This is a genomic window from Pseudomonas sp. UBA6323, assembly GCF_002439135.1.
Lineage (GTDB): Bacteria > Pseudomonadota > Gammaproteobacteria > Pseudomonadales > Pseudomonadaceae > Aquipseudomonas.
The window spans coordinates 1-43,500 of sequence record NZ_DJSX01000101.1; the positions used below are offsets into that span (position 1 = coordinate 1).

Annotated in this window: 34 protein-coding genes and 1 pseudogene; 14 read left to right on the forward strand and 21 right to left on the reverse strand. The window is 60.8% G+C overall.

Features of this window, described 5'->3' with window-relative positions:
- From carB to grpE, 6 genes are all read right to left on the reverse strand, one after another.
- Positions 1–1,692 (reverse strand): carbamoyl-phosphate synthase large subunit (gene carB, locus B3P22_RS22650; RefSeq protein WP_296272610.1); only part of this gene is annotated, 1,692 nt, incomplete at its 3' end.
- A gap of 30 nt (positions 1,693–1,722) precedes the next feature.
- On the reverse strand, positions 1,723–2,871 hold the full coding sequence (gene carA, locus B3P22_RS22655) for a glutamine-hydrolyzing carbamoyl-phosphate synthase small subunit (protein ID WP_296272611.1): 1,149 nt from the start codon (positions 2,869–2,871) through the stop codon (positions 1,723–1,725).
- A 190-nt stretch (positions 2,872–3,061) separates the two neighbouring features.
- Complete coding sequence (gene dapB, locus B3P22_RS22660) at positions 3,062–3,865, reverse strand: 4-hydroxy-tetrahydrodipicolinate reductase (protein ID WP_296272612.1); 804 nt, start codon at positions 3,863–3,865, stop codon at positions 3,062–3,064.
- Positions 3,866–3,950: 85 nt separating this feature from the next.
- Positions 3,951–5,078: a molecular chaperone DnaJ gene (dnaJ, locus tag B3P22_RS22665; RefSeq protein ID WP_197855353.1), complete on the reverse strand. Its 1,128-nt coding sequence runs from the start codon at positions 5,076–5,078 to the stop codon at positions 3,951–3,953.
- Between the two features lie 135 nt (positions 5,079–5,213).
- On the reverse strand, positions 5,214–7,130 hold the full coding sequence (gene dnaK / locus B3P22_RS22670) for a molecular chaperone DnaK (protein WP_296272613.1): 1,917 nt from the start codon (positions 7,128–7,130) through the stop codon (positions 5,214–5,216).
- 99 nt (positions 7,131–7,229) lie between these two features.
- Positions 7,230–7,799, reverse strand: coding sequence for a nucleotide exchange factor GrpE (gene grpE / locus B3P22_RS22675; RefSeq protein WP_197855355.1), 570 nt, complete (start codon positions 7,797–7,799; stop codon positions 7,230–7,232).
- Positions 7,800–7,957: 158 nt separating this feature from the next.
- Here grpE and recN point away from each other — a divergent pair, with 158 nt between their 5' ends.
- Positions 7,958–9,634 carry a DNA repair protein RecN gene (gene recN / locus B3P22_RS22680; protein WP_296272614.1) on the forward strand — a complete coding sequence of 559 codons (1,677 nt, stop codon included), beginning with the start codon at positions 7,958–7,960 and terminating at the stop codon, positions 9,632–9,634.
- Between the two features lie 104 nt (positions 9,635–9,738).
- Here recN and fur read toward each other — a convergent pair whose 3' ends face one another.
- The gene (gene fur, locus B3P22_RS22685; RefSeq protein WP_013717010.1) at positions 9,739–10,143 is read right to left on the reverse strand and encodes a ferric iron uptake transcriptional regulator; all 405 of its coding nucleotides are present in this window, start codon (positions 10,141–10,143) and stop codon (positions 9,739–9,741) included.
- A 94-nt stretch (positions 10,144–10,237) separates the two neighbouring features.
- Between fur and B3P22_RS22690 the strand changes: the two genes are divergently transcribed.
- Positions 10,238–10,756 carry an outer membrane protein assembly factor BamE gene (locus B3P22_RS22690; RefSeq protein ID WP_275546670.1) on the forward strand — a complete coding sequence of 173 codons (519 nt, stop codon included), beginning with the start codon at positions 10,238–10,240 and terminating at the stop codon, positions 10,754–10,756.
- A 75-nt stretch (positions 10,757–10,831) separates the two neighbouring features.
- Here the strand turns inward: B3P22_RS22690 and B3P22_RS22695 are convergent, their stop codons facing one another.
- From B3P22_RS22695 to B3P22_RS22705, 3 genes are read right to left on the reverse strand one after another with little or no spacing between them, the layout of a single operon-like run.
- Complete coding sequence (locus B3P22_RS22695; RefSeq protein WP_296272615.1) at positions 10,832–11,152, reverse strand: RnfH family protein; 321 nt, start codon at positions 11,150–11,152, stop codon at positions 10,832–10,834.
- Positions 11,145–11,579 (reverse strand): type II toxin-antitoxin system RatA family toxin, encoded by a 435-nt coding sequence (locus B3P22_RS22700; RefSeq protein WP_104729453.1) that lies wholly within the window; start codon positions 11,577–11,579, stop codon positions 11,145–11,147. The genes B3P22_RS22695 and B3P22_RS22700 overlap by 8 nt, the downstream gene beginning before the upstream one ends.
- Positions 11,580–12,983 carry a sodium-dependent transporter gene (locus B3P22_RS22705; protein WP_296272616.1) on the reverse strand — a complete coding sequence of 468 codons (1,404 nt, stop codon included), beginning with the start codon at positions 12,981–12,983 and terminating at the stop codon, positions 11,580–11,582.
- 127 nt (positions 12,984–13,110) lie between these two features.
- Between B3P22_RS22705 and smpB the strand changes: the two genes are divergently transcribed.
- The gene (gene smpB / locus B3P22_RS22710; protein ID WP_013717015.1) at positions 13,111–13,593 is read left to right on the forward strand and encodes an SsrA-binding protein SmpB; all 483 of its coding nucleotides are present in this window, start codon (positions 13,111–13,113) and stop codon (positions 13,591–13,593) included.
- A gap of 56 nt (positions 13,594–13,649) precedes the next feature.
- Here the strand turns inward: smpB and B3P22_RS22715 are convergent, their stop codons facing one another.
- Positions 13,650–14,417 (reverse strand): FCD domain-containing protein, encoded by a 768-nt coding sequence (locus B3P22_RS22715; protein ID WP_197855360.1) that lies wholly within the window; start codon positions 14,415–14,417, stop codon positions 13,650–13,652.
- Positions 14,418–14,712: 295 nt separating this feature from the next.
- Here B3P22_RS22715 and B3P22_RS22720 point away from each other — a divergent pair, with 295 nt between their 5' ends.
- The 3 genes from B3P22_RS22720 to dld all read left to right on the forward strand — a co-directional run bounded on the left by B3P22_RS22720 (position 14,713) and on the right by dld (position 19,363).
- Positions 14,713–16,404 (forward strand): L-lactate permease, encoded by a 1,692-nt coding sequence (locus tag B3P22_RS22720; protein ID WP_296272617.1) that lies wholly within the window; start codon positions 14,713–14,715, stop codon positions 16,402–16,404.
- Positions 16,405–16,488: 84 nt separating this feature from the next.
- A complete protein-coding gene (gene lldD, locus B3P22_RS22725) occupies positions 16,489–17,628 on the forward strand; it encodes an FMN-dependent L-lactate dehydrogenase LldD (protein WP_296272618.1) in 1,140 nt (379 codons plus the stop codon).
- 4 nt (positions 17,629–17,632) lie between these two features.
- Positions 17,633–19,363, forward strand: coding sequence for a D-lactate dehydrogenase (gene dld, locus B3P22_RS22730; RefSeq protein ID WP_296272619.1), 1,731 nt, complete (start codon positions 17,633–17,635; stop codon positions 19,361–19,363).
- A 162-nt stretch (positions 19,364–19,525) separates the two neighbouring features.
- Here the strand turns inward: dld and clpB are convergent, their stop codons facing one another.
- The 4 genes from clpB to B3P22_RS22750 all read right to left on the reverse strand — a co-directional run bounded on the left by clpB (position 19,526) and on the right by B3P22_RS22750 (position 24,243).
- On the reverse strand, positions 19,526–22,090 hold the full coding sequence (gene clpB / locus B3P22_RS22735; protein WP_296272620.1) for an ATP-dependent chaperone ClpB: 2,565 nt from the start codon (positions 22,088–22,090) through the stop codon (positions 19,526–19,528).
- A gap of 127 nt (positions 22,091–22,217) precedes the next feature.
- On the reverse strand, positions 22,218–22,955 hold the full coding sequence (locus B3P22_RS22740) for a nitroreductase family protein (protein WP_296272621.1): 738 nt from the start codon (positions 22,953–22,955) through the stop codon (positions 22,218–22,220).
- A gap of 132 nt (positions 22,956–23,087) precedes the next feature.
- Positions 23,088–23,573 carry a glutathione peroxidase gene (locus B3P22_RS22745; protein ID WP_197855366.1) on the reverse strand — a complete coding sequence of 162 codons (486 nt, stop codon included), beginning with the start codon at positions 23,571–23,573 and terminating at the stop codon, positions 23,088–23,090.
- Positions 23,574–23,757: 184 nt separating this feature from the next.
- The gene (locus B3P22_RS22750; protein WP_197855367.1) at positions 23,758–24,243 is read right to left on the reverse strand and encodes an FKBP-type peptidyl-prolyl cis-trans isomerase; all 486 of its coding nucleotides are present in this window, start codon (positions 24,241–24,243) and stop codon (positions 23,758–23,760) included.
- A gap of 11 nt (positions 24,244–24,254) precedes the next feature.
- Here B3P22_RS22750 and B3P22_RS22755 point away from each other — a divergent pair, with 11 nt between their 5' ends.
- The 4 genes from B3P22_RS22755 (at position 24,255) to B3P22_RS22770 (ending at position 29,011) form a co-directional block, all read left to right on the forward strand.
- Positions 24,255–24,539: a DUF3565 domain-containing protein gene (locus B3P22_RS22755; protein WP_275546678.1), complete on the forward strand. Its 285-nt coding sequence runs from the start codon at positions 24,255–24,257 to the stop codon at positions 24,537–24,539.
- Positions 24,540–25,724: an acetate kinase gene (locus B3P22_RS22760; protein WP_296272622.1), complete on the forward strand. Its 1,185-nt coding sequence runs from the start codon at positions 24,540–24,542 to the stop codon at positions 25,722–25,724.
- A 9-nt stretch (positions 25,725–25,733) separates the two neighbouring features.
- Positions 25,734–27,827, forward strand: a complete 2,094-nt coding sequence (gene pta, locus B3P22_RS22765) for a phosphate acetyltransferase (RefSeq protein WP_275546680.1) — start codon at positions 25,734–25,736, stop codon at positions 27,825–27,827.
- 287 nt (positions 27,828–28,114) lie between these two features.
- The gene (locus B3P22_RS22770) at positions 28,115–29,011 is read left to right on the forward strand and encodes an acyltransferase (protein ID WP_275546681.1); all 897 of its coding nucleotides are present in this window, start codon (positions 28,115–28,117) and stop codon (positions 29,009–29,011) included.
- A 15-nt stretch (positions 29,012–29,026) separates the two neighbouring features.
- Here B3P22_RS22770 and B3P22_RS22775 read toward each other — a convergent pair.
- The 5 genes and pseudogenes from B3P22_RS22775 to B3P22_RS22795 all read right to left on the reverse strand — a co-directional run bounded on the left by B3P22_RS22775 (position 29,027) and on the right by B3P22_RS22795 (position 37,294).
- A pseudogene (locus B3P22_RS22775) lies at positions 29,027–31,176 on the reverse strand (putative bifunctional diguanylate cyclase/phosphodiesterase).
- A gap of 45 nt (positions 31,177–31,221) precedes the next feature.
- Positions 31,222–34,935 (reverse strand): response regulator, encoded by a 3,714-nt coding sequence (locus B3P22_RS22780; protein ID WP_275546682.1) that lies wholly within the window; start codon positions 34,933–34,935, stop codon positions 31,222–31,224.
- 242 nt (positions 34,936–35,177) lie between these two features.
- The gene (locus tag B3P22_RS22785) at positions 35,178–35,834 is read right to left on the reverse strand and encodes an OmpA family protein (RefSeq protein WP_197855374.1); all 657 of its coding nucleotides are present in this window, start codon (positions 35,832–35,834) and stop codon (positions 35,178–35,180) included.
- Positions 35,835–35,976: 142 nt separating this feature from the next.
- Positions 35,977–36,645 (reverse strand): OmpA family protein, encoded by a 669-nt coding sequence (locus B3P22_RS22790; protein WP_296272623.1) that lies wholly within the window; start codon positions 36,643–36,645, stop codon positions 35,977–35,979.
- A 64-nt stretch (positions 36,646–36,709) separates the two neighbouring features.
- A complete protein-coding gene (locus B3P22_RS22795) occupies positions 36,710–37,294 on the reverse strand; it encodes an MBL fold metallo-hydrolase (RefSeq protein WP_349681641.1) in 585 nt (194 codons plus the stop codon).
- Positions 37,295–37,364: 70 nt separating this feature from the next.
- Here B3P22_RS22795 and B3P22_RS22800 point away from each other — a divergent pair, with 70 nt between their 5' ends.
- From B3P22_RS22800 to B3P22_RS22815, 4 genes are read left to right on the forward strand one after another with little or no spacing between them, the layout of a single operon-like run.
- The gene (locus tag B3P22_RS22800) at positions 37,365–38,822 is read left to right on the forward strand and encodes a tyrosine-type recombinase/integrase (RefSeq protein ID WP_158545574.1); all 1,458 of its coding nucleotides are present in this window, start codon (positions 37,365–37,367) and stop codon (positions 38,820–38,822) included.
- 8 nt (positions 38,823–38,830) lie between these two features.
- On the forward strand, positions 38,831–40,801 hold the full coding sequence (locus tag B3P22_RS22805; protein WP_146602986.1) for a hypothetical protein: 1,971 nt from the start codon (positions 38,831–38,833) through the stop codon (positions 40,799–40,801).
- Positions 40,798–42,825 (forward strand): hypothetical protein, encoded by a 2,028-nt coding sequence (locus tag B3P22_RS22810; protein WP_146602985.1) that lies wholly within the window; start codon positions 40,798–40,800, stop codon positions 42,823–42,825. The genes B3P22_RS22805 and B3P22_RS22810 overlap by 4 nt, the downstream gene beginning before the upstream one ends.
- Complete coding sequence (locus B3P22_RS22815; RefSeq protein WP_178082916.1) at positions 42,822–43,274, forward strand: hypothetical protein; 453 nt, start codon at positions 42,822–42,824, stop codon at positions 43,272–43,274. Before B3P22_RS22810 ends, B3P22_RS22815 begins: the two co-directional genes overlap by 4 nt.
- On the opposite strand, the gene B3P22_RS22820 is transcribed toward B3P22_RS22815, so the two are convergent.
- Positions 43,258–43,500 (reverse strand): hypothetical protein (locus B3P22_RS22820; protein ID WP_296272624.1); only part of this gene is annotated, 243 nt, incomplete at its 5' end. The genes B3P22_RS22815 and B3P22_RS22820 overlap by 17 nt on opposite strands.

The following is a 43,500-nucleotide window of genomic DNA, read 5'->3' on the forward strand; positions in this document are numbered from 1 at the left end:
GAGGATCATGATCTTGTCGCGACCACTCGGGTTGGCCTCGCACTCTTCCTCGTAGGTCGAGTACATGTAGGCGGTGTCGGTGGCGAATTCGGCGGCGCAGGTGTCCACGCGCTTGTACACCGGCAGCACTTTCAGCTTGTGACGGTGGGCACGCAGGCTCTTTTCGGAAACGCCCAACAGCTTGGCCAGACGCGCATCGGAGAAGCCCTTGCGCTTGAGCTTGAACATCAGGTCGTAATCGATGGCGGACAGCCCCAGGGTCTGCACGGTGGCTTCGTCCTTGATCAGATCTTCGATCTGCACCAGGAACCACTCGTCGATACGGGTCAGTTCGAACACTTCGGCGACGGTCTTGCCGGCACGGAAGGCATCGGCCACATACCAGATGCGGTCGGCGCTGGGCACGGTCAGCTCGCGACGCAGAGTGCTTTCGGCTTCCGGGTCGTTGAGGTCGAGCTTCGGATCGAAGCCGGCAACGCCGACTTCCAGGCCGCGCAGGGCTTTCTGCACCGACTCCTGGAAGGTACGGCCGATGGCCATGACTTCACCCACGGACTTCATCTGGGTGGTCAGGCGGGCGTCGGCCTTGGGGAATTTCTCGAAGGCGAAGCGCGGAACCTTGGTCACCACGTAGTCGATGGCCGGCTCGAACGACGCCGGGGTGCGACCACCGGTGATGTCGTTCTGCAGTTCATCGAGGGTGTAACCCACGGCCAGCTTGGCGGCGATCTTGGCGATGGGGAAGCCGGTGGCCTTGGAGGCCAGCGCCGAGGAACGCGACACACGCGGGTTCATCTCGATCACCACCATGCGCCCGGTGTTCGGGCAGATACCGAACTGCACGTTGGAGCCACCGGTTTCCACACCGATCTCACGCAGCACCGCCAGGGAGGCGTTGCGCATGATCTGGTATTCCTTGTCGGTCAGGGTCTGCGCCGGGGCGACGGTGATCGAGTCGCCGGTGTGCACGCCCATCGGGTCGAAGTTCTCGATGGAGCAGACGATGATGCAGTTGTCCTTCTTGTCGCGGACCACCTCCATCTCGTATTCCTTCCAGCCGATCAGCGACTCGTCGATCAGCAGCTCGTTGGTCGGCGACAGGTCCAGACCGCGGGCGCAGATTTCCTCGAACTCTTCACGGTTGTAGGCGATGCCGCCGCCGGTGCCACCCATGGTGAAGCTCGGGCGGATGATGCAGGGGAAACCCACCATCTCCAGCACGCCGTAGGCTTCTTCCATGCTGTGGGCGATACCCGAGCGCGGGCAGGCCAGGCCGATATCCTTCATGGCTTTGTCAAAGCGCGAGCGATCCTCGGCCTTGTCGATGGTGTCGGCGTTGGCACCGATCATCTCAACGCCGAATTTCTCCAGCACGCCGTGGCGCTCCAGGTCCAGCGCGCAGTTGAGTGCGGTCTGGCCGCCCATGGTCGGCAGCAGCGCGTCCGGGCGCTCCTTCTCGATGATCTTGGCCACGGTGGCCCACTTGATCGGCTCGATGTAGGTGGCGTCGGCCATGGCCGGGTCGGTCATGATGGTGGCCGGGTTGGAGTTCACCAGGATGACACGGAAACCTTCTTCCTTCAGCGCCTTGCACGCCTGCGCGCCGGAGTAGTCGAACTCACAGGCCTGGCCGATGACGATGGGGCCGGCGCCGAGGATCAGGATGCTTTTGATGTCTGTACGTTTTGGCATGGTCTTCTCGAATTCTCTGCTCGGCGGGGCTTAGCGGCGTTTGGCCATCTCATTGATGAAACGGTCGAACAACGGCGCAACGTCGTGCGGGCCTGGGCTGGCCTCGGGGTGACCCTGGAAGCTGAAGGCGGCCTTGTCGGTACGCTCGATGCCCTGCAGGGTGCCATCGAACAACGACTTGTGGATCGGGCGCAGATTGCTCGGCAGGCTGCTCTCGTCCACGGCGAAACCGTGGTTCTGGCTGGTGATCATCACCACGCCGCTGTCGAGGTCCTGCACCGGGTGGTTGGCGCCGTGGTGGCCATGGCCCATTTTCAGGGTCTTGGCGCCGGAGGCCAGGGCCAGTAGCTGGTGGCCGAGGCAGATGCCGAACACCGGAATTTCGGTTTCCAGGATTTCCTGGATCGCCTTGATCGCGTAGTCGCACGGCTCGGGATCGCCAGGACCATTGGAGAGGAACACGCCATCGGGGTTCAGCGCCAGCACTTCGCTGGCAGTAGTCTGCGCAGGCACTACGGTCAGGCTGCAGCCGCGAGCGACCAGCATGCGCAGGATGTTCAGCTTCACACCGTAGTCGTAGGCAACGACGTGGTACGGCAGATCGGCAGCGGCGATTTCCGGATGGCTGTCGTCCTCCAGATTCCACACGCTGGAACGCCATTCGTAGCGCTCGGTGCAGCTGACTTCCTTGGCCAGGTCCATGCCCTTGAGACCCGGGAAGCTGCGCGCCAGCTCCAGCGCTTTCTCTTCAGTGGCGTCGTCACCGACCAGGATGCAGCCGTTCTGCGAGCCCTTCTCACGCAGGATGCGGGTCAGGCGACGGGTATCGATGCCGGCGATGGCGACGGTACCGTTCTCTTTCAGGTACTCGTCCAGCGGCTGCTTGTCGCGCCAGTTGCTGGAAATCAGCGGCAGGTCGCGAATGATCAGGCCGGCGGCCCAGACGCGATTGGACTCGGCATCTTCCGGCGTGGTGCCGGTGTTGCCGATGTGCGGATAAGTCAGGGTAACGATCTGCTGGGCATAGGATGGATCGGTAAGGATTTCCTGATAGCCGGTCATGGCGGTGTTGAACACCACCTCTCCGATGGTCTGGCCATCGGCCCCGATGGAATCGCCGCGAAAAATGCTGCCGTCAGCAAGGGCTAAAATGGCAGGTTTGGGGGCTGGCTTAGTCAAGAAGACCTCCGTCACGATCAAGGCTTGAAGCAAACGCAGGTTGTAAAAAAGCGGGATGACGTGTGAAGGTCATCCCGCTTTTTTATTTGAGCCATTCTGCGTAACTTTTAGTGGACACACTAAAACAGGAAGCTTACAGGAAAACCCTTTTTCGGTCCACCCGATAAGACGCCTCAGTCACACATTCGCGTCAACGCAGGCTCAACACGTCCTGCATGTCGTACAGGGCAGGCGAACGCTGCTGCAGCCACAACGCGGAACGCACCGCTCCCTTGGCGAAGGTCATGCGACTGGAGGCCTTGTGAGTGATCTCCACGCGCTCGCCATCGGCGGCGAACAGCACGGTGTGATCCCCTACTACATCACCGGCACGCACGGTGGCGAAACCGATGGTCTCGCGCTCGCGCGCCCCGGTCTGACCTTCACGGCCATACACGGCCACCTTCTGCAGATCACGCCCCAGCGCATCGGCGACCACTTCGCCCATGCGCAGCGCGGTACCGGACGGTGCGTCTACCTTGTGCCGGTGATGCGCCTCGATGATCTCGATATCCACATCATCGCCCAGCACGCGGGCGGCGGTATCCAGCAATTTCAGGCACAGGTTGACACCGACGCTGAAGTTGGCGGCAAAGACGATGGGAATCTGCTTGGCCGCTTCGCTCAACTGCTGTTTCTCTTCCACGCTAAAACCGGTGGTGCCGATCACCATGGCCTTGCCCGCCTGACGGCAGACTTCCAGGTTCTTCAGCGTCACCGACGGATGGGTAAAATCGATCAGCACGTCAAAATCATCGAGCACCGCCGCCAGGTCACCTGCCAGGGTCACGCCGATCTTGCCCAAACCGACCAGTTCACCAGCATCGGCGCCGATCAGGCTGCTATCGGCACGGTCAACAGCGGCGCTGAGCTTGGCACCCTCGGCCTGGCTCACCGCCTCGATCAGGGTCTTGCCCATACGCCCGGCGGCGCCCATCACTGCAATACGTTGCATAACATCAGCTCCAAGCTGCAGGCCTCAAGCTGCAAGCCAAGCGCAATAACCTCTTGCCGCTTGTGGCTTGCCGCTTGACGCTCAATTAAACGTCACCGAAGAAGCGCTTGACGCCTTCGAACCAGCCACTGGCCTTGGGCGAGTGGGAGTCGTCGCCCTGCAGCGACTTGCGGAACTCCTCGAGCAGCTCGCGCTGACGCTTGTTCAGGTTGACCGGCGTCTCCACCGCCACCCGGCACATCAGATCGCCCGCACCACCGCCACGTACCGGGGCCACGCCCTTGCCGCGCAGGCGGAACAGCTTGCCGGTCTGGGTGCCTTCCGGAATCTTCAGCTTGACCCGACCATCCAGGGTCGGCACTTCCAGTTCGCCACCCAGCGCCGCATCGGCGAAGCTGATCGGCACTTCACAGTACAGATGCTTGCCGTCGCGCTGGAAGATCGCATGCTCACGGACGTTGACCACCACGTAGAGGTCACCAGCCGGGCCGCCATGCGCGCCGGCTTCACCTTCGCCGGACAGGCGAATGCGATCACCGGTATCGACACCTGGCGGCACCTTGACCGACAGCGTCTTGCTCTCTTCCACCCGACCCTGACCATGGCAGCTGCCACAGGGATCGGTGATCATCTTGCCGCTGCCATGGCAGCGCGGGCAGGTTTGCTGCACGGAGAAGAAGCCCTGCTGCATGCGCACCTGACCGATACCACCGCAGGTGGTACAGGTGACCGGGCTGGTGCCCTTCTTGGCGCCGCTGCCATCGCAGGTCTTGCAGCCGACCAGAGTCGGCACGCGAATGGTGACGGTAGTGCCACGCACCGCTTCTTCCAGGTCCAGCTCAAGGGTGTAACGCAGATCCGAGCCACGCTGGGCACCGCCGCGCGAACCGCCACGGCCGCCGCCGAAGAAGTCGCTGAACACGTCGCCGAAGATGTCAGAGAAGTTGGCGCCACCGAAACCGGCGCCACCGCCGCCACCCATCTGCGGGTCGACCCCGGCATGGCCGTACTGGTCGTAGGCTGAACGCTTGCTGGCGTCGGAGAGCACTTCGTAGGCCTCGTTGGCCTCCTTGAATTTCTCCTCGGCGTCTTTGTCGTCCGGGTTGCGATCCGGATGGTATTTCATCGCCAGGCGCCGATAGGCCTTCTTCAGGTCGGCCTCGCTGGCGCCGCGCTCGACCCCCAGGATCTCGTAATAATCACGTTTTGCCATAGTTGTGCTGCACTCTCAGATTCGTGAGCTCCAGATACGCCGACGCGGGAGAAGGCTCCCGCGCGGCGAATCCTGCCCGTCGCGAGCGACGGTGGAGCAAAAAGCAGAGGCGGCCCGCTGAGCAGGCCGCATCCCTTACTTGTTCTCCTTGACCTCTTCGAACTCAGCGTCGACCACGTCGTCACCTGCATCCTTGGCGTCGCCGGCATCAGCCTGCGCGGCACCACCTTGCGGCTGCTCGGCGTACATCTTCTGCGCCAGCGGCGTGGTGGCTTCGGACAGCGCATTCATCTTGGCTTCGATGGCCGACTTGTCATCGCCCTTCACGGCTACTTCCAGCTCGCCAATGGCCTTCTCGATGGTCGCTTTCTCGTCGTCGGTGGCCTTGTCGCCCGCTTCGGTGAGCATCTTGCGGGTGGCGTGCACCAGCTGATCGCCCTGGTTACGGGCAGTGGCCAGCTCTTCGAACTTGCGGTCTTCCTCGGCGTTGGCCTCGGCGTCACGCACCATCTGCTCGATCTCTTCCTCGGACAGACCGGAGTTGGCCTTGATCACGATGGACTGCTGCTTACCGGTGGCCTTGTCCTTGGCGGACACGTGCAGGATGCCGTTGGCATCGATATCGAAGGTCACTTCGATCTGCGGCACGCCACGCGGAGCCGGCGGAATCTCGGCCAGGTCGAACTTGCCCAGCGACTTGTTCTGCGCAGCCTGCTTACGCTCACCCTGCAGCACGTGAATGGTCACGGCGTTCTGGTTGTCGTCGGCGGTGGAGAACACCTGCGACTTCTTGGTCGGGATGGTGGTGTTCTTCTCGATCAGCGCAGTCATCACGCCGCCCATGGTTTCGATACCCAGGGTCAGCGGGGAGACGTCCAGCAGCAGAACGTCCTTGACGTCACCAGCCAGAACCGCGCCCTGAATGGCGGCGCCCATGGCCACGGCTTCGTCCGGGTTGACGTCCTTACGCGGCTCCTTGCCGAAGAACTCGGCAACGGTCTTCTGCACCAGCGGCATACGGGTCTGGCCGCCGACCAGGATCACGTCGTCGATCTTGCTGACGTCGATACCGGCGTCCTTCAGCGCAGTGCGGCACGGCTCGATGGTGCGCTGCACCAGATCTTCGACCAGCGATTCGAGCTTGGAACGGGAGATCTTCACGTTCAGGTGCTTGGGACCGGTGGCGTCTGCAGTGATGTACGGCAGGTTGACGTCGGTCTGCTGGCTCGAGGACAGCTCGATCTTGGCCTTCTCGGCAGCTTCCTTCAGGCGCTGCATGGCCAGCGGGTCGCCCTTGAGGTTCATGCCGGTTTCTTTCTTGAATTCGTCAACGAGGTAATCGATCAGGCGAATGTCGAAGTCCTCACCACCGAGGAAGGTGTCACCGTTGGTAGCCAGCACTTCGAACTGGTGCTCGCCGTCGACTTCGGCGATCTCGATCACCGACACGTCGAAGGTACCGCCACCCAGGTCGTAAACGATCACGGTGTGGTCGCCCTTGGCCTTGTCCATGCCATAGGCCAGCGCAGCCGCGGTCGGCTCGTTGATGATGCGTTTGACGTCCAGACCGGCGATGCGGCCGGCGTCCTTGGTGGCCTGACGCTGGCTGTCGTTGAAGTAGGCCGGAACGGTGATCACCGCTTCGGTGACTGGCTCGCCCAGGTAATCCTCGGCGGTCTTCTTCATCTTCTTCAGCACTTCGGCGCTGATCTGCGGCGGCGCCATCTTCTGGCCGTTCACTTCGACCCAGGCGTCGTTGTTGTCGGCCTTGACGATCTTGTACGGAACCATCTGGATGTCTTTCTGCACGACATCCTCGTCAAAACGACGACCGATCAGACGCTTCACCGCGTACAGGGTGTTGTGCGGGTTGGTCACCGCCTGACGCTTGGCCGACTGGCCAACCAGGATTTCGCCGTCGCCCGCGTAGGCGATGATGGACGGCGTGGTGCGAGCGCCTTCGGCGTTCTCCAGCACCTTGACGTTGCCGTTTTCCAGAATGGAGACGCAGGAGTTGGTGGTCCCCAAGTCGATACCGATGATTTTACCCATGAAAATTCTCCCGAAACTTTGATTTATCCGTCGCCTCGTTTCACAGGCGCCGGCAGCACTAAAACGCTTGACTCAAAAATGGGGTCGCCCCCGGAAATTTCAAGCCTGCTCGTCGATGGACGGCGGCGGCGTGGTAGGCGCCTTGCTGACCACGACCATGGCCGGGCGCAGCAGACGACCGTTGAGCAGATAACCCTTCTGGAACACCTTGAGCACCGAGTTCGGCTCGACGTTGGTGCTCTCTTCCATCGCCATGGCCTGGTGATGCTCGGGGTTGAACGGCTCACCATGCGGCTCGATCGCTTCCAGCTGATGACGCGCCAGGGTGTCGAGGAACAGCTTGAGGGTCAGTTGCATGCCCTCACGCACGCCCTTGATGGCTTCGTCGTCCGGGCTGGACAGCTCCAGGCCACGCTCCAGGCTGTCGACCACCGGCAGCAGGTCGTTGGCAAACTTCTCCAGGGCGAACTTGTGCGCCTTCTCTACGTCCTGCTCGGCACGACGGCGCACATTCTGCAGCTCGGCCGCTACGCGCAACGACTGATCCTGCGCCGCAGCCAGCTGCTCTTCCAGGGCCTGTACGCGAGCCGCCAGGTCGTCGCTCGACGCGGCGTTCTCGGCCGCCTGAGTCTCGGGGTTCTGCGTATCCAGGTTCTGTTCGTCAGCCATGCCTATCTCCTCTCGAATGAATCGGCGCGAGTCCGGCTCGCGCTCCTGCCGCCTATATGGAGCCAATTCCACAGCTTTCAAGGGGCGATAGACGAGGATTGCCAGGAAAAGAAAAAACACTGTATAAATAACCAGACATCAACTCGGGAGCGTTCGCCATGCTGGTGCACCTGTCCATTCACAACTACGCCATCGTCGACCACCTGGATCTCGAACTGGATGCCGGCATGAGCGCCATCAGCGGCGAGACCGGTGCCGGCAAGTCGATCATGCTCGACGCCCTCGGCCTGTGCCTGGGTGATCGCGCCGACAGCGGCGTGGTACGCCCAGGCGCGGACAAGGCGGACATTCTTGCCAGCTTCGATCTGGCGGACATTCCCGAAGCCCGCACCTGGCTCGCCGAACGCGATCTGGACAGCGATGGGCCGTGCATCCTGCGCCGGGTGATCACCGCCGAAGGCCGTTCACGCGGCTACATCAATGGCAGCCCCTGTCCGCAGGCCGACCTCAAGGCCATCGGCGAGCTGATCATCGATATTCACAGCCAGCACGAACATCAATCGCTGCTCAAGACCGACACCCATCGCCGCCTGCTCGACGAATACGCCGGCAGCCAGGAACTGGCGCGTCAGGTGCAACTCGCCGCGCAGCGCTGGAAGCAGACGCGCAACGAGCTGGAGCGCATCTCCAGCCAGGGTGACGAACAGCGCGCCCGCCACCAGCTGCTCAGCTATCAGCTCGAAGAGCTGGAGAATCTCGCCCTCGGCGACAACGAACTGGAACAACTGGAGCAGGAGCATAAGGCCCTGAGCAATGCCGACGCGCTGCTCGGCGCCTGCCGCCAGGTGCTCGACCTGTGCAGCGAGAGCGACGCCGGCAACGTGCTGGCGGCACTGACCGCCAGCCTCAACCGCCTGGGCGCGTTCGGCGGCCAGGGCGGCGCCCTCGGCGAAGCGAGCAACCTGTTGGCCAGCGCGCAAATTCAGGTCGAGGAAGCCGTCGGTGAGCTGAACCGCTTCGTCGATCACTTCGATGCCGACCCGCAGCGCCAGCAATTTCTCGAGGAGCGCCTGGACACCATCTATACCCTGGCGCGCAAGCACCGTATCCAGCCCACCGAGTTGGCTGCCCTGCAGCAGCAACTGTTCGAGGAACTCGAAGGCCTGAATGCTGACGACCAGGCTAGCGAGCGCCTGGCCGAGGAACTGGCCGCCTATGAGCGCCACTACCAGGAAAAGGCAGCCGAACTCAGTTCGCTGCGTGGCAACGCTGCCGAGCGCCTGTCCGCGGCAGTAGAACAGGAGATGCAGGCACTCGGCATGCCAGGCGGGCGTTTCAGCATCCAGCTGCAGTCCATGAGCTGCGAAGAGCCGCATGCCAATGGCCTGGAAGCCGTGGAGTTCCTGGTCAGCGCCAACCCCGGCCAGCCGTTGCGCGGCCTGGCCAAGGTGGCCTCCGGTGGCGAGCTGTCGCGTATCAGCCTGGCGATCCAGGTGATCACCGCGCAGACCTCGCGCGTACCCACCCTGGTGTTCGACGAAGTGGACGTCGGTATCGGCGGCCCGACGGCGGAAGTGGTCGGCCAGCTGCTGCGCCGCCTTGGCGAACGCGGCCAGGTGCTGTGCGTCACCCACCTGCCGCAAGTCGCCGCGCAAGGTCATCAGCACCTGTTCGTGCACAAGCGTCGCGGCGAGGACGCCACATCCACGGCGGTGAGCAAGTTGGACGAAAGCGGCCGCGTCGAGGAGATCGCGCGCATGCTCGGCGGCGTCGACCTGACCGAGGAATCCCTGGCCCATGCGCGCAAGATGGTGACCAGCGCACAGGCTGCGTGAAGCGTTGCAGCAGGATGCGATCGGCAAACGGCTATCCGGCTTGCATCGAAGCCATAAAACAGAAAGGCGACCCGAGGGTCGCCTTTCTCATTACCGCAGAAGCATCAGCTCTTCTTGCGTACGTACAGCACCAGATTGTGGTCGACCAGCTCGAAGCCGTGTTCCTTGACGATTTCCTTCTGGCGCTTCTCGATCTCGGAATCGAAGAACTCGATCACCTCACCGGAATCGACACAGACCATATGGTCGTGGTGGCCGCTGTCGGCCAGCTCGAATACGGCATGGCCGCCATCGAAGTTGTGGCGCACCACCAGGCCGGCGGCCTCGAACTGAGTCAGCACGCGGTACACGGTGGCTAGGCCAACGTCTTCACCTGCCTCCATCAGCGCCTTGTACACATCCTCCGCACTCATGTGGCGGTGCTCGGCGTTATCGAGCATCTGCAGGATTTTGACCCGTGGCAGAGTCACCTTCAGTCCAGCTTTGCGCAGTTCGTTATTTTCAACCATGGTCTGCTTTCTCATGGATGCTGCTTCGCAGCACCCTTCAATACGGGTATGATCCGGGGTTCAAGTTGCCCAAGATAGTGGAAGTCACCCTCCGATGCAAAAAACCAAGCTCTTGCTGACCAGCCTGTCGCTGACCGGGCTCTTCGCACTCGCCGGTTGTTCATTCCCCGGGGTTTACAAGATCGACATTCAACAGGGCAATGTCGTGACACAGGACATGATAGACCAGCTGCGCCCTGGAATGACCCGGCGCCAAGTGCGGTTTATCATGGGCAATCCGCTGATCACCGACACCTTCCATGCCGATCGCTGGGATTACCTGTACAGCATTCAGCCAGGCGGCGGTCAGCGCCTGCAGGAGCGCGTCAGCCTGGTGTTCGACGGCAGCGACCAACTGGTCGGCCTGGCCGGCGACTTCATGCCAGGCGTCAGCCGTGACCAGGCGATCATGGGCGAAGGCAGCGACACCGGCAGCGCACAGCCGCAAGCCGAACCGCAGGAAGATACCCCGCCGGCACCCGGCTCGCTGCTGGAACAGATCCAGCGCGAAGTAGATGATGTCGAGACCGTCCCGGTTCCGACCCCCGAGCCACTGGACACCGATCCGCAGTAACAAGCGGACACGAAAAAGCCCGGAGCGAATCCGGGCTTTTTCATATCTGCGTTCTGCTGAGCAGCCTTTTAGTAATCAGGCTGACTCTTCGCCCTCTTCCCGCGCCTTGGCTTTGGCCGCCCGCTGCTTGCGCACTTCTTTCGGATCGGCAATCAGCGGCCGATAGATCTCGACCCGCTCCCCCTCCTCCAGCACTCGCTCTTGCGGCTTGCTCACCGCCTTGCCGAAAATGCCCAGCGGCGCCTGGTTCAGATCCAGCTCCGGAAAGAACTGCTGCATGCCTGAGCGCAGTGCCGCTTCCCGCACCGTGGTGCCGACCGGCACCGACAGGCGCAGCAACTTCTGCCGCTCAGCCAGGGCATAGACCACCTCGATGGCGATACTGGGCTTATCCATACAACTGCTTGGCTCGCTGGCAGAAGGCGTCGACCATGGTGTTGGCCGCCTGGTTGAACAACGGGCCCAGCGTGGCGCGCACCAGCGGCCCGGCGTAGTCGAAGGTCAGGTCCAGGCTGATCTTGCAGGCCTTGTCGCCCAGCGCCTTAAACTCCCAGACACCATTGAGGCTAGTAAACGGTCCTTCCTGAAGATTCATCTCGATGCGCTGCCCCGGCAGCAGCACATTACGCGTGACGAAGCGCTGGCCGATCCCGCCCTTGGCCACTTCGAGGCTGGCCAGCATGTGCGTCTCGCTGACTTCCAATATTTCGCTGGAGCTACACCAGGGTAGGAACTGCGGGTAGCTGGCCACATCGTTAACGAGGTCATACAGCGCCTGCGCCGGGTAAGGCAGCAACGCCGAGCGCTGGATTCGAGTAGTCATTTACTTGCTCAGCTCCGCGATGAATACGATCAGCACGCCGATTGGCGCCACGACGCGAATCAGCCAGAGGGACAGATTGAACAGCAGCGGGCTTCTGATGGCCAACTCTTCGCGCACGACGTCGCGACTCAGCACCCAGCCGGCGAACAGGGCGAAGGACAGCCCGCCCAGCGGCAGCAGAATGCGACTGGTGAGGTAATCGATACTGTCGAAGAAGGTCTTGCCGCCCTCGGCGCCCCACTGCAACAGGTGGAAGCCGTCCTCGGCAAAGACGAAGAACTTGGCGTCGGCCCAGAGGTTGAACGAGAGCACCGTGCCCATGCCGAAAACCCAGCAGAACAGCGCCAGTACCGCGGTTACCTGGGTGCGGCTGCGCCCGGTTTTCTCGACGAAGTAGGCCACGGCCGGCTCCAGCATGGAGATCGATGAGCTCCAGGCAGCGACAGCCACCAGCACGAAGAAGATCAGCCCCATCACCTGGCCGAAGGCAATGTTGCCGAAAGCGATCGGCAAGGTGACGAACATCAGCCCCGGCCCGCCACCCGGCTCCAGGCCAGCGGCAAATACGATAGGGAACAGCGCCAAGCCGGCGGTCAGCGCCACCAGCGTGTCGAGCAGGCCAACGGTCAGTACCGTGGCGCCAATCGAAGCCTTCTTCGGCATATAGGCGCCGTAGACCATGATCGAGCCGACGCCAACGCTCAGGGTAAAGAACGCATGACCCATGGCGGCGAGAATGCCGTCCTGCACCTTGCTCGGATCGAAATGGAACAGGAAGTCGAAGCCTTCGCGGAAGTGCCCGGTGGTGAAGCTGTAGCCCAGCAGAACCAGTAGCAGCACGAACAGCAGCGGCATCATGATGCGCAGGCTGCGCTCCAGCCCGGCCACCACGCCTTTGGCGATGACGAATGCGGTCCCCAGCATGAACAGGCTGTGCCACAGGGTCAGCCGCCACGGGTCGGAGGTGAGGCCGCCGAACGCCGCACCGGCACCATCGGCGCTGATACCGGTAAAGTCGCCACGACCCATGCTGAGGATGTAATCCAGCGACCAGCCTGCCACCACGCTGTAGAAGGACAGGATCAACAGCGCGGCGACCATGCCCATCAATGCCGCCAGCGACCAGCGCTTCGACGCGCCGGCTTCGATCGCCAGGCTCTTCATCGCGTTGACCGGGCTTTGCCGGCCACGGCGACCGATCAGGGTTTCCGCCAGCATGATCGGCACGCCCACCAGGGCGATGCAGAACAGGTACATCACGACGAACGCGCCGCCGCCGTAGACGCCCGTCATGTAAGGAAACTTCCAGATATTGCCGAGGCCCACGGCCGAGCCGGTGGCCGCCAGAATGAACACCCAGCGGCTGGCCCAGGCACCGTGAATTGAAACGTTGTCGCTCGCCATTGCGGCCAAGACCCCAGATTGCGGGAAAAAAGATCGCGCATTGTCGGAGATTCGAGGCATGGGCTCAAGTTTGGCTCGGTAAAGCCCCATGGCGCAGGCGCGGGCGACTCCCTATAATGCGCGGCCTATGGCTAAACAAAAGAAACATCCTCAAGGCACTATCGCGCTGAATAAAAAGGCGCTGCACGATTACTTCGTCGAACAGAAGTTCGAGGCGGGCGTCGCCCTGGCCGGCTGGGAAGTGAAAAGCCTGCGCGCCGGCAAAGCGCAGCTGGTCGACAGCTACGTGCTGCTCAAGGACGACGAGGCCTGGCTGATGGGGGCACATATTACCCCGTTGAAGACCGCCAGCACTCACGTCATCGCCGACCCGATCCGCACGCGCAAGCTGCTGCTGAACAAGCGCGAGCTGGACAAGCTGTTTGGCGCCGTGCAGCAGAAAGGCTACACCTGCGTAGCCCTGTCGCTGTACTGGAAACAGCACCTGGTCAAGTGCGAGATCGCCCTGGCCAAGGGCAAAAAAGACTTCGACAAGCGACATGTCGAGAAAGAGCGCGACGCCAACCGCGAAGTCCAGCGCGCCATGCGCAGCAAGGGCAAGGACGAGTAAGCACGCGCCTCAAGCGAAGGCGATAATGTCTGGCATTATCGCCGTTGCACGCGGTTCTACAGCCCCTGTCGCCTTTGCGCACGCGCCACGCGCTGAGCTTCCAGCTGCACTTCCGACAGCACTTCCTGCACATAGTCGATGTGCTGGTTGGACAGATCGCGCGCGTCTTCCGCACGCCCTTCGATGATGGCCTCGTACAGCGCGCGGTGCTGACCGATCAGCATGTCGCGCGTTTCCTCGCGCTGGGCGTACATGCCGCCGATGTTGGTCACCACGTTGCGCTTGAGCAGGTCGAACAGCCCACGAATGGTGTGCAGCAGAACGGCGTTGTGGCTGGCCTCCGCAATCGCCAGGTGAAAGCGCGCATCGGCTGCACCCTCCTCCGCGCGGGTCACCTTGCCAACCCGCGCATAGCAATCCTGCAACGCCTCGAACGCCTCGGCGAGCCGCTGCCGGTCGATATCGGTCGCCCGCCGGGCCGCGTAATAAGCACAGGAACCCTCCAGCGTGTGGCGAAACTCCAGCAGATCGCGCTGCGCATCCTCCTTGTTCTCCAGCAGTTGCAGCAACGGATCGCTGAAGGTCGAGCCCAGTGTTTCAGCCACGTAGTTGCCACCACCCTGGCGACTGACCAACAACCCCTTGGCCACCAGTTTCTGGATCGCTTCACGCAGGGACGGGCGGGAAACGCCGAACTGCTCCGCCAGCGCACGCTCGGCAGGCAGCTTCTCACCGGCACCCAAGGTGCCCTCGAGAATCATGGTTTCCAGTTGCGCGACGATGTCATCCGAAAGACGCCGCTGCCGCACCAGACCTACTTCCATCACCCGCATCTCCATTGGTTTGACCAGGCCTCAAGCCTCATGGCGCAAGCCTATAGCGCCCGTACCGCCTGAACAAGCAAGCACCATACGACCAAAGTCTTAGCCTCCCGATTTGACAGCCTATTGGGCAACTTTTAACCTGAGCCCGCCACTTTGTAAATTGGTCTTACCAATTTAGCCAACAAGAACAACAAACCATCGAGGTCACGCCATGACAGCTCTACACGCTGCACGCCTGTTCGATAACGCCTCATCCCTGCCGCGCCAGCCGCGCGCTCGTGTGGAGTAAGTCCCAATGTCCAACGGAATTCTTGCCCTGCTGGCGTTTTCGCCGATCCTGCTTGCAGCCATCCTGCTGATCGGCCTGCGCTGGCCGGCCAAACACGCCATGCCGCTGGTCTATCTGCTGACTGCCGCAGTCGGCCTCTTCGCCTGGGACATGACCCTCAACCGCGTTCTCGCCTCCACGCTGCAAGGCCTGCTGATCACCCTTGGCCTGCTGTGGATCATCTTCGGCGCGATCCTGCTGCTCAACACCCTCAAGCACTCCGGCGGCATCACCGCGATTCGTGCAGGGTTCACCACCATCAGCCCTGACCGCCGCATCCAGGCCATCATCATCGCCTGGCTGTTCGGCTGCTTCATCGAGGGCGCCTCGGGCTTCGGCACACCGGCCGCCATCGCCGCCCCGCTGCTGGTCGCCATCGGCTTCCCGGCCATGGCCGCGGTGCTGATGGGCATGCTGGTGCAGAGCACGCCGGTCTCCTTCGGCGCGGTCGGCACGCCGATCATCGTCGGCCTCAACACCGGCCTGGACACCGCCACCATCGGTGCCCAGCTGGTCGAACAGGGCTCGTCCTGGGCGCAGTTCCTGCAGCTGATCACCAGTGAAGTGGCGATCATCCACGCCACTGTCGGGGTGATCATGCCGACCATCATGGCGATGATGCTGACCCGTTTCTTCGGCCAGGAGAAAAGCTGGAAAGCCGGTCTGGCAGTGCTGCCGTTCGCCATCTTCGCCGGCATCGCCTTCGTCGTGCCGTACGTCTTTACCGGCGTGTTCCTCGGCCCGGAATTCCCCTCGCTGCTGGGCGGCCTGATCGGCCTGGCGATCGTCATCAGCGCTGCACGTTTCGGTTTCCTGGTGCCGAAGAAGACCTGGGACTTCGCCCCGGCCGACAAATGGCCGAGCGAATGGCTGGGCACCGTCGAAATGAAACTGGACGAATTGACCGCCAAGCCGATGAGCGCACTACGCGCCTGGCTGCCCTACGTACTGGTCGGCGCCCTGCTGGTGGTCAGCCGCGTGTTCCCGGAAGTGGGTAACGCCCTGAAGGCAGTGGTGGTGAACTTCCCCGACCTGCTCGGCGAGGCCGGCGTCAGCGCCAACTTCCAACCGCTCTATCTGCCCGGCGGCATTCTGGTCGCTGTGGTCCTGGCCACTTTCTTCCTGCATGGCATGAAGGCGCGCGATCTGGGCAAGGCGGTGAAGGAATCCTCCAGCGTACTGCTCAGTGCTGGTTTCGTGCTGCTGTTCACCGTGCCGATGGTACGTATCCTGATCAACTCCGGGGTCAACAGCGCTGAGCTGGCCAGCATGCCGATCCTCATGGCCCGCTGGGTGGCCGACAGCGTTGGCGGCATCTACCCGCTGCTGGCGCCGAGTATCGGCGCACTGGGTGCCTTCATCGCCGGCTCCAACACCGTCAGCAACATGATGTTCAGCCAGTTCCAGTTCGGCGTCGCCAGCAGCTTGGGCATCTCCAGCGCGCTGATCGTCGCGGTCCAGGCCGTGGGCGCTGCAGCCGGCAACATGGTGGCGATCCACAACGTGGTCGCGGCTTCGGCCACCGTTGGCCTGCTCGGTCGCGAAGGCAGTACCCTGCGCAAGACCATCTGGCCGACGCTGTACTACGTACTGTTCACCGGCATCATCGCGATGATCGCGATCTACGTGCTGGGTGTCAGCGACCCGCTGGTGCACTGACCCGCATCGCTCGAAAGCGCCCCGGCCAAGCCGGGGCTCTTGCCGTCAGGCTACGCTTCCCCTTTTCAGCAACAGGATGAGCCCATGATCATTTCTGCCTCCACCGACTATCGCGCTGCGGCTCAACGCAAGCTGCCACCCTTCCTGTTCCACTACGCCGATGGCGGCGCCTATGCCGAGCACACCCTGCGCCGCAACGTCGCCGACCTGTCGGACATAGAACTGCGTCAGCGCGTGCTGAAGAACATGTCCGAACTGGACCTGTCCACCGAGCTGTTCGGCGAGAAGATGTCGGTGCCGGTCGGCCTGGCGCCGGTCGGCCTGACCGGGATGTTCGCCCGCCGTGGCGAGGTGCAGGCAGCCAAGGCGGCAGCGGCCAAGGGTATTCCCTTTACCTTGTCCACCGTATCGGTGTGCCCGATCGAGGAAGTGGCGCCGGCCATCGACCGGCCGATGTGGTTCCAGCTCTATGTGCTGAAAGATCGCGGCTTCATGAAGAACGCCTTGGAGCGAGCCAAGGCTGCCGGCTGCTCGACCCTGGTGTTTACCGTGGACATGCCCGTACCCGGCGCCCGTTACCGCGACGCCCATTCCGGCATGAGCGGCCCGAACGCGGCGCTGCGCCGCATGCTGCAGGCCATGACTCACCCTCAGTGGGCCTGGGACGTCGGCCTGCTGGGCAGACCGCATGACCTGGGCAACATCTCCGCCTACCGCGGCAACCCGACCGGCCTGGCCGACTACATCGGCTGGCTGGGCGCCAACTTCGACCCGTCGATTTCCTGGAAGGACCTGGAATGGATCCGTGATTTCTGGGACGGCCCGATGGTGATCAAGGGCATCCTCGACCCCGAAGATGCCCGCGATGCTGTGACCTTCGGCGCCGACGGCATCATCGTGTCCAACCATGGCGGTCGTCAGCTCGATGGTGTGCTGTCCAGCGCCCGCGCCTTGCCGGCCATCGCCGACGCGGTCAAGGGCGACCTGAAGATTCTCGCCGACTCCGGCATCCGCACCGGTCTGGACGTGGTGCGCATGATTGCCCTCGGCGCCGACACCGTGCTGCTTGGCCGCGCCTTCCTCTACGCATTGGCCGCTGCCGGTGGCGCCGGCGTGAGCAACCTGCTCGACCTGATCGAGAAGGAAATGCGCGTGGCCATGGTGCTCACCGGTGCCAAGTCCATCGCCGAGATCACCTCGGATTTGCTGGTAAAGGAGCGCTGATCCCATGACTGCCGCCGCCACCACCTCCGTCGCCCGTGACGCCCTGCTGGGGCAGATGCGCCAGATCGTCGGCGCCAGCCACGTGCTGACCGACGAGCAATCGACACGGCGCTTTCGCAAGGGCCATCGAACCGGTGAGGGCAATGTGCTGGCGGTAGTGCGCCCCGGCTCGCTGCTGGAGCAGTGGCGTATCCTGCAGGCGGCGGTGGCGGCCGATCGCATCGTCATCATGCAGGCGGCCAACACCGGCCTGACCGGTGGCTCGACCCCCGATGGCGAGGACTACGACCGCGAGATCGTGCTGATCAGCACCCTGCGCATCACTGGCGTGCAACTGATCAACGATGGCCAGCAGGTGGTCTGTCTGCCCGGCGCCACCCTGGATCGCCTGGAGCAGGCGCTGGCGCCACTGAACCGCGAACCGCATTCGGTGATCGGCTCGTCCTGCATCGGCGCCTCGGTACTCGGTGGCATCTGCAACAACTCCGGCGGTGCCCTGGTGCGCCGCGGCCCGGCCTATACCGAACTGGCGCTGTACGCGCAGGTGAAGGATGACGGCTCGCTGGAGCTGGTCAACCACCTGGGGATCGAACTGGGCGACACCCCGGAGGAAATCCTCAGCCGCCTGCAGAGCGGCGACTACACACCGCAGCAGGTGCGCAACGAGACAACCGCCAAGGCCTCCGATGCGCGCTACGGCGAGCACGTACGCGATGTCGACGCCGACACTCCGGCGCGCTTCAATGCCGACCCGTCTCGTCTGTTCGAGGCTTCCGGCTCGGCCGGCAAGCTGTGCCTGTTCGCCGTGCGCCTGGACACCTTCCCGAAGGAGCCGAGCACGGTGTTCTACATCGGCAGCAACGACCCGCACGACCTCACCGAAGTGCGCCGTCACCTGCTGGCCAAACTGCCGCGTCTGCCGATTGCCGGGGAATACATCCACCGCACCGCCTTCGACATTGGCGAGAAGTACGGCAAGGATACCTTCCTGGTGATCGACAAATTCGGCACCGCCAAGGTGCCGGCCGCCTTCGCCATGAAGAGCCGGGTCGACGGCTTCTTCGAGCGCTTCGGTCTGCGCGGAGTGACCGACAAGGTGATCCAGACGCTGATGAACCTGCTGCCCAGCCACTTGCCGGCGCGCATGCGCGAGTACCGTGACCGCTTCGAGCATCACCTACTGGTGCGGGTGTCCAACGACACCCTGGAGCAGACCCGCGCCTTCCTCACCGAATACTTCACCGGCAGCACCAGCGGCGCCTACTTCGAGTGCGACGCCAACGAAGGGCGCAAGGCCTTCCTGCATCGTTTCGCCATCGCCGGTGCTGCAATCCGCTACCGCGAGGCGCACCGCAGCAGCGTCGAGGACATCCTCGCCCTGGACATTGCCCTACGCCGCAACGACCGCGACTGGGTCGAGACGCTGCCGCAGGAGATGGAAGAGCAGATCATCCACAAGCTCTACTACGGGCACTTCTTCTGCCATGTGTTCCATCAGGACTACATCGTCAGAAAGGGCATCGACCCGATCGAGATGGAGCACCGCATGTGGAAACTACTGGACGCACGCCGCGCCGAGTATCCGGCCGAGCACAACGTCGGCCATCTGTACGTGGCCAAGCCGGCGCTGGCGGGTTTCTACCGCGATTTGGACCCGACCAACACCTTCAACCCCGGCATCGGTCATACCTCGAAGAAGAAGCATTGGGGTGGGTGTTGCGGGCAGGAGCATTGAGCTGGGATGGCGGCGGATGTAAGCGCTCACAGCTGTAGGAGCGAATTTATTCGCGATCGCGGTAATCCCCATCGCGGATAAATCCGCTCCTACACGAAATCGTGCAACCTGAAACACAAAGGCCCGCCAATTTGGCGGGCCTTGCGTTTACGCGGCAAGCGATCAGGCGAAGACGATCTCCTCGCCGTCCACCTTGGCCTTGACCTGCGCGCCGGGCGCGAAGTCGCCAGCCAGGATGCGCTGCGCCAGCGGGTTTTCGATCCAGCGCTGGATCGCGCGCTTGAGCGGACGCGCACCATACACCGGGTCGTAACCAACGGCGATCAGCTTGTCGAGCGCCTCCGGCGTCAGCTCCAGACTCAGCTCGCGCTCGGCCAGACGGCCACGCAGGCGCTGCAGTTGAATCTCGGCGATACCGGCGATCTGCTCGCGGCCCAGCGGCTCGAACACCACCACCTCGTCGATACGGTTGATGAACTCGGGACGGAAGTGGCTGCTCACCGCATCCATCACCGCCGCGCGCTGCGCTTCCCTGTCGCCGACCAGCTCCTGAATCTGCGCCGAGCCGAGGTTGGAAGTCATCACGATCACGGTGTTCTTGAAGTCCACGGTGCGGCCATGGCTATCGGTCAGGCGGCCATCTTCAAGCACCTGCAGCAGCACGTTGAACACGTCGGGGTGAGCCTTCTCCACCTCGTCCATCAGCACCACCGAGTACGGCTTGCGACGCACCGCTTCGGTCAGATAACCGCCCTCTTCATAGCCTACGTAGCCGGGCGGCGCACCGATCAGACGGGCGACGCTGTGCTTTTCCATGAACTCGGACATGTCGATGCGTACCAGCGCCTCTTCGGTGTCGAAGAGAAACTCGGCCAGCGCCTTGCACAGCTCGGTCTTGCCCACCCCGGTCGGGCCGAGGAAGAGGAACGAGCCACTCGGCCGATTCGGATCGGCCAATCCTGCACGGGAACGACGCACGGCGTTAGCCACGGCCACCACCGCTTCGTCCTGGCCGATCACTCGCTGGTGCAGCAGGCCTTCCATCTTCAGCAGCTTCTCACGCTCGCCTTCGAGCATCTTGCTCACCGGGATGCCGGTCCACTTGGACACCACCTCGGCGATCTCCTCGTCGGTGACCTTGTTGCGCAGCAGCTGGTTCTCGCTCTTGCCGTGCTGGTCGACCATCTGCAGGCTGCGCTCCAGGTCCGGAATGATGCCGTACTGCAGCTCGGCCATGCGATTGAGGTCGCCCTTGCGCCGCGCGGCCTCGAGCTCGGTCTTGGCCTGCTCGATCTTCTGCTGGATCTGCGCCGAGCCTTGCACCTCGGCTTTCTCCGACTTCCAGATTTCATCCAGGTCGGCGTATTCCTTCTCCAGACGGACGATGTCTTCCTTGAGTTTTTCCAGGCGTTTGAGCGCTGCGTCATCGTCTTCCTTCTTCAGCGCCTCGCGCTCGATCTTCAGCTGGATCAGGCGACGATCCAGGCGATCAAGCTCCTCGGGCTTGGAGTCGATTTCCATGCGGATACGGCTGGCGGCCTCGTCGATCAGGTCGATGGCCTTGTCCGGCAGCTGGCGGTCGGTGATGTAGCGATGGCTGAGCTTGGCCGCGGCGATGATCGCGCCGTCGGTGATGGTCACGCCATGGTGCACCTCGTAGCGCTCCTTGAGGCCACGGAGGATGGCAATGGTGTCTTCCTCGCTCGGCTCGTCCACCAGCACTTTCTGGAAGCGGCGCTCCAGCGCGGCGTCCTTCTCGATGAACTGGCGGTACTCGTCCAGCGTGGTAGCGCCGACACAGTGCAGCTCGCCACGTGCCAGGGCCGGCTTGAGCATGTTGCCGGCATCCATCGCGCCCTCGGCCTTGCCGGCGCCAACCATGGTGTGCAGCTCGTCGATGAACAGGATGACGCGCCCTTCCTGCTTGCTCAGCTCATTGAGCACGGCTTTCAGGCGCTCCTCGAACTCGCCGCGGAACTTGGCACCGGCGATCAGCGAACCCATGTCCAGCGACAGCAGGCGCTTGTCTTTCAGACCATCGGGTACTTCGCCGTTGATGATGCGCTGGGCCAGGCCCTCGGCGATGGCGGTCTTGCCCACGCCGGGCTCACCGATCAGCACCGGGTTGTTCTTGGTACGGCGCTGCAGTACCTGGATGGTGCGGCGAATCTCGTCGTCACGGCCGATCACCGGGTCGAGCTTGCCGTCCTCGGCGCGCTTGGTCAGGTCGACGGTGTACTTGTCCAGCGCCTGGCGCGACTCCTCGACATTGGGGTCGTTGACGGCCTGGCCGCCGCGCAGGTTGGCGATGGCATTTTCCAGCGCCTTCTTCGACACGCCCTGGCCGAGCAGCAGCTTGCCCAGTTTGGTGTTCTCGTCCATGGCGGCGAGCAGCACCAGCTCGCTGGAAATGAACTGGTCGCCTTTCTGCTGCGCCAGGCGGTCGGCCTGGTTGAGCAGGCGCGCCAGGTCCTGCGACAGGTTGATGTCGCCGGTGGGGTTCTGCAGTTTGCCGAGCTGATCCAGCTCGCGGGTCAGGCCCTGGCGCAGGCTGTTGATGTCGAAGCCCACCTGCATCAGCAGCGGCTTGATCGAACCGCCCTGCTGCTCGAGCAGCGCCTGCATCAGGTGCAGCGGCTCGATGGCGGCGTGGTCCATGCCCACGGCCACCGACTGGGCGTCGGAAAGTGCAAGTTGCAACTTGCTGGTCAAACGGTCGATACGCATATGTCCTTCCTCCAGAATGGCGGGCCGGGACTACATCCCCGAAAACCGATACCCGCCGAGATGAAGACTAGATAAGGACGATTACGCCGTATTCAAGACGAGGCCATTTGATCCAGGTCAAACCTGCTTATAGCCAGGTGACCTGCTGCTCCAGCGGAAAACGCAGGCGAGGGTTGTACACACCCTTCTCGCCCTGGCGCCCGACGGCCAGGAGCATGATCGGAATGGCCTGGCGCGGAATGTCCAGCACGCGGCGCAAACGCACTTCATCGAAACCTTCCATCGGACAGGTGGCATAGCCATGGCTCTGGAAAGCGAGCATCAGATTTTCGGCAGCCAGCGCAGTGGACTTCACCGCCCACAGGCGCATATCGGCCTTGCTGTTGGGCTTGCGCATCAGCGGCTTGCGCAGCCCCACCAGGCGCACCAGCTGTCGTTTGAACAGCCCCAGCAGGCCCAACGGCCCCTGGTTGTACTGGAACGGCGCGGTCTTGCTGTAGAAGCTGCGAATGCGCGCCGGCACTTGCGCTTCGGGCCAGTAGTCGATGACGTTGCGACAGGCCTGACGCCAGGTATCCGGGCGCGCCAGCACGGCAATGATCAGGGGCGCACGGGCGGCGTTCTGGCTCATGCACACCGGGTGCAACTGCGCCAGCAGCCCCGCATCGCGAATCACCTGAAAGCTCCAGGGCTGCAGGTTGCAGGAGTTCGGCGCCAGCACGGCCAGTTCCAGGCAATCGCGAATCACCGAGTCCGGCACCAGTTCGGGGGTGAAGCGGCGTACCGCGCGGCGGCTTTCGATCAACGCACGCAGTTCGGCCGGTGAAGCCATGGCGGGCGTTTGCTCATGGGGAAAGCTGGTCATGGGCGCACTCCTGGGCAGTCGCCCGATTAAGCAACCGGGCGGCTCTGCGAACAAGAGTACGGGAGGAAACGGCCGTGGATTTGGCCGATTAGCCTCACCTGCGCCTCGGATCGAGAACGCAGGAGCCAGGACCTAAAGGCCGAGTGCCTTTTCGATGGCCTGGACCAGCGCCGGATCGTCCGGCGTGGTGCGCGGCGAGAAACGCGCCAGCACGCGGCCGTCCTGGCCGACCAGGAACTTCTCGAAGTTCCAGGTGATTTCGCCGGGAAACTCCGCGCCCTCGCCCGCCAGCAGGCGATACAGCGGGTGGCGACCGGGGCCGTTGACCTCCAGCTTGCTACCCAGTGGGAAGGTCACACCATAGTTGAGGCTGCAGAACGAACGGATCTCGTCCTCGCTGCCCGGCTCCTGACCGGCGAACTGATTGCAAGGCACGCCGAGCACGGTGAAGCCGTTGCCCTTGTATTGTTGATAGAGCTTTTCCAGCCCGGCGTACTGAGGCGTCAAACCGCACTTGGAGGCGACATTGACCACCAGCACCACCTGGCCCTTGTAGGGCGCCAACGGCAGTTCCTGGCCATCCAGCGCACGCAGATTGAGATCGTGAAAGGCACTCATGACGAACTTCCTCAGCGAATTCAGTGCAGCGGGCGCAATGCCCGGTAATCCTAGAGGCGGCTCGATCAGGCAAGCCGCCATGCGTGAAAAAGGCGCCCTGAGGCGCCTTAATCACAAACTTGAGCTTAGCAGCGGTTGACCCGGTAGGTACGACCGCAAGTCGCCTGATCGGCAACTCGCCCTGTCAGTGGTGGTGACCACCTTCGCCGTGGATGTGACCGTGAGCCACTTCCTCTTCGCTGGCGTCACGCACGCTGACGACCTTCACCTTGAAGTTCAGGCGCTGGCCAGCCAGCGGGTGGTTGCCGTCGACGGTCACGTCGTCGCCGTCGATATCACGAATGGTGACGATCTGCATGCTGCCGTCCGGGCCGGAAGCGTGGAACTGCATACCCACTTCCAAGGTGTCGACGCCTTCGAACATGGCGCGGCTCAGGGTAGCGACCAGCTCGGCGCTGTATTCACCGTAGGCTTCTTCCGGCTCGACGGAGACTTCGACGTCGTCACCGGCCTTCTTGCCGGCCAGGGCCTTTTCCAGGCCGGCGATGATGTTGCCGGCACCATGCAGATAAACCAGCGGCGCGCCGCCAGCGGAGCTGTCGATCACCTCACCGGCATCGTTGGTCAGGGTATAGTCGATGGAGACGGCCTTGTTGGCGGCGATCAGCATGGGGAGACCTTTTGCGAAAGAGAAATGAACGACCAAGTCTAACCAAGGCCAGCCGGGATTGCGACCCGAGCCCGGACAAACGGGTCGTGCGAATCCTTGATTTTCGTCAGGACGAGCACGGCGACTGGGTGGCAGTCTTATCTTGTGGCCATACTCAGCATGTGCGTCACCGACCGCCCTGGCAGAATCGGCCCTGGGTACTCGATCCCGGACAGCGCCAGGCCAGGCAGGGTAGTTTCTTCCCCTGCGGCTGGTGCGCCCTGGATCGGTCGCACGATGACTTCAAGGAAGCTTAAATGTCTGCACGCAACATTCTGGTGATCAACTGCGGCAGTTCGTCGATCAAGTTCGCCCTGGTCAACGAAGCGCAGGAAACCTTCATGCTCAGCGGCCTAGCCGAACGCCTGGGCAGCCCCGAGGCGGTGCTGCACTGGCAACAGGGCGAACACAAGGACAGCCTGGTGCTACCAGGCGCCGACCATCGCCTGGCCCTGTCTCACCTGCTGCCTATCGTGCAGCAGGCGACCGCCGGCGAGCTGCACGGCATTGGCCATCGCGTGGTTCATGGCGGCGAACATTTCTCCGGTGCCACGCGCCTGGATGCCGCCAGCCTGCAGGCGATCCGACGTATCGCGCCACTGGCGCCGCTGCACAACCCGGCCAACCTACAGGGCATCGAAGCGGCGATAAAGCTGTTCCCCGACCTGGTGCAGGTGGCCGTATTCGACACCGCCTTCCACCAGAGCCTGCCCGAGCACGCCTACCGCTACGCCGTGCCGCAGGCGCTCTACGCCGAACACGGCGTGCGTCGCTACGGTTTCCACGGTACCAGTCATCGCTACGTCAGCTGCCAGGCCGCACAAATGAGCGGCCTGGCATTCGACGCCAGCAGCTGGCTGGTCGCACATCTGGGCAATGGCAGCTCCACCTGCGCCGTGGAGAACGGCCACAGCCGCGACACCAGCATGGGCCTGACACCGCTGGAAGGCCTGGTGATGGGCACGCGCAGCGGCGATGTCGACCCCAACCTGCACAGCCATCTGTCGCGCGCCTGGCGCTGGAGCCTGGAGCAGATCGACAGCATGCTCAACAAGGACAGCGGCTTGCTCGGCCTGTCCGGCCTGTCCAACGACATGCGTACCCTGGAGCAGGCGCGCGATCAGGGACACATCGGCGCCAGCCTGGCTATCGAGGTGTTCTGCTACCGCCTGGCCAAATCACTGGCCTCGATGAGCTGCGCACTGCGTCGCCTCGACGGGCTGATCTTCACCGGCGGTATCGGCGAGAACTCGGCGCTGATTCGCAGCAAGACGCTCGACCACCTGAGCCTGCTCGGCCTGAAACTCGATGCCGAGGCCAACGCCCGTTGCGTGCGTGGCGTCGCAGGTGCGATCCACGCAGAGGGTCATACCCGCGTGTTGGTGGTGCCGACCAACGAAGAGCGGCAGATCGCCCTCGATACCCTTGCCCTGCTCGACTGAGGTTTATTCATGCATACCTTCTTCATCGCCCCCACCGGTTTCGGTGTCGGTCTTACCTCCATCAGCCTGGGGCTGGTCGGCGCACTGGAGCGCAGCGGCCTCAAGGTCGGTTTCTTCAAGCCCATCGCCCAGCCGCATGCGGGCGACCTCGGCCCGGAGCGCTCCAGCGAACTGGTCGCGCGCACCCATGGTCTGAACTCGCCCAAGCCGCTGCCGCTCAGCCATGTCGAGCGCATGCTCGGCGACGGCCAGCTGGATGAATTGCTGGAAGAGATCATCAGCCTCTACCAGCAGGCTGCCGTCGACAAGGACGTGGTCATCGTCGAAGGCATGGTGCCGACGCGCCACGCCAGCTACGCCGCACGGGTCAACTTCCACCTGGCCAAGAGCCTGGACGCCGACGTGATCCTGGTCAGCGCACCGGAAGACGAAAGCCTCACCGAACTGTCCGACCGCATCGAAATCCAGGCGCAACTGTTTGGCGGCCCGAAGGACCCGAAGGTGCTCGGCGTGATCCTCAACAAGGTGCGTAGCGAGGATGGCATCGAAGCCTTCGCCGAACGCCTGGAAGGGTTTTCGCCACTGATCAAGACCGAGAACTTCCGCCTGCTGGGCTGCATTCCCTGGCAGGAAGAACTGAACGCGCCGCGCACCAAGGACATCGCCGAGCTGCTCGGCGCACGCATCCTCAACGCCGGTGACTACGAGCAACGGCGCATGATGAAGATCGTGCTCTGCGCCCGCGCCGTGGCCAACAGCGTGCAGTTGCTCAAGCCCGGCACCCTGGTGGTGACGCCGGGTGATCGCGACGACATCATCCTCTCCGCCAGCCTGGCGGCGATGAATGGCGTGCCCTTGGCCGGCCTGCTGCTGTGCAGCGATTTCGCCCCGGATCCACGCATCATGGAATTATGTCAGGGCGCTCTGGCCAGCGGCCTGCCGGTGATGACGGTGAGCACCGGCTCCTATGACACGGCCACCAACCTCAATCGCCTGAACAAGGAAATCCCGCTGGATGACCGCGAGCGTGCGAGCAAGGTCTCCGACTTCGTCGCCAGCCATATCGACCACGACTGGCTGGCCAACCGCTGCGGCACGCCGCGCGAGCTGCGCCTGTCGCCGCCGGCCTTCCGTTATCAACTGGTGCAACGAGCCAAGGCCGCGGCCAAGCGCATCGTTCTGCCCGAAGGCAGCGAACCACGTACCGTGCAGGCAGCCGCCATCTGTCAGGCCCGCGGCATCGCCCGCTGCGTGCTGTTGGCCAAGCCGGAAGACGTGCATGCAGTCGCCCGGGCACAGGGTATCGAGCTGCCGGAAGGCCTGGAGATTCTCGACCCGGACCTGATTCGCGGTCGCTACGTCGAGCCGATGGTCGAGCTGCGCAAGGGCAAGGGCCTCAATGCGCCGATGGCCGAAGCGCAGCTGGAAGACACCGTGGTGCTCGGCACCATGATGCTGGCGCTGGATGAAGTGGACGGCCTGGTTTCCGGCGCCATCCATACCACGGCCAACACCATTCGCCCGGCGCTGCAGCTGATCAAGACTGCCCCCGGCTACAACCTGGTGTCCTCGGTGTTCTTCATGCTGCTGCCGGACCAGGTGCTGGTCTATGGCGATTGCGCCGTGAACCCGGACCCGAATGCCGAGCAACTGGCCGAGATCGCCCTGCAGAGCGCCAACTCGGCACTGGCCTTCGGCATCCCGCCGCGCGTGGCCATGCTCAGCTACTCCACCGGCGACTCCGGTAGTGGCGAGGAAGTGGAAAAGGTACGCGCCGCTACCCGACTAGCCCGCGAGAAGCGCCCGGATCTCCTGCTCGACGGCCCGCTGCAATACGACGCCGCCGCCATCGAAAGCGTCGGCCGGCAGAAGGCGCCGAACAGCCCGGTGGCCGGCCGCGCCACGGTGTTCGTGTTCCCTGACCTGAATACCGGCAACACTACCTACAAAGCCGTACAGCGTAGCGCCGACTGCATCAGTGTCGGCCCGATGCTGCAGGGCCTGCGCAAACCGGTGAACGATCTGTCGCGCGGCGCCCTGGTCGACGATATCGTCTACACCATCGCCCTCACCGCGATCCAGGCAGCCGACTTGCCGAGCTGAGATCAAGCGGCCAGCAGAAGGGATGCAATCGGTCCGCAGGCAACCTGGGAGCGCTGGGCCAGCCTTCCCCGGGATTGCCTCCGGGCTGAGGTTTGGGCTTTTGCGACTACCGGAACCAGATGGTCAACACTGGCACTTGCAGGTCAGTGCACAAGCGTTAACCTTGGCGCCGAACCAGCTCGCGGCACGGAACGCCGCAGCTCTTTCGACCGATACGGGGCACAGAGAAAGCCCCATTCTCAGGCTGCCCGCCGGGCGTGCAGCCTGCCTACGGAGGCGTTCGCCCGATGCTGCACTTTCTTCCCGCGCCACTGCGCGGCCTGATCGCGAGCCTGCTACTGGCCCTGAACACGCTGTTCTGGTGCTGGCCGCTGTTCTTCGTCGCCCTGCTCAAGTTGCTGCTGCCCTTCGCACCCGCCCAGCGTGCGTTGCGCTTCATCATGCATGGCATCGCGGAAAGCTGGATCGACGTGAACAAGTTTTGGATGCGCCTAGTCGGCCATATCGACTGGAACGTCCAGGGCCTGGAACGCTTCGATACACGCCATTCCTACCTGGTGACCAGCAATCACCAGAGCTGGGTGGACATCCTGGTGCTGCAGTACCAGCTCAACCGACGCATGCCGCTGCTGAAGTTCTTCCTCAAGCAGGAGCTGATCTGGGTACCGGTGATCGGCCTGTGCTGGTGGGCACTGGAGTTTCCCTTCATGAAGCGCTTCAGCAAGGAGTACCTGGCCAAGTACCCGGAAAAGCGCGGCCAGGACCTGGCCACCACGCGCCGTGCCTGCGCGCGTTACAAGAGCAACCCGGTGGCGGTATTCAACTTTCTCGAAGGCACGCGACTGACCCCGGCCAAGCATGCGCAGCAGCAGTCACCGTTCCAGCACCTGCTGAAACCCAAAGCTGGCGGCATCGCCTTCGTGCTCGATGCGATGGGCGAGCAACTGCACGCCATCGTCAACGTCACCATCCACTACCCGCATGGCGTGCCGGGCTTCTGGGACCTGCTCTGCGGCCGTCTGGATGCCGTGCAGGTGAACTTCAAGCAGGTCGACATTCCCCGCGAATTCATCGGTCGCAACTACGATCAGGACAGCGACTACCGTCTGGCCTTCCAGCAGTGGGTCAACCGCCTGTGGGAAGAGAAGGACGCCGAGCTCGCCAGCCTGCACCGACAAGCCTGAAGCGCCAGCGGCGCTTCATTCATCGCCGCGCGGCAGGGGCAGCCTGCTCCAATCCAGCTGGGCCGGCACCTGCAACGCGCTGCTGGCCGGCACGCCCGGCGCCACCAGAAAGCCCTGCATGATGGTGCAGTGATGCCGCGTCAGCCATTCGCGCTGCTCCTGGGTTTCGACGCCTTCGGCGATGACCTCCAGCCCCAGGTGCCGGCCCAGATCGATGATGGTGCTGACCACCGCGGCATCACGCGGTGAATCGAGCATGTTGGAGATGAACAGGCGGTCGATCTTCAGCGTATCCAGCTCGAAATGACGCAGGTACGCCAGTGACGAATAGCCGGTGCCAAAGTCGTCGATGGCGATCTTCACCCCCAGCTCGCGCAGATGACGCAACTGCGCCTGGGTCAGCTCCAGATCCTGCATCAATGCGCTCTCGGTGACCTCCACCTCCAGCTGGCTGGGCTTGAGGCCGTGGGCATCGAGCACCCGCTGCAGGTCGGTGACCAGTTGCGGCATGCCGAACTGCACCGGGCTGACGTTGAGACTGAGCACCATGTCCTCGCCGAACTGCTGCTTGAAGTCCGCCAGTTGCCTGGCGCCTTCGCGGAAGATCCAGTCGCCGACACGGTTGATCAGTCGGGTTTCCTCGAGCAGCGGAATGAACACGTTCGGCGCAACGGTGCCGGCGACGCGGTGCTGCCAGCGCAGCAGGGCCTCGAACCCTCGCAGGCGGCCGGTTTCCAGCTGGAACTGCGGTTGGTACACCAGCACGAAATCATCGTTCTCGATGGCGTGGCGCAGGCTCTCCTCGAGCATCAGCCGCGACCGCGCGCGGCCGTTCATCTCCGGGAAAAGAAACGGTACTGCTGGCGACCGGCGCGCTTGGCCTCATACATCGCCATGTCGGCGGAGCGCAGCAGGCCCTCGACGCTCTGACCGCACTCGGGAAAACAGGCGATGCCGACGCTGGCGCCCAGGGTGAAGTCCACGCCATCAAGGGTGTGGCGCACCGAGACCAGCTCGATCAGCTTCTCCGCGACCTTGGCCGCGTCCTCGGGATGGCCGAGGTTGTCCAGCAGCGCGGTGAACTCGTCACCGCCGATACGCGCCAGGCTGTCATACGGGCGCAGACAGGCCTTGAGCTGCTCACCGACACGACGCAGCAACTGGTCGCCGACATCGTGGCCGAGCGAATCGTTGATGCGCTTGAATCCGTCCAGATCGAGATACAGCACCGCGACCCGCTGGCCGCTGCGCTCGATACGCGCCAGCGCCGACTCCAGCGCCTGATGAAAACCTCGACGATTGAGCAGGCCAGTCAGCGAATCGGTCACCGCTTGCGACTCCAGCTGCGCATGCAGGTTGCGCACCACTGACATGTCCAGGGCGATCAGTACCATGGCGCGCTGTTGCCGGGGTAACGGCGAGCACGACAGCGCCACCGGCAGGCAACCGCCCTTGAACGTACGCATCATCGCTTCGTGCACGCGGTAAGTCGCATCGCGCTTGAAGTGCCGGTAGAACTCTGACTGCAGCCAGCCACCTTCGCTGGCCGGATTCTTCAGGAACGACAGCAGATCGACGCCTTCCAGGTCGCCCACCTCGCCATCGAGCATCTGCGCCATGGCCGGGTTGGCGAACTGGATGCGGCCGTCCTCACCCACCACCAGAATGCCCTCGGCGGCATTGTCCAGCACCGAGGCATTGAAGGCTCGAGCTCGTTCCAGCTGCTGCGACAGTGTCTGCAACTCGCAGCGATTGTGCTCGTGCTCCAGCAGGCTGTGGATCTTGTGCCGCAGCACACTGGGATCGAAGGGTTTGAGGACGAAATCCACCGCGCCAGAGCTGTAACCGCGCAGTACCGCGTCATGAGTCTGGGCGATGGCGGAAACGAAGATGATCGGCGTCAGCCGCGTACGCGGGTTGCCGCGCATCAGCCGGGCGACTTCGAAGCCGTCCATGCCCGGCATCTGCACGTCGAGCAGCACCAGCCCGACATCCTCTTCGAGCAGGCAGCGCAGCGCTTCCTCGCCGGAACTGGCGCAGCGCAGTTGCCACTCACCATCCTCGAGCAGCGCCTGCATGGCCTCGAGGTTTTCCATACGGTCATCGACCACCAGCAGAACCTGCTTGGCGGGTACGGCGGCGTTCTTGCTCTGCGCCTGGGCCATCGTCACTCCCCTATCCATCTGCCCTTGCACGACTCACTCCCACCATCAGGTTAGTCCATCGTCGGAGGAAGGTAGGGTTGGCATCCCCAGCCAACGCTCCAGCAGCGCCAGCAGCTCATCGCGCTTGATCGGCTTGGCCATGTAATCGTCCGCCCCGGCGGTGATGCACTTCTCCCGGTCGCCTTTCATGGCATGGGCCGTGAGCGCGATGATCGGGATCACGCAGCCATGCTCCTGCTTGAGCAGGCGCGTGGCTGTATAACCATCCATGTTGGGCATGGCCATGTCCATCAGGATCAGATCAAAGGGGTCGCGTTGGTAGCTGGCGATGGCCTCGATGCCATCCTTGGCGGAACTGACGCGCAACCCCACTTCATCCAGCAGCGCCGTCAGCGCATAGACGTTACGCACATCGTCATCCACCAGCAGGATGCGTTTGCCCTGCAGCAGGCTCGGCGCATTGGCCGGTTGCGGCGCACGCACGTCACCAAGGAAGCCCTGCACCGCCTGACACAGCGCGCCGGTGTCATCGCCATGCTTGCGCACCACCACCGCGCTGTAGCGGCGCAGGCGCTGCAGCGTCTGCTGGGTGACGTCCACCCCCGTGTTGATCACCACACGCATGCCCTGCAGCGGCCGCAACTGGTTCAGGCTCTCGAGCAGGGCGAAGCCGTCCTGATCCGGCAGGTCCAGGTCCACTACCAGCGCAAAGAACGGCCCCTGCGCATAGGCCGCGCGCGCCTGCTCGCCGTCGGCGCAGGCGGTGACCTGAAAGCCCAGTTCAGTGAGTTGCTCGCGGTAGTGCTCGCGCTCCACCTCGACATCTTCCACCAGCAGCAACGCCTGCCCCTGCTGGGCGCCATGCTGCAGGTCGATGAACACCTGCTCCAGCTCGTCGCGGCCGATAGGCTTGACCAGGTAGCGCGTACCGTCATCGTTCCAGCCAGCCGGCTGCGGGACGCAGGAGATGATATGCACCGGCGTGTGGCGGTGGGTCGGCTGTGCACGCAGACGACGGAAAAGCTGCCAGCCACTGAGATCGGGGAGCAGGATGTCGAGGATCACCGCGTTGAACGACTCCTGCTGCAACAGCCCGAGGGCCTGCAGCCCCGTGCGGCAGTGCACGCTCGAGAAGCCGTGAGTGTGGGCCTCTTCGGCGATCACGGCGGCGAAATTGACGTCGTCCTCGATGATCAGCAGCGGCGGTCCGTCGCCGGCGCGCTGCGGCCCCTCGACCGGCGCCTCGATACTGAGCGAACCGGCCTGAACCGGTAGACGAACCGTGAAGACGGCGCCCTGACCGGGTGCACTCTGCAGGCTGATGTCGCCATCCAGCGCCAGTACCAGTTGACGGGTGATGGCCAACCCCAAGCCGGTCCCGCCGAAACGCCGACTGATGGAGCCGTCGATCTGCTGGAAGGCCTGGAATACCTGTTCATGCTGAGCCGGATCGATGCCAATGCCGGTGTCACGCACACTGAAGCAGAGCAGCTCGCGCTCGTCCTCCTGACGGCCCTGGCTACTGACACTGAGCGTGACTTCGCCCTGATCGGTGAACTTCAGCGCATTGGACAGCAGGTTGCGCAATATCTGATGCAGGCGCACGCGATCGGTGTGGATAACCCGAGGTACGCCGGCCTCCAGCTCGGTGTGCAACCGCAGCCCCTTGAGCTCGGCCATCGGCCGCAGACTGGCATCCAGCTCCACCAGCACGTCCTGCATGTTGATCGGCTCGAGTTTGAGCTGCATGCGCCCGGACTCGACCTTGGCCAGGTCGAGCACATCGTTGATCAACTGCAATAGATCGCTGCCGGCGCGGTGCACGATATCGGCGTGCTTGGTCTGCTTCTCGGTGAGATTGCCGGCCAGGTTCTGCCGCAGCTGATCGCTGAGGATCAGGATGCTGTTGAGCGGCGTGCGCAGCTCGTGGGACATATTGGCGAGAAACTCGGATTTATAGCGGTTGGCCAACAACAGTTGCTCGGCCTGCTCACGCAGTTTCTGCTCGGCCGCCTTGCGCTCGCTGATGTCGATGATCACCGCCTGAACCAGATTTTCATCGCCGCTGCGAATCGGCGACAGGCCGACTTCCAGAGGGATCATCCGACCTTCGCGGTGCAGCCCGAACAGTTCGCGATTACCTCCCATGCGGCGCTGCTCGGGCATGGCCTGGTAACCACGACGCATCGCCACATGGCCGCCGCGCTGTGCGGCCGGCAAGAGCAGTTCCACCGGTTCGCCAAGCAGCATCTGGCGCTCGTAGCCGAACAACAGCTCGGTCTGCCGATTGACCATGGCGATGCGCCCCAGACCGTCGACCAGCACAATGGCGTTGGGCGAGGCCTCGACCACCAGACGGAAGCGTTCTTCGGCCACCTTGCGGGCGCGCAGATCCACCAGATTGATAAGGTAGCTACTGCCCTCGTGCAGTGGATTGAGGCTGATGCTGACCGGAATGGACTCGCCACGTAACGTGCGCACGATGCGCTCGTCGCCCTCGGCCAGCTGCTCATGCAGGTCTCTCGGTGATTCGATATTGGGTAGCACCCGCAGTATGGTTTCACCCGGCAACGCATTGAGCGGGCAATCGAACAGCTCGGCGGCACTGCGGTTGGCCATTTCGATACGACCCTTGTCGTCGCACAGCAGAGTCGCCACCGGCAGGCGCTCGACCAGCAGGCGAAAACGTTCTTCACGCTCCCGCAGCTTGACCGCGGTTTTCTCGCTGAGGTGCAGCTTGCGCTCACGCTGGTAGAGATAGCCGCCGACCAGGAGCGCCAGCAGCACGGTCGCAGCGAAGCCGGCCCACAATCCCAGGGTCCCCGTTCGATCGATCAGATTGCGCTCGTACTCGACCGTGCCGATCACATCCAGGCTCCAGACCCGGCCATATAGCGGCAGTTCCAGGTGATCGCGAAACTTCGGTTGCCAGCCGTTGGGCTGGCTTTCACCAGCGAGCAGATCCGTATCCGGCGCTCGCAGGTCCGTCAGGACGATATCGAAAAGCCGGGTCTGGGAGCCGAGAATGCCCTCCATCAGGTCATGGCTGCGAAAGGCGCCATGCACCACTCCCAGCAAGGCCTCACGACGTTGCTCCGCCGTATTGAGGGGCACACCCGGACGGAAGACCGGGAGGAACAGGAGCACGCCCTGCTGCACGTTGACATCGATCTCCTGACGGAGCACCACAGGTCCGCTCAGGCTCGCCTCGCCACTCTCGATGCTGCGCTCGATGGCGTCCAGGCGAGTCGGCTCGCTGAGCATGTCGAACCCCAGCACGCGCCGGTTTCGCCAATCCAGGGGGCTCACGTAATCGATCGGCAGGTAGTGTTCGCGCTCTTGCGCCGGGAACATCTGATAGTCGAGCCGCCCGTCGGCCAGCACCTCGGCGCGAAAATCAGGTAATTGTTCAGCCGTCAGGTAACGCGACCAGGCTACGGCCTGAATACCAGGGTAGCGGTCCTGCAACTGCAGCTGGTCCAGCGCACGCTGCCATTCCACGGGCGACACGCGGTCGCTGCCGGTCATCAGCCCGGACACGCCACGCAGCGCCATTTCATAGGCCTGCATCCGCGCCACGACCCGCTGGCCGATATCCTGCGCTTCGAGCTGAAAGCGCTGCTGGCTCTCCTCCCGCTCCCGCTCCTGCAAGACGCTCCATTGCCAGAAGATCAGGCCCCCCAGCCCGAACAACAGACTCAAGGCAACCAGTAGCGGTATCCAGGGCCTTGGCGGCCGCTCGACAGCTCTGTCGTCCATTCGCTCTCCCTCGGTCATCCAGAACCAACGCGCACAGGTCATCCGTGCGTGGGCTGCACTGAACCTTAGCAGGCATTCTAGTCAGGTTTGGAATGGATGGCCTTTGGCCAGAAGAGACTCGACGGGCGGTCCGGAATATTGGCGCAAACGCCTTCTTTCATGCTGTGTGGCGACGCAGCAGAAGCTAACGGCGGATATGAAAAAGCCTCCCGTCGGGAGGCCTCGAGCGAGACTGAGCGGCGTTACAGCGGACGCAGGTTGATCTCGACGCGACGGTTCTGCGCACGGCCTGCGTCACTGGCGTTGCTGGCGATCGGCTGGCTCGGACCGGCGCCGTATGCGGAGATACGCTGGCCGGGCACACCGTTGCCGGTCAGGTAGTTGGCCACGCTCTGCGCGCGACGTTGCGACAGGCTCTGGTTCAGCTCCTGCGAACCAGTGCTGTCGGTGTGGCCGACGATGTTCACGCCGTTCTTGTCGAACTCCTTGAACACCAGCACCAGCGAATTGAGAGTCGGGTAGAAGCTGCTGGAGATATCTGCCGAGTTGCTGGCGAAGGTGATGTTGCCCGGCATGATCAGTTTCAGATCATCGCCATTGCGTTGCACCTGCACGCCCGTGCCCTGCAGGGTCTGACGCAGCTTGGCTTCCTGGGTATCGACGTAATAGCCATAACCACCGCCGGCAGCGCCACCGACGGCCGCACCGATCAGTGCACCTTTGGTGCGGTCCTTCTTGCTCGACGTGGCAGCGCCGATCACCGCTCCGGTCGCAGCGCCGATACCGCCATAGATGCCGGCTTTGCCAGCCTGGCTTTCGCCGGTATACGGATTGGTGGTGCAGCCAGCCAGCATGGCCATGAGCGCAGTGGCTGCGATCAGATTACGTCTGGTCTTCATAACGTTTCCTTAGGATTTCTTGGTATCGGGCAGACATGCCACAGCCTTCGAACCGCTAGGGCGCGGCGAAGTTCCGCCCAAGCTTATCAGCCTGAGCGGGTAAGGACTGCGATCTAGAGCAGGTCGGAGCGATACGCGCAGGTCACTGCACGCCGGGCAACGGCCGCAGTGTGACCTCGACACGACGGTTCTGCGCGCGACCATCTGCCGTGGCATTGCTCGCCACCGGTTGATCCGGCCCCATGCCGCGGGTGCTCAGGCGACTGGGGTCGACACCCTGCGCCAGCAGGTAATCGGCCACGCTCTGTGCGCGGCGTTGCGACAGCGCCATGTTGTGGCTGTGCGAACCGGTGCTGTCGGTATGACCGACCACCTCGATGCTGTTCTGGTTGTACTGGCGGAAGGAGTTGGCCAGGTTGTTCAACGGCTGGTAGAAGCTGCTGGCGATTTGCGCCGAGTCGGTGGCAAAGGTGATGTTGCCGGGCATGATCAGCTGGATCACGTCGCCCTGGCGCTGCACTTCGACGCCCGTGCCCTGCATGCTGCGACGCAGCTCTTCTTCCTGCTTGTCGGCGTAGTAGCCATAGCCCGCCGCGGCGGCACCGGCCACCGCCGCGCCGATCAGCGCGCCCTTGCCGCGGTTGTCATGATTGATCAGGGCGCCGGCAGCCGCACCGGCCAACGCACCGATCCCGCCATAGGTGGCGGTGCGATTGGAGCTCGGCGCACTCTGGTCATAAGGATTCTGCGAGGCGCAACCAGTAAGAAGTAACGCAGACGAGCAAAGGGCAATCAGGGAAAGGCGGAACATGAAGGCATCTCCATGAACGGTGGATGATGGCCATTTGAGTCAGCGTACCGCCATTAGTGCCCTGTCACGCGCGAATAAAGGGGTTCTCGCGCATCTCCTCGCCCAGGCGAGTGTCCGGGCCGTGGCCGGTAACCACGGTGGCCTCCTCGTCGAGGCTGTACAGACGCTGCTTGATCGAACGCTCGATGGTGGCGTAGTCGCCACCCCACAGATCGGTACGGCCGATACCGCGACGGAATAGGGTATCGCCGGCGATCAGCAGCTTGGCGTCGGCGAACCAGAAACTCATCGAGCCCGGCGTATGCCCGGGCGTATGCAGGGCCACGCCGCAGCCGCAGGCCAGCTCCTCGTCATCGGCCAGCCAGCGATCCGGTGCCGGCACCGGCGTATAGGGCACACCGAACATGTTGCACTGCATCTCCAGGTTGTCCCAGAGGAACTGATCATCCTTGTGCAGATGCAGCGTGGCGCCGGTCTTCTCCTTCATCTGCCCGGACGCGAGAAAATGATCGAGATGGGCATGCGTGTGAATGATGCTCACCACCTTCAGACCATGGGCCTCGAGCCGCGCCATGATCAGATCGGGATTACCGCCCGGATCGACCACGATGGCTTTCTTCGTGATCGGGTCACCGATGATAATCCGCATGTAGCAGCGTTGACACCAATATCCGCATGTATGACGATGTGGACAGAACCGACTGGCACGAATGGCACTCATGTCGCGCAATCAGAAAAAGAGAAAAACCGGGCAAGACCGTTATGACTCAAAAGCACGGCGCGTTCTTATCCCTCAGTTTCGTTTGTTAAAAGTTCAATTTCTCGAATCCCATGCTGAGGCAGCTCCTCTTGGCCGGCATCTGCTTGATTATAAAATTTCAGAGAATGATGACGGATACTACCCAAACTTCCCAGTAATTATTCAAGGCAATGGTGAACCCTGGAGAATAGCGAACCTCTACTTAACCACTAAACTTCAGCGCGAAAGTGGCTATGAGTCTAGAACTTTCAGAAGCATTGCAGACCACCTTCTCGACTACCTACGCTTTCTAGAAGATGAAAACCTGGACTACCTTCACCTCCCCAAGAATAATCGCCTGAAAGTCACCTTCCGCTACAAGAAGCACCTAATAGAATTGCGCGACAACAGCGAGCTATCTTCAAGCACAGCGAGCGCTCGAATAAATGCGGTAGTGAATTTTTACCGTGGAATAATAGATTGGGGCCTGATCAACGAAGAGGAACTTGAAAATGAACCTTTTGAGGAGATCCTTAAGCAAATTAGCATAACCTCTAAATTTGGCACAGAAAATACAGTAAAAATTAAATCTCACAACCTCGCCATCAAAACATCGAAGGGGCAGATTCAGTCCGAGTACATCAATGATGGAGGACTATTGCGCCCGCTCACTGTGACCGATCAAGTGATCGTGTTAGAAGCACTGCTAAAGTCGTCTCGTGAGTATCAGCTAATGTTTTATTTCGCTCTATTCACAGGCGCCCGTATTCAGACTGTAGGAACCTTACGAGTCAAGCACCTTCACGGAAAGCTCGATGGAAATGGGTATCTGCGACTTCCAATCGGAGCTGGAACGCTCATTGACACTAAGCGCGGAAGACAAATGACGCTGCTTGTGCCGGGCTGGCTCGTGAAAGATATGTTGATTTATAGCCGTAGCGCCGAAGCCATAAAGCGGCGCAAGCGTTCATTTTACAACGACACAGAAGATAATTATTTATTCCTGAGTAAAAACGGCACCCCTTATTACACCAGCAAAAAGGAGTTGTTTGACAGGCGCGACACAAGCGTAAGCAGGAATACACATATCAAAGATCGCGCACAGCAGATGTCAATTCAAGATGGTGCTGCTCTGCGCCAGCATATCCGAGAAATACTATCTCCGCGAATACACATTGATAACCCTGACTTCCAAGATTTCTCATTCCATGATCTGCGTGCCACATTTGGCATGAATTTGCTGGAAAGCCAGTTACAGCAAATTGGAGATAAATCCGTTACTACTGCATTGGACTATGTGCAGCAACGCATGGGCCACCGAGACAAGACAACGACATTGCAGTACCTAAACTATAAGTCTCGCCTGGAGTGGAAGACCCACATCCAAAACGAGTTTGAAACAAAACTGTTCGCCCACATTAACAGCCCGTCCTCTTGAAAGCGCCAATGGACCAGAACTTTACGTGTCGCCCTATCGTAATAGTTGATCATAACGATTGCGATTTCGAAGTACTTCATCCCCAATCGATTATTATCGCCGGCGACAATATTGCAACCAATGGCAAACGCTATCTTGACTTCGGCTCACTATGTTATGTGCGCCGCAAAGATCGAGCAAGCAAAAATAGATATAGCAACTATGACGGCGTCAAAGTTGATCAGACCTCGCTAGACATTAATCGCCTCTCCGTCGTGAGCAAGATTATAGAGCTTGCCAGATTCAAACAAAGCTTCGCATCGGCAATTGGATTACATGCAACCTCAAAATGCTTTTTTGACTGGATGGATGCGCAAAAACAAAAATACTCCATTAATCAAGCTGAATCCATTAATGAAGCCTATATCGAATATACTCAACATTTACTTCATAGGGTGAACACCTCCTCCATCAGAGGTGGGGCTATTAAATTAGCCACGGCATCAAAGCTTCAAGTTGCCGCGCGTTCAGTGGTCACCTTCGCGACTGGCATGCACGACAAAGAGGTTATGGCGCTAGCCACCATTCTTCCTCAGGTACATGGTCAGGACCATGTCAATTTGAAGCAGCCTAGCGCAGATATCCAGGCCAGGACATTTGCAACGCTGGTTAACTTTGTGGAAGAAGCTCATCGCATATTAGTAAATGGCGGTGATTTTCCGATGCGCCTAGTTTCACCAGGCAGCGAACCTTACTATCTATACAGCCTACATCAAGGATCAGAAAAGACCAATAACGCAAAATTCAGCGTTCTTCGCCTGCTCGATGAGACCCCGCAATTTCCAACATGGGAAGAAGTGCAAAATCACTATAATATTTCTGGACCAAGGTGGAAAAACTTTCATCAACAATCAAACTATGAAAGTTTAAAAAGAAGACATGTAGAAAGTATTACAGATCTAAGATCCGATCTGAGGTTGCAGATAGCGAACCATGCTATGACTGCCGGAATGCTAGCATTCATTGCTGCAACAGGCTGCAATCTAAGTGTTGCACAGAACCTTGATGTTAATAATTCGGAAATCGTACCAAGCACACAAGGTCAAAGATTTTACGGCACCAAGCCTAGAGCGGACGGAAAATCAGTCACCCCGGAATTCGGGGCGCGATTCATCCCAATATTCGAGAAGATTCTTGAGTTGCGGAAATGGATTTTAAATGGCAAAGCATGCCACCTTGTGTTCCCAATTTCACCCAAAAGAACGGACACCATTGGTTATATAGGAACTAGCGCTTTCCAGACACTTAGAGCAGTATTTAAAAAATACCACCCCAACATTACTTGGGTGCCAGCCGTCCAGTGGAGAAAAAATTTAAGTTACCAATACATTAGCAGTAGCGGTGGCGATACTGCCTTGACGGCAGAAAAACTGGGTAATACCGAGAAAACCTTGCGGAAGAATTACTCCAGACCAGCACTTGAAGATTTTGCCAGTCAAATGGCCGAACTCTTTGAAGCAATTCACTTGGCGGCAGTAGCCCGCACACGCAATTTAGATCTTATTCCCGTGCATATTACGGCTGAAAAACGACTTGATGCGGTTACGGGCATTGGCAGTTGTGAGAAAGGGTCTGCGACTGAGCCGCGGCGGGCCCCTGGCTTCACAGATCAGGCGCCACAGCCATCTTGCCGTGACCCCGAAACATGCTTGTTTTGTGATTTCTACGCAGTCCATGCAGATGAAGAAGATATACGCCGATTAATATCGCTGCGCTATCTCGTTCAAACTGCGAAATCTCAGCTTGACCATGAACATTGGGAAAATAAATTTGGCCCGACCATTCATCGGATCGAAGAAATCTTAACAGCCATTAATGACACAGACACGACTTTAGAAGAAACCATCAGCCGCGTACGCAATGAAGTCGAATCTGGATTACTTGACCCTTTTTGGGCAATACACTTTGACACATTGGTTTATGTAGGAGCGGTCACTTGAACATCATTTCTAACCTCACGTTCAGCGAAGGGGAAGAAAACCGACTCCCGGACAGCTATACCCATCTCTCATCTTATCTTTCTCCCGATGATGATTTTGTGGTGTCGCGCGGACTAGATGGCTCAGTTGTTTCGCGCTTTAGCCACGACACCTGGGATGTCCGCATGTATGACGCCAAAAATAAATGCGTCTATAACTTTTCATCATGGTGCCCATCACCAACCAGTGATCTGGCGCAAAGCATTAAGCGCGAATTGAAGATAATGCAACTTGCGCGCCTTTATCTGGCTGGAAAGCCTCGAAAAGTTAACTCCGTCAGGATGATGTACCCGCGAAAGCTGGCAAAACTCGCATTTAACAACAAAGCATCCCTCACCGAACTATTCAACAATTCCGCACATCACGCCTCTATCTTATCAAGCTTCTCCACGCTTTCGCCTGCTACAATGAAGTTAATGCTGGCTGTAATAAGAGAGTTATTTGAAATACGAGCCAAGCATCCAGATTTCGAAATTGCCCCGGCCAACTACGGGCTCATAACTTGCCTGGAGGAAATCTACAACAAATTCCCCAAGGCAAAATTAGATGAACCACAACAAACCAAGCTTATTCCCTCAAGAATATATGGAGAGCTTATTTGCGCCTTAGGCACCATGCTAGATATTTTCAATTGTCATTCCGCCAGAATATGCTCATTATATGAGCAGCGTATTGGCAATCCGCAATATGGAGTTCCGCAAGCACATCACAATAGAAGCAAGGAAACTATTCCCTGGTCAGACGCAATAAGCCAGCATGGACTTACATCGCTATTAGAACAGTTATCCATCACAAATTGGCGACTACTAAACTTCTATCTTGGAAAGATACAAGCCGCCGCCAAATATTGGATTCATTTATTTTCTGGCATGCGAGACAACGAAGCAAACTTTTTACCTGCCGATTCTTACACGTCAATTGATACAGGCGATGTCTCCTTCCAGATTTTGCAGGGTTACACGTCAAAGTTCTCCGCTCAAAACCACACCGCAACTTTTTGGGTTACGCACAATATTGTAGAAAAAGGTATCAATGCAGCCAGTGCTGTCGGCAGAATAGCAGCATTAAAATGTGGATGGGACGACACGAATAAAAGGCAGTTTCCTCTTTTCCCAGGAAAAGTTGCTAGAAAGGAAGGCAGCGGATCCGCAAATAAACACACCTGGCACTTTGAGTGTGCTCCAACAGCCGGAAGTATCCCTGATTCAACCCAACGTGAACTGCTTGCAGGCATTCCTGCCCTATGTGTACGGGAGGAAGATATTTGCGAATTAGAGAGGTTCGACGGGTTCCGCAACTGGCGCGACGATCCTACTATAAAAATTGGCGAGCCGTGGCCACTAGCAACTCACCAATGCCGTCGCTCGCTTGCAGTTTACGGAGCTCGCTCAGGTCTGCTTTCACTCGGAGCAAGTGCGCTGCAATTTAAACAACTAACAGAAGCAATGGCCTCGTATTATCGAAAAGACAGCATCTTTGCTGTTAATTTTCTCAATACGGATGATGCACAGAACTGGATGGATGAACTGGAGCACGAGCGCAGGGTAGCTCAGTTTATTCAATATGAGGCAGATGTGATAAATACCACTAATCGCCTGTGGGGTGGAGAGGGAAATCGCATCCAAGTAGCGCGCGATAAAGGCCAGCCTTTGGTTATTACTACAGATAGATTATTGACTCAAAGAAAATTTTTGAAAGGTGAAATGGTCTATAAGACCGGCCCAACTGGCGGCTGTACTAACACGGATCATTGCGACAAAATCGCGTTCACTAGCATTTTTGCGTGCCTCGATTGCGATAAATCAATTCTTGATGATAACCGCAGCCTGAAGAGTATCAAGCGCGGCGTGAATAACCTGAAACGCGAGCAGGCCCTGTTTAATCCAAAGAATCCGCAGTTCAAGCAACTTGAATCAGAAATCAACGCGCTGTACGAAAAGCTCGAAAAGCGTGGACTTCGTGAAAAAATGGAGGCGATGGGATGAGTGCTCTCGAAGATTACCGCGCCGCGCTACAGCGGCTAATCGCGGACAAAACGTTCAATGTTCCCAAGGGTTCTGCGATAAATAAGGATACGGTCGCTCTGGAGGCAGGTCGAAAGCGAGGTTCGATCAAAAAGAGCCGAGAGGAACATGCACAACTTATTGCCGAGATAGAGGCTGCTGCTGCCGCTCAGAATGAGCAAGCTAAGCCGACCCCTACTCAAGAAGTCGAGAAGCATAAAGCTCTTAAAAAGGCTGCTCAGGTCAAACTTGGAAGTCTAAAAGAGGATTACGAATTGGCCCTTACCAAGATCGTTTCGCTGGAGCACGAGAACCATATTCTTAAGGGGCAAATCCAGGAGCTTACCGAGGAAATTCGGAGGAACAATAAAATCGTTAGAATTACCGAAGCAAAAAACGCTCGTAAACTACATCCTAGTAAAGAATCCTAAGGAAGGTCTGAAGTAGCTGGGTATTTCGCGTCAACTTCAGCCCTTGCCGATTTTGAAAGCGGGCAATCGTGTTGCCGCTGACCGAAAACTGACCCAGTAGGGGCTGTTCTGCCGACTGAAAACTGACCCAGGTGTTCAACTGCTTCTGCTCAATTTTTGAGCAGGAGAACACAGGGTGATCAGTATGGAAATGATGGGCAAAATCCGCCGGATGTATTTCCGCGAC

Coding starts and splice junctions, on each gene's coding strand:
- dapB (WP_296272612.1), bottom strand. CDS start 3,865: ATGCAACGTATTGCAGTGATGGGCGCCGCCGGGCGTATGGGCAAGACC.
- dnaJ (WP_197855353.1), bottom strand. CDS start 5,078: ATGGCAAAACGTGATTATTACGAGATCCTGGGGGTCGAGCGCGGCGCC.
- dnaK (WP_296272613.1), bottom strand. CDS start 7,130: ATGGGTAAAATCATCGGTATCGACTTGGGGACCACCAACTCCTGCGTC.
- grpE (WP_197855355.1), bottom strand. CDS start 7,799: ATGGCTGACGAACAGAACCTGGATACGCAGAACCCCGAGACTCAGGCG.
- recN (WP_296272614.1), top strand. CDS start 7,958: ATGCTGGTGCACCTGTCCATTCACAACTACGCCATCGTCGACCACCTG.
- fur (WP_013717010.1), bottom strand. CDS start 10,143: ATGGTTGAAAATAACGAACTGCGCAAAGCTGGACTGAAGGTGACTCTG.
- B3P22_RS22690 (WP_275546670.1), top strand. CDS start 10,238: ATGCAAAAAACCAAGCTCTTGCTGACCAGCCTGTCGCTGACCGGGCTC.
- B3P22_RS22695 (WP_296272615.1), bottom strand. CDS start 11,152: ATGGATAAGCCCAGTATCGCCATCGAGGTGGTCTATGCCCTGGCTGAG.
- B3P22_RS22700 (WP_104729453.1), bottom strand. CDS start 11,579: ATGACTACTCGAATCCAGCGCTCGGCGTTGCTGCCTTACCCGGCGCAG.
- B3P22_RS22705 (WP_296272616.1), bottom strand. CDS start 12,983: ATGGCGAGCGACAACGTTTCAATTCACGGTGCCTGGGCCAGCCGCTGG.
- smpB (WP_013717015.1), top strand. CDS start 13,111: ATGGCTAAACAAAAGAAACATCCTCAAGGCACTATCGCGCTGAATAAA.
- B3P22_RS22715 (WP_197855360.1), bottom strand. CDS start 14,417: ATGGAAGTAGGTCTGGTGCGGCAGCGGCGTCTTTCGGATGACATCGTC.
- B3P22_RS22720 (WP_296272617.1), top strand. CDS start 14,713: ATGTCCAACGGAATTCTTGCCCTGCTGGCGTTTTCGCCGATCCTGCTT.
- lldD (WP_296272618.1), top strand. CDS start 16,489: ATGATCATTTCTGCCTCCACCGACTATCGCGCTGCGGCTCAACGCAAG.
- dld (WP_296272619.1), top strand. CDS start 17,633: ATGACTGCCGCCGCCACCACCTCCGTCGCCCGTGACGCCCTGCTGGGG.
- clpB (WP_296272620.1), bottom strand. CDS start 22,090: ATGCGTATCGACCGTTTGACCAGCAAGTTGCAACTTGCACTTTCCGAC.
- B3P22_RS22740 (WP_296272621.1), bottom strand. CDS start 22,955: ATGACCAGCTTTCCCCATGAGCAAACGCCCGCCATGGCTTCACCGGCC.
- B3P22_RS22745 (WP_197855366.1), bottom strand. CDS start 23,573: ATGAGTGCCTTTCACGATCTCAATCTGCGTGCGCTGGATGGCCAGGAA.
- B3P22_RS22750 (WP_197855367.1), bottom strand. CDS start 24,243: ATGCTGATCGCCGCCAACAAGGCCGTCTCCATCGACTATACCCTGACC.
- B3P22_RS22760 (WP_296272622.1), top strand. CDS start 24,540: ATGTCTGCACGCAACATTCTGGTGATCAACTGCGGCAGTTCGTCGATC.
- pta (WP_275546680.1), top strand. CDS start 25,734: ATGCATACCTTCTTCATCGCCCCCACCGGTTTCGGTGTCGGTCTTACC.
- B3P22_RS22770 (WP_275546681.1), top strand. CDS start 28,115: ATGCTGCACTTTCTTCCCGCGCCACTGCGCGGCCTGATCGCGAGCCTG.
- B3P22_RS22780 (WP_275546682.1), bottom strand. CDS start 34,935: ATGGACGACAGAGCTGTCGAGCGGCCGCCAAGGCCCTGGATACCGCTA.
- B3P22_RS22785 (WP_197855374.1), bottom strand. CDS start 35,834: ATGAAGACCAGACGTAATCTGATCGCAGCCACTGCGCTCATGGCCATG.
- B3P22_RS22790 (WP_296272623.1), bottom strand. CDS start 36,645: ATGTTCCGCCTTTCCCTGATTGCCCTTTGCTCGTCTGCGTTACTTCTT.
- B3P22_RS22795 (WP_349681641.1), bottom strand. CDS start 37,294: ATGCGGATTATCATCGGTGACCCGATCACGAAGAAAGCCATCGTGGTC.
- B3P22_RS22800 (WP_158545574.1), top strand. CDS start 37,365: ATGTCGCGCAATCAGAAAAAGAGAAAAACCGGGCAAGACCGTTATGAC.
- B3P22_RS22805 (WP_146602986.1), top strand. CDS start 38,831: ATGGACCAGAACTTTACGTGTCGCCCTATCGTAATAGTTGATCATAAC.
- B3P22_RS22815 (WP_178082916.1), top strand. CDS start 42,822: ATGAGTGCTCTCGAAGATTACCGCGCCGCGCTACAGCGGCTAATCGCG.